Genomic DNA, 44,059 nt, shown 5'->3' with positions numbered 1-44,059 from the left:
AACCAAACAAATGTTAATCCACTTTTTTGACCTCAAAAAGGTACTTTTTCACCTTTTTAGAGCGTTTCCAACATTTACGACCGTCCTCTTTGCCATTACGACCGTGCTAATAGGTAGTGCACTCGGCACCTCGCGAAGATTAGGACGGTCGTAATGGCGATTAGGACGGTCATAATTGAAAAGAGGACCGTCATAAGGGCAAAAAAGCCCCTGAATTTCCTTGCGATATTTGGAACGCCGTCCGTTTTATTTTCAAATATTCGATTCTCCGGGAGTTAAGCTTTATCACTTTGCCGGCGTTTCCGGTTTTCGGTAATCAAATTGCACGCTTTTTGGAATGGGCTCGGCATCTCTTTTTATAGAGTGTCAGCCGGGAGCGTTAAAACCGTGAAAAAAGTCAATTCAAAATGGATCAAGATTTCAGATGAAATAGAAAAATGGCTCAAAAAGGGGGTTATTGTAATTTCTCATTTCTGTTCGTACTGATTTTTGCTCAAAATCAATGTCGACGGCATTTTCTGAAGTGCCTCTTTGCGGTGTTCTGATACGTCGTTCCAGGTATTGTAACCGATCAGCATAAAGTTGTAACCGCTGAATAAACCGGGTGTCAGGTCCTTGTCTGACAATAGGCTTGTTTGAGGAGTCGATGCCGTGAAATCTTCGATTGTCTTAACGATTTTGTCATAACCCGGTGTTGTCGTGCTTGCCTTGTTCACAATGCCGACGGAGCTGTGAGTCGTTTTCAGCAACGTGCTTGTGTAATCCAGCAAGAAGAGGTCTTCTTCCGTGCTGATGATCACTAACACATGAGTCGCTTTAACGAAATTACGGTTGATGAATACGCCGACATCGCAGTTACTGCGTGCTATGAACATCTTGGTTTTGTCTTTCAGCAGAGCACCGGGATAAAACCAGGATTCGGGCGCTTTAAGCCGTTTGAAGTAACGGTTGTAGAAAGAAGCGCGATAACGGGTTGCCGCAATATCGTCGGGAGAATCGCTCATAGAGATGCCGGAGCCGACCAGGAGGAAGTCGAATCCTTCGTTGTTCACAATGTCGCAGATGTCCTGGCCGGCATTGTTAGACACCTCGTAGCGGGTGTGTATCTGCATACCTAACTTCTTGGCGCCATACAGGATAGGACCGAAGCTGACCTCCTCGAAGTTGTCCGTGTGCAACGGGTTGACATCGGAACCTACGGTTAGGTGCAAGGCTGTCAAATCGAGTTTCTTCTTTCCCCGGGCAAACATCTGGTGGGCGACATCGAGCATGATCTGTCCGTTTCCGGCACGTCCGAACGAAAGCAGGACTTTAAATGCCCCGCCGGTAGGCTCTGCATATTGCTGATGTCCCTTGAGCTTCTCCCGGGTCTTGAAACAGAACCGGATAAAGGAGACCAACGGAGTGGTCATGAATGTCGTGACCAATGTCATCAATACCAACATGACGAATATGGAAGGCGGCAATATCTTCATTTCATAACCGATCGTCAGAACGACTAATTCCATCAGACCGCGCGTGTTCATCAACGCCCCGATATAGAGGCTGTCTTTCCAACTTTCCCCCACGAAGCGTGCCGAGAACATGGCGCCCCCGAATTTTCCGATGATAGCGACAACGATGAAGATGCCGCACATCGCCCAAAGCTCCGGAGTGTTCAACAGCCCGATCTCCGTACGCAACCCGGTCGAAACGAAGAAGAGCGGCAGGAAGAGCGCCAACGACACATCTTCGACCTTCTCTGTCATGATCTTGCGGAATTTGATGTTTCCCGGCATGACCACACCGGCAATAAAAGCGCCGAAAAGGGCGTGCAGTCCTAATATCTCGGTAAAATAGGAGGAGACAATCAGCAACAGGAACATCAATGCCACCAGCGCTTTGTCTATTACCTCTTTATTATGGTAGATATGCCCGATCATCCGTAAAAAAGGACGTACGGCGAAGAACATGAACAGGATATAGAGGATGGAGAACAATATATTGTAGACGGCGCTCAGCATACTGCCGGCCTGAGCAATGGCAATTACGACAGCCAGCAGGCACCAGGCCGTGATATCTCCATTGGCGGCGCTTGCTAATGAGATTGTCCCTAAATGTGTTTTTGTCAGCCCCTTTTCCTGGATGATACGCGCTAACACGGGGAAAGCCGTGATACTCATGGCAATCCCTATGAATAAGGCGAATGAGAGGAAAGGCGTCCCTTTGTGTGCGTAGGATTCATAGACATAATAGGCGGTAAGCATACCGAAAAAGAACGGAACGATCGTGCTCGTATGGCTGATCAGTATCGTTTCTTTCAGCTTCTTCCGGACTTCGCCGATATCTAACTCCATCCCGATGGCAAACATAAAAAGAATCAGGCCGAATTGGCTCAATATAGTGATATTGCCTAAGGACTCAGGAGGAAAAAGAAATGCGGATACTCCCGGCAGAAGATGTCCGAGAACCGACGGGCCGAGTACGATACCTGCCACGATCTCGCCGATAACGGTCGGTTGCCCGATCTTTTGAAACAGCCAGCCGAACAGGCGGCAGACGATCAATATCGTAATGATCTGTAAAAGAAGTATTCCAATGGATGACTGGATGTGATGGGTGACGGAATCCAAAAACACAAAGAAGCCTTCCCCCATATTTTTAGGGGGATTCTGCATCGACTGGATCGCTGTTTCGACCTGCCGGCCTTCTCCTTCTTTGACTATAAAATACATAAGCGAGCCAAAGACCAGGATCATCATCAAATAAAAGGCTATACTCTTTGTTCCTTTACTCATCTGCCAACAATAAACGGTTTCATGCAAAAATAACAAAAGGAATTAAATATTTAGTATTTCGCTGGTGAAACTTTATTAATGGCCTTGTTTTTGCGGCATTGTTAGTTTTTTCTTCTATCTTTGTGCGAAACCAATCTCAAAAAATCATGGAGTCGCTAAATCTAATAAAGAATGACCCTTGGCTGGCCCCCTACAAGGAGGCAATAGAAGGACGGTACCAATATGTGGTAAACAAAGAGAAGAGCCTGACGGGTAACGGCAGACAGACGTTGTCGGAAATGGCTTCCGGGTATCTTTACTTCGGGTTGCATAAAACAAAGACTGGATGGGTGTTCCGCGAATGGGCGCCCAATGCCACTGCTATCTATCTGATCGGTACTTTCAATGACTGGAAGAAAGAAGATCAGTATAAACTGAAACGGTTGGGCAATGGCGTTTGGGAGATCACGCTTGCGGAAGATTTATTGCATCATGAAGACCTGTTCAAGCTCTTGGTAGAGTGGGAAGGTGGCAGCGGAGAACGTATCCCGGCATGGATACGGCGCGTCGTTCAGGATGAGAATACCAAAATATTCAGTGCACAGGTATGGAATCCGGAAGAGTCGTATGTATTCAGGAACAAACGGTTCAAACCGGATGTCTCCCCGCTGTTGATCTACGAATGCCATATCGGTATGTCTTCCAACGAAGAAAAGGTCGGCACGTATGACGAGTTCCGCCGGAATGTGTTGCCCCGCGTTGCAAAAGAAGGGTATAACGCCATTCAGATCATGGCCATTCAGGAACATCCCTATTACGGGTCGTTCGGTTATCATGTCAGCAGCTTCTTTGCCGCATCTTCCCGTTTCGGGACGCCGGAAGAGCTGAAACACCTGATCGATGACGCCCATGGCATGGGGATCGCAGTGATTATGGATATTGTCCATAGCCATGCCGTAAAGAACGAAGTGGAAGGCTTGGGACGCTTTGACGGTTCCTATACTCAATATTTCCTGGGCGGTTCCCGTCGTGAGCATCCGGCGTGGGATTCCCTCTGTTTCGATTATGGTAAAAACGAAGTGCTTCACTTCCTGTTGTCGAACTGCAAGTTCTGGTTGGACGAGTATAAATTCGACGGCTTCCGTTTTGACGGGGTGACTTCCATGCTTTATTACAGCCATGGGCTGGGTGAAGCATTCTGTAATTACGGTGACTACTTCAACGGTCATCAGGATGGTGATGCTATCGCCTATCTGACATTGGCCAATAAGCTGATCCACGAAGTCAATAAGAATGCTATTACGATTGCCGAAGAGGTGAGCGGAATGCCGGGGTTAGCTGCCAAATATGAAGATGGAGGTTACGGCTTCGATTACCGTATGGCGATGAACATCCCGGATTACTGGATCAAGACAATCAAGGAAAAGAAAGACGAAGACTGGCATCCCTCTTCCATCTGGTGGGAAACGACCAACCGCCGTGCGGACGAGAAGACGATCAGTTATGCAGAAAGCCATGACCAGGCGTTGGTAGGCGATAAGACGATTATCTTCCGCCTGATCGACGCAGATATGTATTGGCATATGCAGAAAGACGATCATAGCCTGACAGTCGAACGTGGTATCGCTTTGCATAAGATGATCCGCTTGGTTACGGCATCTACCATTAACGGCGGTTATCTGAACTTTATGGGAAATGAGTTCGGGCATCCCGAATGGATCGATTTCCCGCGTGAAGGAAACGGCTGGTCTTATAAATATGCCCGTCGCCAGTGGGAACTGGTGGATAATATGGATCTGAAGTACCATTATCTGGGCGATTTTGACCGTGAGATGCTGGAGATAATCCGCAGTGTGAAGAATTTCCAGTCCACTCCGATACAGAAAGTATGGGATAACGACGGCGATCAGATTCTGGCCTATATGCGCAAAGATTTGGTTTTCGTCTTCAATTTCAATCCGACAAAGTCATTTACCGATTACGGGTTCCTGGTTCCCAAAGGCGAATATGAAGTGCTTTTGAATACTGACGCGACCCGTTTTGGCGGTTTCGGACTTTCGGACGATTCTATCCGTCATTTCACACAACTCGACCCATTGTATAAAAAAGAGAAAAAAGAATGGCTCAAATTATACATTCCGGCCCGTAGCGCTGTTGTATTGAGAAAGGTAAAAGTAACAAAATAAATAAGGCTATAAAAACAGAAACGTAAGTATGTTATATCCTATGACATTTAAGCCTATCCTTAAGAACATAATCTGGGGAGGCTCCGATATCTGCCCGTTTAAGGGCATCACTCCGGTGCAGGACGGCATTGGCGAAAGTTGGGAACTTTCACACGTGGAGGGTAATTATTCCGTCGTTGATAATGGCGCGTTGGAAGGCAAGACGCTGGACGAACTGATCCGTACGTATGGCCCGCAGCTGTTGGGCGAAAAGGTGGTGGAACAGTTCGGTTCAACTTTCCCTCTGTTGATTAAGTTTATCGATGCACGCGACGATTTGTCTATCCAGGTGCATCCGGACGATGAACTGGCTAAAAAACGTCATAACTCTTTCGGCAAGACAGAGATGTGGTATGTGATAAAGGCAGCCAAGGGCGCCGGCTTATATTCCGGTTTCTCCCAACAAATCGATGCCGACGAGTATGTGAAACGTGTACAAGACAATACGATCATGGATGTCTTGCAGCGTTATGAAGTCTCTCCGGGCGATGTGTTCTTCCTGCCTGCCGGCCGTGTACATGCGATCGGTTCCGGTTGCTTCATCGCCGAGATACAGCAGACAAGTAACATCACCTACCGTATTTACGACTACGACCGCAAAGGCCCGGACGGAAAAGGACGTGAACTGCATACCGAATTGGCAAAGGATGCGATCGACTATACGCTGTATCCGGATTACCGCACCCACTACAAGGCACATACGAATGCAACCGTAGAACTGGCAAGCTGCAAATATTTCACGACGAACCTGTTGGATATCGACACGATCATGGTGCGCAATTTCTCCGAACTGGATTCTTTTGTTGTCTATATTTGCATGGAAGGCAAAGCTTCCATCCGCGACAATAAGGGAAATGAAATCTATATCCATCAGGGACAGACGGTGCTGATACCGGCCGATACCGATGTGGTAACGATCTCACCGGTCCCGGGTGCCAAGTTTATGGAAACATATATCGGATAGAGTCCTGTAAGTACGACAGTTCCCAGCCCAAGGTGTGAGCCTCGGGAACAGGATTGTATCGAAAAAGAATAAAGCCCTGTAAGCACGATGCCTTGTTTTTCAACAGAATTACGGTGTCGTCTTTACAGGGCTTTTTGTGTTTTGAATTATCCGATACATCAAGTGCGGAATCCGTAAAAATGGTCGAAGAATCAGTAATCTGTATAGCGGCTATCAATTTGAAAGCATCTAATTTTGCATTATCTGGAGACGGACGGAGAACTATCTTTCGTCTGTCGAAATGATATTCTCAAGAAATGTCCGAAAATTAGATAGAAAATGAAAAAGAACATTCTGATCATCTTATCGCTTATGGTAGCATCATTCCATTTATCGGCACAGGTAGTAAATACCGACAAGATGCTTGTGCGTATTTCCGAAATTGAGGTCTATCCACAATATCTCGATGAATACCTGCAATATGCTCGTACGGTAGGTGTAACATCCGTTTGTGAGGAACCGGGGGTAATTTGTATTTACCCGATGCAGTTAAAACGGGATTCTTGCCAGATACGCATACTTGAAATTTATGCCTCGGATGAAGCATATAAACATCACATTAAGACCGCCCATTTTCAGAAATACAAGACCGAAACGTTACACATGGTCAAATCACTTGATTTAGTGGATATGGATGCGCTCGCTCCTGCAACGATGCTACAGATATTTAAGAAAATGCACAAGTAAATAATAAACAAATGAAATATACCCCAGGGCTTTATGCCCTGGGGTGAGAACTGTCGTTTTTACTGGACTTCCATTACCGGAAATCATTCAATCTCCAACTCTATCTTTTGCAAAGCCTTGTCATCCGATGAACCGCCGTACAGGATTTGGTATTTTCCCGGGCGAACTTCCATTGTTTGCGTATTGTCATTAAAAGAATAGAAGGCTTTCGGAGACAAATCGATGTTTACTTCCTGCGTGTTTCCGGCTTTTACGTTGACGCGGGCGAATGCTTTCAGCGCCTTGATCGGTCCTTCCGGATCGTTCGGATTCTTGATGTAAATCTGTGCCACTTCGTCGCCATCCATTTTACCGGTGTTGGCAATGTCGAATGTAAGCGTTACAGACTGGTCTTTCGTGATCTTGCCGGAGGAGAGCTTCGCATTCCGATAAGCAAAATTGGTGTAGCTCAAGCCGTATCCGAACGGATAAAGCGGCGTTTGCGTCATGTAACGATACGTACGTCCTTTCATGCTGTAATCCTGGAAGTCCGGCAACTGGTCAATCGATTTATAGAACGTGATTGGCAGACGGCCTGACGGATTGTAGTCGCCAAACAGAATGTCGGCTACGGCTGTCCCTGCTTCCTGTCCGCCGTACCAGGCATTCAGGATTGCGTCGATATTGGCATCTTCCCAGTTCAAGGCCAGTGCGCTACCGGTACAAAGCACATAGACAACCGGCTTCCCTGTCGCTTTCAGGGCTTTTACCATTTCCTGCTGTACTTTCGGGATTTCAATATTGGTACGGTCGCCTTTCTTGAATCCTTCTACGTTGACCGGCATTTCTTCACCTTCCAGGCGCGGAGAGATACCGCCGGCAAAGACGATCACATCGGCATCTTTCACTTTGGCAGCCGTAGCAGCGTAGTTGACCGCCTGGCGCGTTCCGATCTCGAAGTTGAGGTCTGCGCTGCCTATACGCTGCATATATTCGATCTTGACAGGATATTTCTTCCCCTTCTCGGCATTCAGTATATAAGTCTTTTCGCCTCCGTATTCGTTTTCCCACATTTCAGCGACCTTTTCTTCTCCGATGAAGAGGCGGAAAGCGTCGTTACCGGAGATTTTGATTTCGACCGCTTCGGTTTCCGGAGCCTCAAATTCGCCGGTGAAACGGGCGGTGAAATTTGTCAGGTTGACATTCGGGGCAAACTGCGTGTTGCCTCCGGTGGTGTAATGCAGCCGGCTTGCCGTTCCTTTATAAGCCGGTTCGCCTTCAAAATCCGTGTTGTTAAAGAATTCGGCGGCAAAACCCTGTCCGGCAGGAGAGGTAATGTTGCTTTCCAGATTTTTCATAACGAAATCGGCAGCATGGTTACAGCCCAATTCGTAGATCACTTCTGCACCGGGTACTTTCCGGCGGATGCCTTCCAGTATGGTCACGGTATGGCTTGGGAAGCCGTTGTAGTTAGCCCAAAGCATCGTCGAGTCGGCCGCATTCGGACCTACGACTGCAATCTTTTTGATCGCTTTGCTGAGCGGAAGTGTGTTGTTCTTGTTTTTCAGCAGCACCATACTTTTGTGCGCCATTTCGAGCGCTTGTGCCACGTGTTCGGGGCTTTCCACCACGCTGTACGGGATTTGGGCGTATGGAACCCGTTCGTCCGGGTCGAACATACCCAGCTCGAAACGGCCTTTCAGCAGGCGGCGGAGTGAAACATCCAGGTCCTTTTCCGTGATCTTGCCGTCTTTCAGCGCTTTGATCAGTGCCCGGTAGCTGTTTCCGCATTCCAGGTCTGTCCCGCTCAATACGGCGTCGGTCGAAGCACTTTCGGCATCCGGATGTGTCTCGTGGCGAGGTGTGTTTTTGTCCCGTTGCCAGAAGTCGTTGATGGCGCCGCAGTCGGAGAGAATGATATGTTCATATCCCCAACTGTTGCGCAGGATGTCGATCAGCAGTTTATCGCTGCTGCAGCAAGGTTTGCCGGCATAGCGGTTGTAGGCACACATGACTTCCTGTACGTTTCCCTCTTTGACCAATGCTTCGAATGCCGGCAGATAGGTTTGCCACAGGTCGCGCGGAGTAACTGTCACGTCAAATTCGTGGCGGTTCCATTCCGGTCCGCTGTGGACGGCATAATGTTTGGCACAGGCGTGTGTCTTGAAATATTTCGGATCGTCGCCCTGCAAGCCTTTGACAACGGCAACACCCATACGTTCTGTCAGGTACGGGTCCTCTCCATATGTCTCCATGCCCCGGCCCCAGCGGGGATCGCGAAAGATATTGATATTCGGTGTCCAGAAAGTCAAACCTTTATAGCGGTCATACTCTTTGTCTTTCTGGTATTGGTGATATTTGGCACGAGCTTCGTCGCTCACCATTGTAAACGTTTCATGCAAGGCTTCGTCGTCGAAAGTGGCCGCCATCGCGATGGCCTGCGGGAAAACTGTAGCCCGTCCGGCGCGTGCAACGCCATGTAAGGCTTCATTCCACCAATCGTATTTCGGGATGCCGAGACGTTCGATAGCCGGTGTGGAGTTCATCATTTGTCCGACCTTCTCTTCGGCAGTCAGACGTTTTAAGAGGTCGTCTATACGCTCGTCGACAGGGAGGTCGGGGTTACGGAACGGGTAATCTTGTTGTCTTTCGCTACAAGAAACAGACAGCAATATTGTCAATGCTGCCGCCGCCAGATGTTTCATTCTCATGTTATTAAATTTTAGATATTGTATGATTTACGTTATATCTTATTGTAAGATGTTTGTTATTAGATGTTTATTGCAACAAAATATCACCACAAAGCTAATGGTTTGCTTGTATTTCTTCAAGAAGAATTACTTAAAATAGGTTACTTCGTCCGTTATTTTTGCAAATGTCCTATTTTTGTAACGTTGAATAATAAAAAGAAAGAGAGATGAAGAAGTTATTATGTATGCTTTTAGTAGCTGTCGGGCTTATGTCCTGTGGGGATGATGACAAACCGTATATTCCGGAATTAAACAAGCTGACAAATGTGTCTTGTACGAAGAATGGCGCAACTTTTTTCACGGCGGAAATTACATACAAACAGGACCAGCAAATCAACCGTATTATATTGAATCAGGAAGGACACCAGTTTACCGATAATTATATTATTGTGGACAAAACGATTTCCGTTAACGGTGTAAAGATGGAGAACGGTTCCTTGACGAACCCGTTTGTCCATACGGTTTATACGTTGAAAGGAAATGTGATTGCCCGAAAGGAAGAAATGGCCGAGAATAAATATATGAGTAATACGGCATATACGGCAATCGATAATAGTTATGTCTATGAACGGAATTGGCTGAAATCGGTTTCGCAGGTTATCCAATGGCCGAATGAGAATGGTTCGGGATACCAAAAAAGAGACTTGAATGATGTCGACTGCTACACATGGGAGGGCGGCAATGCTGTTCATTATGCTTATATGCCACAGCAAGAGATTACCTATGAATATGGTTCCCAGATGCGTCCGGCCAATTTCCCGTTCCGGGTGATCAATACCTTCCAGCCGGTTGGCTTCGATGTCGTTTCTCCTGTCAACCTGATGTACGGGCTGATGAATCAGAATCTGCCTGCACGTGCTTATTGGTATAATATGTCCGAAGCGGCGGATGTTTGTGCCGAATATACGTTCCGCTACACAATGTCCAGTGATTATATCACAGGTATGACAATCGAAGAAAAGATCAACCCTGTAAACGGGGTTGAAGCCGAAAGCAATACATACGAATACACATTCACCTATAATTTTGTAGCGGAACAGAAATAAAAGCGTGTTTATTTCAATAAGTCCGGGCGCAGCCGGGCAGTCCGTTCCTGGGCTTGCTGGAGGCGCCATTCCTCGATCTTGCGCTGATGGCCGGAAAGAAGCACTTCCGGCACTTTCCATCCGTTGTAATCGGCCGGCCGGGTGTAGACCGGCGGCGCCAGCAAATTGTCCTGGAAAGAGTCGGAGAGGGCGCTCTGTTCGTCGCCGATCACTCCGGGGATGAGGCGTACGACCGCATCCGTAATAATGGCGGCGGCCAGTTCGCCACCGGTCAGGACATAATCGCCGACTGATATTTCCTTAGTGATCAGATGTTCACGGATGCGGTAGTCGATTCCTTTATAATGCCCGCACAGGATAATCAGGTTGTTCAATAGCGACATGCCGTTGGCCATCGGCTGGTTGAATGTTTCCCCGTCCGGCGAGGTATAAATCACCTCGTCATATTCCCGTTCGCTTTTTAGGGCAGAGATTGCCCGGTCGATCGGTTCGATCTGCATCACCATGCCGGCTTCGCCGCCGAAAGGGTAATCGTCTACGCGCCGCCATTTGTCGGTGGTATAGTCCCGGAGATTATGTAAATGTATTTCTGCCAGGCCCTTATCTTGTGCCCGCTTGACAATGGAGCAATTCACCATGCCCTCGATCATCTCTGGAAGTACGGTCAGTATGTCTATACGCATAAAACTATATTTCTGATTTTTCGTACAAAGGTAGGGTTTAATTGTCAATTGTCAATTGTCCGTTGTTTATTATCCGGAAGGTATTGTATGATTTTTCCAGTACAGGTAGTTCACTTCTTGACAGATTTGAAACAATAAATAATGATTTATCGGTGCGTTGCTACGTTTGTATTACCGGACGCAGATTTCGCAGACGACGCAGACGAACGCAGATCATTTATTGTTTTAAAAAAAATAAGTCTGCGTTCCTCTGCGTAATCTGCGCCCGTCTGCGTCCGGTAAATACGAGCAAACACACCGTTAAATCATCATTTACAAGTTCACTATTTCTTAAAACTTAACCTGACTCGTCAAGATCGCCTGCGAAATGGTATTGCAGTACTTCATGGGTTTATAGTGCCGTAAAGGAATGAATAACCCGGCAGATGGAATGAGCGATGCGGGATGTGTGCCTCTTCCATACCTACCCGCTATTCATGTTACAGCCGTGAAACAAAAGAAATCCAACTGTAACATAGAAGGAAGGCAGTTGTGACATGAAAAGAATACAACCGTAACATGCAATAGAGGATCGGTGTTTATCCGTTATTGATTCATTTTTTACCAAATATGAGCTATAAATGATGATTTACCAGTTTAGGATAAAACATGTTTCTTTGCGATCCCGCACAACAATCCGGCTGAATTGAATCGGACAGTGGAACATAATGGAGCCCCGATCGAATTAATAGAGTTTGAGGATGGGACTTTTAAATAATTATTTGTATTTTTGCCCGTCAATTTGGCGGCACTATGCGAGCCGTCTCTTTACTGAATAAATTTTAAAGCGATGAATATATCTTACAACTGGCTGAAAGATTATCTTGATTTTGATTTACAGCCTGATGAAGTAGCAGCAGCACTTACCTCGATCGGTCTGGAAACCGGTGGAGTAGAAGAAGTTCAAACCATTAAAGGCGGACTGGAAGGACTTGTGATCGGTGAAGTTCTTACCTGTGAAGAACACCCTAATTCCGACCACCTGCACATCACGACCGTGAATGTAGTCGGCGCAGAACCCCTGCAGATTGTTTGCGGCGCTCCGAATGTGGCAGCCGGACAGAAAGTGGTTGTGGCTGTGAACGGTACTAAATTGTATGATGGCGACGAGTGTTTTACGATAAAGCGTTCCAAGATTCGCGGTGTCGAATCGAACGGGATGATCTGTGCCGAGGATGAAATCGGTATCGGAACGGATCACGCTGGTATCATCGTGTTGCCGGCCGATGCGGTAGTAGGAACTCCGGCTAAGGAATATTATAATGTAAAGAGCGACTATGTGCTGGAAGTAGACATCACACCGAACCGCGTGGATGCCACTTCTCATTTCGGTGTTGCCCGCGACTTGGCTGCCTATCTGAAGCAGAACGGCAAGCCGGCCTCCCTGAAACGTCCGGATGTGGATGCTTTCAAGATCGACGATCCGACTCCGGCTATCGAAGTCGTTGTCGAGAATACGGAAGCCTGCCTGCGCTATTCGGGCATAACGATTAAGGGTGTGACCGTGAAGGAAAGCCCCGAATGGTTGCAGAACCGTTTGAAGGTAATCGGCCTGCGTCCTATTAATAATGTAGTAGATGTTACAAACTATATCCTGCATGGCGTAGGACAACCGCTGCACTCTTTCGACGCAGATAAGGTGAAGGGAAACAAAGTTGTGGTAAGATCGGCAACGGAAGGTTCCAAATTCGTGACACTCGACGGCGTAGAACGTACGCTGACCGACCGCGACCTGATGATCTGCAACGCCGAGGAACCGATGTGTATCGCCGGTGTATTCGGCGGACTCGATTCCGGTGTGACGGAACAGACAAAGAATGTATTCCTGGAATCTGCAACTTTCCATCCGACTTGGATTCGTAAGACAGCCCGTCGTTTCGGTCTGAATACGGATGCCTCTTTCCGCTATGAACGCGGTTTGGACGCTAACCAGACTGTCGACATTATGAAACGCGCCGCCCTGTTGATTCAGGAAGTGGCCGGCGGAACGATCACGGGTCCGATCCAGGATATCTATCCGGCTCCGGTAGCCCCGTATCGTGTGGAACTGTCTTATGACAAGGTGAACACGCTGATCGGCAAGGTTATTCCCGCAGAGACGGTTAAGAGCATCCTGGCAAGCCTGGAAATGGAGATCGTTTCCGAAACAGCGGAAGGATTGGTGATTGATGTTCCGGTTTACCGTATCGACGTACAACGCGATGTGGATGTGATCGAAGATATCCTCCGTATCTACGGATATAATAACGTGGAATTCAGCGAAAACGTAAAGTCTAACCTGAGCTATCAGACTCCGACCGACCGTAGTTACAAATTGCAGAATCTGATCTCCGAACAGCTTTGCGGCTGCGGGTTCAATGAGATTCTGAATAACTCGCTGACTCGTTCTGCTTACTATGATAACTTGTCTACTTATCCGGTGTCTCATTGCGTGATGCTGATGAACCCGTTGAGTGCTGACCTGAACGGTATGCGCCAGACGTTGCTGTTCGGCGGCTTGGAAAGCATCGAGCACAATGCGAAACGCAAAAACGGCAATATCCGCTTCTTTGAATTCGGTAATTGCTACGATTACAATATCGACAACAAGAAGGAAGGCGAAACGCTGGCCGAATTTACGGAAGATTACCGTCTGGGCCTGTGGGTGAGCGGTAGCCGCGTAGATAACAGCTGGGCGCATCCGAACGAAAAATCGTCTGTGTATGAGCTGAAAGCCTATGTGGAAAATATCCTGGTTCGCTTGGGTGTCAACCTGCAGAAGGTTATCTTCGGAAATCTGTCTAACGACATATATGCAGCCGGTCTGAGCATCACGACTGCTTCCGGCCGCCAGTTGGGTACAATGGGTATCGTGAGTCCGAAGATCTGCAAGGAGCTGGATATCGACACGGAAGTCTATTATGCCGAACTGTCGTGGACACTGCTGATGAAGGAGACGAAGAAGAGCAAAGTCACTTTCTCGGAAATCTCCAAGTTCCCGGCCGTAAAACGTGACCTCGCCCTGTTGCTGGATAAGAAAGTCCAGTTTGCGGAAGTCGAGAAGATCGCAACCGACAGTGACCGTAAACTGCTGAAAGGTGTCGAGCTGTTCGATGTTTACGAAGGCAAGAACCTGCCGGCAGGCAAGAAATCCTATGCTGTCAGCTTCTATCTGCAGGATGAAGGAAAGACTTTGAATGATAAACAGATTGATGCGATCATGAAAAAGATCCAGACAAACCTGGAACAGAAGTTAGGTGCACAATTGAGATAATAATTCATAAATCAAAATTTATAATTCAATAAAATATGGGAAGAGCGTTTGAGTTCCGTAAAGCAAGAAAGTTTAAGCGTTGGGGCAATATGGCCCGTGTATTTACCAAGTTGGGTAAAGAAATCACGATAGCAGCTAAAGCAGGCGGTCCGGATCCTGAGAACAACCCTCATTTGCGTGCATTGATGCAGAACGCAAAGAAGGAGAACATGCCGAAGGAAAATGTGGAACGTGCCATCAAGCGTGCTGTAGAAAAGGATTTCTCCGGTTATAAGGAAATGAACTACGAAGGATACGGTCCTCACGGTATCGCTATCTTTGTGGAAACGGCAACAGACAATACGACCCGTACGGTTGCTAATGTCCGTAGCTATTTCAACAAACACGGCGGTTCGTTAGGTACGAGCGGTAGCCTTGAATTTCTGTTCGACCACAAGTGCGTATTCCATATCGTTAAGAAAGAAGATATGTCGCTTGAAGACCTGGAGCTGGAACTGATCGACTACGGCGTGGATGAGCTGGATGAAGACGAAGGCGAAGTAATCATTTACGGTGAATTTGCCCAGAACTCCGCTATTCAGAAATATCTGGAAGAAAACGGTTTTGAAATCACCAGCAGCGAATTTGTCCGCATCCCGAACGATCTGAAAGAAGTCACAGCCGAACAGCGCGAAGGAATCGAGAAATTGATCGAAAAGCTGGAAGAAGATGACGACGTCCAGAACGTGTTCCACAATATGAAGGAAGACGAGAGCGAAGACGAAGAGTAATATACAGGGGGAGGCAAAAGCCTCCCTTTTTTATGCTTTCAATTTAACGATGAAAACCACCGGGTTATCGCCGGTCTTGCGATCCGGAAATGCCTTTTTTACCTCCTCACTGCTTTTGTAGAAACAATAAGAATTGCTATAGACGTCCATGGCCTGTAGTTCCCGTACTTTGCCGGTTCCGTAGAAGTTGTCGACCAATCCTCCCTGCACATTGTAAGCGCGGCTTTTCTGTTGGTCGTAACAGAATGTATAACACTTATCCTCGTCGTTCGGGTTGTAGTGGGTGGAAACCAGGAAACGGCTGCTTATACGTATCGGGAGGATGGATGAATAACCGTCCGTAATATCCAGTTTGTTCCGGCTGATCAGGTAGAGCGTGTCTTGCAATAGTTCGTCCGGTTGAAGGGAAGGCGCTTGTACATATACCTGCCGGTTGGCAACGGCAACTTCCGGTTCCAGGGCGTAGTCGATCGTGAGGCGTCCCAGTTCGGCGACGGTCAGCTTGCGGGTCTCCACTCTGTGGAAAGTCGTGTCGAATTTATATAACCATTGCTCCATACACAATTGGCTGTTATATTCTTTTCTTAGGACGGCTCTGTTGACTGTCGTCCAGATGTGCCCGTCGTAGTAGGCCAGCTTTCCTAACGACTGTCCGGCATAATCGGCGGGCAGGTCGATTTTGCCTAAGAAATCACCATCATAATTATAATATTGTATGTGTTGTTGTCCGTCTGTAACGATCAACTGTTTGTGTACCGGGTCTATTACATAGTCGGATGCCAGAATATTGTTTTTGTAGAGAGAATTGCAATAGGTTATCTGATTGATAAACTTGCCCGAACAACTGAAATGGTAAAGTTGCTGCCGGCAGAGCAGGAACAGGTTGTCTCCGTCCCGTTTGACCAGTCTGGCATGGCTTAGTATGCAGTGCGCATTTGTTTCGAGCGGAATGGCAATCACTTCTTCTGCTACGTCAGAGAGGGAACCTGTGTTGAAACTTTGCACCGGATTAACCTGTGTGGCCAGTTCGTAGCCTTCTTTTGCGTAAATGACCAACAAAAGAAAGAGTAATATGCTGAAGGTCCGTTTCATATAATCTTGTTTAAAGTATTTTAGTTAATAACGTTTATACTTGTAATTTATTGGATTTGCGGATTCTTATTTTATCGTAAGAAATAACACAATTCGTGCGAGTTACTGAATTTCAAGGCGAAAAAGTATGGTCGGGTGAATGCTTTTACATACTTTTGCAACCGATTAGACTTTATTTCGAAAGACAAATACTTTAGAATATTTAGAATGAAAGGTAAAATTTTATTTCAGTCTTTAGTGCTGTGCTTGTGTTGTGCCGCTACTTCATGTGTGGATAGCAAGTACGATTTATCGGATGTCGATACGGACGATCTGGTAGTGGGAGATGAATGGGTTGCCCCGTTGGGCACGGGTACGATTGCGGTCGATGATGTAATAAAGGTATATAAAGTGCCTTCTGTACAGATCGATGCAAACGGATACTATGTAGCGCGTTATCAAGGAACGTTGCAGGTACGAAAGAATGGTTTCCGGGCGGATAACGATTATGAAGTTGTGGCTTCCAGTACGATTTCGTTGAAAGATCTGCAAGGCTTATTTGACGAAGACTTTAAATTGAGTCTCGTTGACCCGCATTTGATGTTGGAAAGCGGCTTGAACAGCGGAACATTGGATTGTCGTCTGGATATTATCGGACAGCCTGCTTCGCCGGTTTCCTTCTTTACTTTTTCGCCGTCCACTCCGGATATCTGGATTGGTCCGGATGCTTCTTCCGTAATGACCGGTTTTACATTTTGCCGGAACAAAGAGTTGCCGGATGCGATAAAGGATGTACCCGAAAACCTTGTGCTCAATTTATGGGGTAACCGTTCACAAGTAGCCCAGCTTCCCGCCGGTGCTTTGTCCGATATCCGTTATACGTTTGAGGCTCCTCTGACGCCGGCTGCCGATTTTGAAGCGGTGACAGTAGAACATGTCAAGGAGGCTTTCGATGATTCATTTGTCGATTATCTTTTTTCCGGAGGAACGGCAACCATTTACGGAACGGTTACAAATGAAATGCCTTTTGACCTGACAATCGAAATGCTGATCCTGGATGAATTTGGTGAACAATTGAATATCTCTTTCCCTTTGCAGGATGTGAAGGGAGCGAGCGGGGATATCTCTTTTGAGATTACTGCCGCAGATATGCCTAAGATGATGAATGCCCGTAATATCGATTTCAAATTACACCTGAAAGGTCGTGAAACAGCTGAAACGTTGAAAGATGGCGAGACGATCTCGATGAAGTTGAAGCTGAAGAAAACGGGAGGGATTTCTATTTGATTGATTTACTAATCTATTTGCATCAATATAATGAATACTACATATATTAAATCGGCCAAGAGCTTGTTGGCTTTGGCTTTATTGACTTTTATCGGGGCGTCTGCCTCGGCCCAGCAATTGAGAACGGCTTATTTCATGCAAAACTCTCCGGCGCGTACGGCGCTGAACCCGGCTTTTCGTCCGGAAAGGGGATATGTGTCGATCCCTGTGCTGGGGGCTGTCAATGCTTCTTATACAACGAATGGCATTGCTGTCGATAATATATTGTTCCCGAAAGACGGGAAGACGGTTACGTTTATGGATAACTCCGTCAATACCGAGTCTTTTTTGAACAACTTGAATGATAATAACCAGATAAACGCAGACTTCGGAACGCAGATTCTTTCCGGTGGATGGTATGCCGGAAAAGGATTCTGGACGGTCGACGTCTCTTTGAAAGGCCTGGCAAATGTGCGTGTGCCGAAGACCATGTTCGAGTTCATGAAGCGTGGTAACAGTGCGGAAGGGACAACCTACGATATAAATGATATCTCTGCTTATGCCGAGTCTTATCTGGAAACGGGTGTCGGCTATTCACGTCCGATCACGGAGAAACTGACGGTCGGCGGGAAAGTGAAAGTGCTGTTGGGGGTCGGCTCGATGGATGCGAACATCACACATATGCGTGCCGTCATGAACGATACGAAGTGGTCGGTAACGTCTACCGGAACAATGAGTGCTTCCATGAAAGGACTTGTGCCGGAAATGGGAGTGGACGAACAAGGACGTGAATATATCAGCAACTTCGACTTTGACAGTCCGGGGGTGAGCGGATTCGGTATGGGGGTCGACCTGGGTGCCACTTATCAGTTGACGGAAAATATTACTTTGTCTGCTGCGGTCCTGGATTTAGGTTTTGTAAGTTGGAATAAGAGCGGCAATACTTTCGGCGAGGTGAACGGGACTTTCGATTTTGACGGTTTCGACCTGGCGATTGGCGATCATGTTGCCGAAGGTTCCCAGAGCATGAGCGATCAGTTCAATTCGATGAAAGACGATTTCGAGAACCTGTTCCATTTTACGCAGAAAGCATCGGAAGGACGTACCACCCGCTTGCGTTCTACGATCAATATCGGGGGTGAATACCGTATGTTGGAAAATAAGTTGGGCTTCGGCTTGCTTTCTTCTACGCGTTTGTATTCTCCGAAAGCTTATACGGAGTTGACTGTTTCAGCCAATTACCGTCTGATCAGATGGTTTGAAGCAACATTGAGTTACTCATTTATCCACAGTAAATTCAAGACATACGGTCTGGCGTTGAACTTTACTCCGTCATGGATCAACTTCTTCATCGGTTCCGACTATATGTTTACCAAAGTAACTCCCCAGTTCCTTCCGGTAAGCGGCAATGCAACGAATCTCTATATGGGAATCAGTGTTCCGTTGCGAGGCAAAATGTAAGTTTTAATCTTGTAAAAAGACCCATCTATCCATTTCCGAGAGTTCTTCTCGGAAATGGAAACCTTCCCAGGTGAATGTTTTCAACTCTTCCGGATTTGTGATCCTGTTTTTGATGATATAGCGTGTCATCTGTCCCCGCGCCATCTTGGCGTAAATTACGATTGTTTCGGCTTTACCGTTTTTCCAGACTTTGAAATCCGGCGTGACGATGCGGACGGATTGTTCCACCTTTTTCCAGTCGAAGGCTGGCTGGACGTCCATGCTGGCGAGGTTGACCAGCAGGTTGTCATCGGCTTTGACTTCTTCTATCAGCGGTTCAGTCTGGCGGCTACGCCAATAGGCATACATATTTCCTTCTCCCAATTCCGGCAGTTTTACATCATATTCCATCCGGTACGGTTTGATCAGATCCAACGGGCGGAGCAATCCGTAGCAGATGGAAACGAACCGCAGGTGATCCTGGGCAAAGAGGAAGTCCGCCTCGGAGAAATCTTTGGGGTTGATATGCTTGAAGACAACTCCCGTATAAGCCAATATCGCCTGTAAAGGCTTTTCTTCTGCGGAATGGAAGTTTTGAAAACGGCTGTAGCTTTCCAGCATCAGCTTGGGACTGAGCTTTAGCAGTTTCCCTAATTCATCGGCAGGATATTGCGCCATGTGGAGTGCGATCTCGATTGCTTCTTGATTGAACCGGGACATTGTGCCGGCCGGCGCTTTTATTTTGGATGTTCCGGTCATTGTTTTAGCCGGAGATAAGATGATATGCATATGCTTGAATATGTTTGAGTTTATTTTAATGAGGCATAGTGAACGTATAGTTACCGGATTCGACCTCTATCAACAGTTTTTTTCCTGCCTCACCTAATGTCTTGATACCTTCCGCCTCGGAAAGCGGTTTACCGTTCTCCCGGACCTTATCAGCGGAGGTGGCGGGCAGGTAGACTGTCGCTTTCGTGTTGACAGGGATCGATATGGCAAGTTCCAGTAAATGGTCTTTCTTTTTCCAATCACTTTTGATCGTGCCGTAGAGGGATTCTGTCTCTGTCCGTGCGAATATCAGTTGCCGGATGGGGGAAGGCTTGATGATAAACTGTTGGTATCCCGGATGGGAGGGATCGGGACGGATGCCGCCCACGCTTTTGATAAACCAGGAAGCGATACCCGTATAGCAGGTATGTATGCGGCTCGGCACATCGACATTCCAGTATTCCGGCCAGGTTGTTTCACCGCGTTTCAGGAAGTAACCGTAGCTGGGTTCGTCCGTGCTGGAGAGATGTCCGGCCATGGCTTCGTTAAAATCCTGTTCTTCGGTCAGGAACTTCAGCAGGACGGGAAGCCCGGAACTGCCCATATCCAGGTAGGGATGGTTATGGGTGAATTCTTCTTCGAAATGGGCGAGTACGGATGCAGACAGGCTGTCCGGCGTGATCTTTCTCCATAACGGGAAAGCGGTCTGGACCTGGTTGCCTTCCATGTACAGACCTGTTTCCGTGTCGTAGAATTGTTTTTGTATCTTTTTCCTGAGCGCATTCAGCCTTTTCCGGTAGAGAACTGCATCGTCCGGTTTCTCCAGTAAATCGGCTATCTGTGCAACGGTTTCCAGGTTCATGGCGTAGACGCAATTGTTGAAGAAGAATGATTCAGGTGTGCCCCCAAATTCTTTCCTTTGCTTCGGTGCGGCCCAGTCGCCTAAGAATTTGCCTCCTCCGGCATACGCTTCGAGCAGGCCCCACGCACTGTTTTGGTACAGATATTCGAGCCATTGTTTGGCCGGACCGTATATGGATTCCAAGATGCGTTTGTCTCCGTAAGTCAAATAATATTCCCAGCTGATGTTCAATCCCGCACTGCTCCACATCGGACCGCCGTAATGCTCGTTTATCTGCGGGGCGGTATGATGTATCCAGCCGGTCCATTCCTGTACATCCGTCCAGTCGCGCACGTGTTTGGCCAAATAGGCGGCGGAGCGGTAGTTGGGCAACCCGATCCCCCAGGCTGTGGCAAAAGCGACTTCGCCATATCCCAGCCTTTCGCGGTGCGGACAGTCCGAGGTGTACCCTTCGGTCGTGCACATGCGGTAGGTCCACAGGTCTGTTTCGTAAATCCGGTTGAACAGGTCGTCGGAACAGGTGAAATATCCGCTCCGTTGCAGATCGGTCGCAATGACGTATCCTTTGATGTCCGACAGCTTGGGTTGCTGTTTCATACCCTGTATGTTGATGTAACGTCCGGCGATGAAGTTAAAGCGGTTGCGGAAGGATTCGTCCGGCTCTCCTTTGCAGATATAGAGATTGCATTGACCGAAATCCTGTATGGTTTCCGGATCGTCGGCAACTGTAATTACAACTGTATCTCCGGCTGACATCCCGTTCATCTTGATATCCAGCCATCCCGTGAAGTTTTTTCCCATATCGATCTTGTAGATGCCGGGGACCGTATCGGTTATTTTCCGGGCGGGCAGTGTTTCGATGATACGGCTCGGTTCCATCATCTGGGAAGATAAAGTGACATTCAGGGATGTTTCCTGCGCCGTCTGCCATCGGTTGTCGTCGAAAGAGGGCATATTCCAGTCTGCCTGATATTTTCGTGCGTCCACACATTCGCCGCCCATGTCGAAATACTGGTATTTGCCGGTGTTGCAGCTTGAACTGACGGCGCATTTCCAGCTGTTATCCGTCTGGATGGAAAGGCTGTTCCCGGCTTTTGTCCGGATATCCGTTTGTGCCCGCAGGGCCGGATGTATGTTGTTTGCGAAATAGTTGTAACGCACCCAACCGGGCCCTTGCCAAATGGCGATTGTGTTTTTGCCGGCTTTTAGTAGTTTGGCGATGTCGTAAGTGACATATAATACCCGTTTGTCCAACCGGGAGAGGGCCGGTGCCAGAACGCGGTCATCGGCTTTCCGGCCGTTGACATAGAGCTCGTGGTAGCCCATTGAGGCAATATGCAGGAAGGCATTCTCCGCCGACTGTTCCAAAGAGAAACCTTTGCGGAACCAGATGTGCTGTTCCGGGGAAGCATCCGGATGTTTTATCCAGCAGCCTTTCCAGTCGGAAGGGGAGAGCAAGCCCATTGAGAAACGGGCTGCCGGACTCCAGGCTGTCGCTTTGTTGTCTTTGTCGAATACCCGGACTTTCCAATAATAAACCTGGTTGGAGATAAGCTTCTTTCCTTTATAAGCGATAAGAACGGACTGGTCGGAAGTAACGGGCCCGCTATCCCAAATGTCCCCTTGGTTTTGTTCGAGCAGGGAAGGACTGCCGGATACCAGAAGTTGATAAGCCGTTTGTCTTTGCCCCCTGGTTTGTGCTGCATCAGACAGCTTCCAACTGAAACGCGGAGTTTCCGTGTCGATGCCTAACGGGTCGGATTGGTATTCGCATTGCAGGTCATATATACGCATACTGCTTTCCGCGATTCCTTTAAGTGGAAGCAAACAGATGAATAGCATCCAGAGGATCTTCATGACAAATGGATTTAAAAGTTGAAATTCACACAAAAATAAGAATTTAGTTTGTTATTAGATTGAGATAGATTAAATATCTATATATTTGCAGTTAACTAAATCTATAGTATCATGAAAAAGTCAGTCTTCCTTTTCTTTATGGTTTTGTTTCTCGCGTCGGAAGTGGATGGTCAAATCGTTATTCCGGTAAAAGAGAATCTTCAAAATGAGAAAACAATCAACTTAAGTGAGATTGCTTCCGATATCCGTTTTGTTCCGTTGGAAACAACAGACGATTGCCTGTTGGGAGGCGACTGCTATATCCAGTATGCGGATGGCCAGATTTTTGTATCGTCGGACCTGTTGTACCGTTTCGATGGAAAGACCGGCAAATTTCTGAATAAGATCGGAAGTAAGGGACAGGGGCCGGGAGAATATACAAATTCACTTCGGTACACAGTCAATCCGGCAACGAAACGGGTTTATGTGTTGCAGTTTAAAACGATGCTCGAATATGACTATGAAGGAAATTTCCTTCGTACGTTGCCCGCGGACAACCACAATGTGGGGGCTTGTTGCCTGTTGAACGATACCCAGTTGGTTTATGCGAACGATTCTTATAATTATACAACTGAGAATCAGGCAGACCAGCTTTATACAGTCGATTTGCAGAAAGGAAAGATAATCGGGAAAATCGCTTCCCCGGTAGATAAAAAGTTACGGGGGGCGCTTAACTTGTCGTCGTTCGATTTCTTTTACAGGTATAATGGGCAAGTCTGCTTTAAAGGCTCTTTCCAGGATGAAATATACCAGATTCAGTCTCCTAAAAAGAAAGTGCCTGTTTATGTTCTCGACCGTGGTTTTCTGAAAGCCGATTATGGAAAAAAGAATGCGGAGATCGATCCGCGGAACCGGATGAAAGGAATCCAGATTCAGAATATCTTTGAGACGGATAACTATTTATTGGTTTCCTATACAAACGAAAAGAATAGTTATCAGGGAGTGTTTGACAAAGGGGAACATTCATTTGTGAATGCAGTGGATAAAAACGGAAAAGCCGGTTTTACAAATGACCTGACAGGAGGGCCGTCCCTGATTATCTTCCCGTTCCAGGTCAGTCCGGAAGGAACGATTGTGAATGCTTTGAATGCCGGTTATTTGGTGGAGCACCGGAAGGATTTTGAAATTGACAATCCCCGTTTGCCGTCCCGTAAGGCTGAATGGGACAAAGTTCTCGACAACCTTACGGAAGATAGCAATCCGGTGATTTTCTTAGTGACCGTGAAATCCGGCCGATAAACTATTCTTCGGCATCTTGTGCTTCTAAATATTCTTTTTTGCGTTTGTGCAGGCTCTTTAGTTCGAAGGAGAGCATGACGCGGAAAATACCGATGATCAGCAACGTATAAGCGATCATGTAAACGAGCGATAGGGCGCCCAGTCCAGGTTGCCAGATGATGCCAATGCTACACAGGATTGCCAGGACGCCAAAGGCCATATACCAGCCCCAGTTACGTGTGCCGTAACGCTTCAGGTCCATAGCGTAACCGGTCGAAGCGAATCCCCGGAACATCAGCCAGAAAGCAATGATGAAAGGAAGCACGGCCATACTCAGACCGACGTTTGCCATCAGGTAAATGCCTAAGATCAAGTCGATAATACCGCTTGCCAGATACCATCCCCAGCTGGATATATTTTTCTTATTGGTGATGGCAAAGAGTATTTCCAGTGTGCCGCTGACGAACATGGAAACGCTGAACAGGACACTCAATGCAATATAACTGGCCAGTGGCGTGAACATCAGGCAGATTGCGATCAGGATATAGAGCAGGCCCAATAATAGTGAGACCCACCAGTTTTTTACTCCGAAATTAATTGTGTCAATAAATGTCTTCATAACAAATTCGTTTTATATTATTTTGAAATGTACATTTGTAACAAGCCTTTGGAAAGAAAAGTTCCGCCGGGCCCGTAAAGTGAATTATTTTTAATACATTTGCCCTCCGTTATATAATTTGTACATCTATATAATTAAGATATTGATATGAAAGGTATTGTTTTAGCCGGAGGATCTGGTACACGTCTTTATCCGATCACCAAAGGAGTCTCGAAACAGTTGTTGCCTATTTACGATAAGCCGATGATTTATTATCCGGTATCCGTGTTGATGCTGGCCGGCATACGTGAGATATTGGTGATTTCCACTCCGCAGGATCTTCCCGGTTTCCGTCGTTTATTAGGTGACGGTTCCGATTTCGGCGTTCGTTTTGAGTATGCCGAACAACCTTCACCGGACGGATTGGCACAAGCTTTTTTGATCGGAGAGGAGTTTATTGGAAATGACTCCGTTTGCCTGGTCTTGGGCGACAATATCTTTTATGGACAGAGCTTTACGGCTATGTTAAAAGAGGCCGTCCGCAATGCGGAAGGCGAACAAAAAGCAACAGTCTTCGGTTACTACGTCAACGATCCGGAACGCTATGGCGTGGCCGAATTCGACGAGGCGGGCAACGTGTTGAGTATTGAAGAAAAACCGGCTTGCCCGAAATCGAATTATGCGGTGGTCGGACTCTATTTTTACCCGAACAAGGTTGTGGAGGTCGCTAAGCAAATAAAGCCTTCTGCTCGCGGGGAACTGGAGATCACGACAGTCAACCAGGAATTCCTGAAAGACGGAGAATTGAAAGTTCAATTGTTGGGACGGGGATTCGCCTGGCTCGATACCGGTACACACGATTCTCTTTCCGAGGCCTCTACGTTTGTGGAAGTGATCGAAAAGCGGCAAGGTTTGAAAGTCGCTTGCCTGGAAGAAATTGCATTCCGGAATGGCTGGATCGATGCTGAACGGTTGAAGCGGGTTGCAGCTCCGATGTTGAAGAATCAGTATGGGCAATATCTGTTGAACTTGATAAAAGGACACAATGAATAAAGATAGCAAAATCTTTGTGGCAGGTCATCGGGGATTGGTCGGCTCTGCCATTTTGAAGAATCTGAAGGCAAAAGGTTATACGAACTTTGTCCTTCGCACGCATGCGGAACTGGATTTGACGGATCAGCAGGCGGTGACTGGTTTCTTCGCTGTCGAAAAGCCGGAATATGTCTTCCTTTCGGCGGCCCATGTAGGAGGAATCATGGCAAACAGCCGCTACCGTGCGGATTTTATTTACCAGAACCTGATGATTCAAAATAATGTGATTCATGCTTCCTATATTAATGATGTAAAGAAATTGCTCTTTTTAGGCAGCACTTGTATTTATCCGGGAAATGCCCCGCAGCCTATGCCGGAAGATTGTTTGCTGACTTCGCCGCTCGAATATACGAATGAGCCGTATGCGATTGCCAAGATTGCCGGAATCAAGATGTGTGAAAGTTATAACTTGCAATACGGAACAAACTATATTGCGGTGATGCCCACGAACCTGTATGGTCCGAATGATAATTTCAATCTGGAAACTTCGCATGTGCTTCCTGCCATGATCCGTAAAATACATCTGGGGAAATGCCTGTCCGAAAATAATTGGACTGCCATCCGAAAGGATTTGGATGCGCGTCCGGTGGAAAATGTATCGGGATGCGCGACCGAACAGGAGATGTTGGACGTTCTTGCCAAATACGGTATTTATCCCGGAAAGGTGGAACTGTGGGGGACGGGTAAGCCGCTCCGTGAATTTCTTTGGAGCGAAGAAATGGCGGATGCTTCCGTCTATGTGATGGAGAAAGTCGACTTTGCCGATGTCCGCCCTGTTTCCGGAGATATCCGGAATACGCATATTAATATAGGTACGGGAAAGGAACTGTCTATTCGAGAAGTCGCTTTCCTGATTCGTGAAAAGGTCGGTTTCTCCGGTGATATCGTGTTTAATGCCGCCAAACCGGACGGGACGATGCGCAAACTGACGGATGTCACGAAGCTGCATGCTTTGGGTTGGCATCATACGATAGAGATCGATGAAGGCGTCGAACGTCTTTATAATTGGTACGTTGAAAATTGAGAATTAAAAATTGAAAATAAAGATAAGATGGGCAAAGTTGCTTTAATAACGGGAATAACAGGGCAGGATGGTGCCTATTTAGCTGAGTATTTGGTAAAGAAAGGTTATACGGTACATGGTATCAAGCGCCGTTCATCCATGTTTAATACGGATCGTATCGATCATCTTTATCAGGATCCGCATGTGGAGAACCGTAATCTGATTTTACATTATGGTGACCTGACCGACAGTTTGAACCTGACCCGTATCATCGGAGAGACGCAACCGGATGAAATTTATAATCTGGCAGCAATGAGTCATGTGAAAGTGAGTTTCGATACTCCCGAATATACGGCTAATGCCGACGGCCTGGGTGTTTTGCGCATTCTTGAAGCTGTGCGTCTGCTGAATTTGATTCCTAAGACGCGCATTTATCAGGCTTCAACTTCCGAACTTTATGGCCTGGTACAGGAAGTTCCGCAGAAAGAAACGACTCCTTTCTATCCGAGAAGCCCGTATGCCGTTGCTAAATTATACGGTTACTGGATAACGGTGAACTATCGTGAGGCTTACAAGATGCATGCGTCAAACGGAATCCTGTTCAACCATGAATCACCTTTGAGAGGCGAAACGTTTGTGACCCGTAAGGTAACCCGGGCTGTTTCCCGCATTGCTTTGGGAATGCAGCAGAAAGTTTATATGGGAAATCTCTCGTCCAAGCGTGACTGGGGACATGCGAAAGACTATGTCCGCGCCATGTATGCCATCCTGCAACAGGACGAACCTTCGGACTATGTAATAGCAACGGGGATAACGACTACTATCCGCGATTTTCTGAAAATGGCCTTCGCTGAAATCGGTGTCGACATAATTTTCAAAGGAAATGATGTTAATGAGGTCGCTTTATTAAACTATATTGACGAAAAAGTGTTTATTGAGAAAGTAGGTGAATCTTATCTTGATAATTTCAGGAAACGGATTGGAGCCGAAGTTGTAGGTGTAGACCCCCAATATTTTCGTCCGACAGAGGTTGACTTGTTGATCGGAGATGCAACTAAGGCACGAACACGTTTGGGATGGGAGCCGAAGTATGATTTGTCTGCTTTAGTTAAAGATATGATGCAGAGCGATATTAAATTAATGAAGAAAGAATCTTATCTGAAAGAAGGTGGTTATAAAATCTTGAATTATTTCGAGTAGGATGGAACTTTTATATATTTTATTTGTTATATTTAAGAAAAAGAATTAGTTTTGCACTATATTTGAGCAAGATTTATAGGTAATTGATTGTTTAATTAAAATGTTGATAAATATGAAAACGAAAGTATTACTATTGGCGTTGTTGTGTGGTTTTGTATTTTCTGTTTCTGCACAGGAATTCAAACCGCAGGTTGGATTTAGTAATGAAGCAGGCTATAAAACGAACTTCAAGAAGAACAAAGCCGGCGACAACTGGTTTATTTCTATTGCAGGCGGTGCAAGCGTGTTATTCGGTGACCAGAATAATGAAGCCGATTTCAAGAATCGTTTGAATTTTGCACCTCAGTTCTCTGTTGGTAAATGGTTCAATCCGTATTTGGCATTGCGTCTCCAATTGAATGGTGGTGTATTGCACGGTTTTGAAAATACAGGTGCTACATTTATGCAGCACAATAAATATGCAGCTGCTCATGCTGATTTGTTGTGGGATGTAACAAATTTCTGGGCTCCTTATAACGAAAAGAAAGTATTCCGTTTGATTCCTTGGGTCGGTCTTGGTTATGCACAGCGTTTCAAAAATTCTGATGATAACAGAGGCATTTCCAGAACTGAATCTCCGACGGTTAACTTCGGTATCCTGACTGCATTCCGTTTGAGCAAACGTGTTGATTTGAATGTTGAAGTTCAGGGTTCTTTGCTGAACGAAGAATTCAACCGTGTTTCCATGTATCACCTGACTGACGGTATCGGACAGTTGAGTGCAGGTTTGACTTTCAAACTGGGTAAAACTGATTTCGAAGTAATGGAACCGATGGATTACGCTCTGTTGAACGACCTGAACGGCCAGATCAACAAATTGCGTGCTGAAAACGACGAGTTGAGCAAACGTCCGGTTTCTTGTCCTGAATGTGAAGAAGTTGTAACTAATGTTGTTAACAACTATGTAGACAATGTAGTGTACTTCCGCCTGAATAGCGCTAAGATCGACAAGAACCAGCAGGTTAGCATCTTCAATACTGCACAGTTTATGAAAGACAATAATGTGCCTATCAAGGTTATCGGTTATGCTGATAAGAAAACAGGTACAGGTTCTTATAACTTGCAGCTTTCTGAAAAACGTGCAAGAGCCGTTGCGAAAGAGCTGATCGAAAAATACGGTATCTCTTCTAACCAGATTACAATCGAATGGAAGGGTTCTGATGTTCAGCCGTACAGCGAAAACAACTGGAACCGTGTGGTTATTATGTCTGCAAATGATTAATTAATTTTGAATTATATCCGAAAAGGCTGCACATTATCGTGTGCGGCCTTTTTTTTGCTCGGAAATAATGCTTATTTTTGCATGATCTTAGAGCGTTGTTATGGAGTTAAATAAAAAACATGGTTATCTTATTCAATGGTTGATAGGCGTTGGGGATTTAATTGTTCTGAATGTTCTTTTCTTTATTGTCTACTATGGATTGGGTAATTTATATACATCTGTTATCACCGGAAGCTTGCGCGAGGTGGTGCTTTTGTTGAATTTCTGTTACTTCTTTTCCCTTTATTTTGTCCCTTTGCAGTTACATATGGCTGTCGTTTTCATCGACAAGATTGTGCAAAGGGCATTCCTGTTGGTTACAATCCTGATATTCCTGTTTGCTACTTGCCTGATTTTTCTGAATATCGGTGATGTACTGGCTACTTTCCTGTTGGTTTATTATGCGGTCACCGTCGTTATATTTTCTTTGTGGCGCGTAATTGTACGCGTAACCTTGAAGATGTATCGCCGTAAAGGATACAATTTTAAGAAAATTGTCATTGTCGGAGCCGGAAAGAACGGTATGGAACTTTATAGGGTCATGAAGGACGACCTGTCATACGGCTTCAATATCCTGGGTTTCTTTGATGATAATTTGTCTTTGAAATCAGTGTTGCCCAATTATCTGGGAATGACGAACGAAGTGGAAAGCTTTGTCCTGGAAAATGAGGTGGATGAAATCTATTGTACTTTGCCGGGCACGAATGATGCCAAGATCGTACGCTTGCTGAACTTTGCGGAGAAACATATGATCCGTTTCTATATTGTGCCGGAATTCTATCGAAACCTGAAAAAGAGTCTGGTGATGGAGGTGCTGGAATCGATTCCTTTGCTGACGGTTCGTCGCGAGCCTTTGCAGGCAGCCTATAACCGGGCATTGAAACGGACATTCGATATTGTATTCTCGTTGCTTGTCTTAATTACGATTTATCCGATCTTGTATATCGTAATCGGTATTTTGATTAAGATGAGTTCTCCGGGTCCGGTTTTGTTCAAGCAGAAGAGAACAGGCTTATACGGGCAGGATTTCAAATGCTATAAATTCCGTACCATGAGGGTAAATCCCCAGGCCGACTCTCTCCAGGCGGTAAAAGATGATCCGCGTAAAACACGGGTGGGCGATTTTCTTCGCCGGACGAATCTGGATGAATTTCCCCAGTTTATCAATGTATTGCGGGGGGAAATGTCGGTTGTAGGCCCACGTCCCCATATGCTGAAACATACCGAGCAATATTCGGCACTGATCGATAAATATATGGTGCGCCATCTGGTAAAGCCGGGCGTGACCGGTTGGGCGCAGGTAACCGGCTACAGAGGTGAAACGAAAAATTTAGAACAAATGGAAGGCCGCGTCAAACGTGATGTCTGGTATATTGAAAACTGGTCTTTCTTCCTGGATCTTAAGATTATAGTGGTGACAGTCCTCAATATGTTCAAGGGCGAAAAGAATGCCTACTAAGTATTAAATTGCACACTTTTTACATATATGTGTAATAAAAAGCCGAATTTATGCTATCTTTGTGCCCGATGGGAAGGATTGTAGCAATAGATTATGGCCGGAAGCGTACCGGACTGGCAGTTACAGATACGTTGCAGATGATTGCAAACGGACTGACAACCGTACCAAGCGGTGAACTTGCAAAGTTTCTTACCGATTATGTTTCGCATGAACAAGTGGAACGGTTTGTTGTCGGGCTTCCGAAACAGATGAATAACGAACCATCCGAGAATATGAAATATGTGGAGGCGTTTGTTACACATCTGAAACGAGTAATCCCTGATATTCCGGTAGAATATTACGATGAACGGTTTACATCCGTTTTAGCACATAAGGCAATGTTAGACGGCGGATTAAAGAAAAAGAAAAGGCAGGATAAGGGATTGGTGGACGAAATCAGTGCTGTTATCATCCTGCAGTCATATTTGGAAAATAAAAAATATCAGTTATAGTTTATGATTTTACCAGTATATTTATATGGACAGCCTGTGTTGAGAAAAGAGGCTGAAGATGTTCCGATGGACTATCCGGATCTGAAACAATTGGTAGCCAATATGTTTGAAACCATGTACAACGCCGACGGTGTGGGCCTGGCTGCTCCCCAGGTAGGCTTGTCATTGCGTCTTTTGGTGATCGACGCCGATGTGATGGGGGATGATTGTCCGGAATGCAAAGGTTTCAAGCGCGCCATGATTAATCCCGTTTTTATAGAGCGCAGTGAAGAGGAAATCTCACTGGAAGAAGGCTGTCTGAGTTTGCCGGGTGTACACGAGAAAGTCTCCCGTTCGGCAAAAGTGCGTGTGAAATATCTGGACGAAGACCTAAAAGAACACGACGAAGTGGTGGAAGGCTTTGCCGCCCGTGTGGTGCAGCATGAATGTGAGCACCTGGAAGGCCATGTCTTCATCGACAATATTTCCGGAATCCGCCGGCAATTGAATAAAAGCAAATTAAACAGTATTATTAAAGGAACAGCCCGTTGCTCTTATAAAGCAAAGGCGGTTGGCAAATAATAAGAATTCTATTAACTAATAAGTTATGACAGATTTAAGTAAAAACATTCAGGCCCTCAGGGAGAAGAAAGCCGTCGTTGAGATGGGTGGAGGCGAGGCTGCTATCGAAAAGCAGATTGCAATGGGCAAATTGACTGCCCGTGATCGTATCCTATCCTTGTTGGACAAAAATTCTTTCCACGAATATGACCTTTTCGTGAAACACGATGGCCGTGATTTCGGTATGGAAAAGAAGGATTTACCAGGTGATGGTGTTGTTACAGGTACAGGTACGATTTTCGGTGCTCCGGTTTGTATCTATGCACAGGACTTTACGGTTGCCGGTGGTTCGCTGGGTTTGCAGCATGCCCGTAAGATTACAAAGATTATGGATCATGCCCTGAAGATGAAATGTCCGATTATTGGTATTAACGACTCGGGTGGTGCACGTATCCAGGAAGGTGTCGGTGCATTGGCCGGTTATGGTGAAATCTTCTATCGCAATACAATTGCTTCCGGTGTGATTCCGCAGATTTCTCTGATTCTCGGACCGTGTGCCGGTGGTGCTGTTTACTCGCCTGCATTGACAGACTTCGTGTTTGTAGTTGAAAATATCTCCAAAATGTTCATCACCGGTCCGAATGTAATCAAGACCGTGTTGGGCGAAGACATCTCGATGGAGGACTTGGGCGGTGCTCGTGTACATGCCGAAACAACCGGTAACGCTCATTTCTATGCACAGAGCGAGCAGGAATGTTTTGAACAGGTTAAACGTCTGGTCAGCTTCATCCCCTGGAATAACCAACAGCAGGCTAAGGCGATCGAGCCGAAAGAACCGACAGCGATGTTGAACATCGAAGAGGTGGTTCCGGCAGATCCGAAACAGCCGTACGACGTACGCGACGTAATTAAATGTATCGTGGATGATTCCGACTTCCTGGAAGTTCAGGAGCTGTGGGCTGCCAACATTGTGATCGGTTTCGGTCGTATGGCAGGCGAGACAGTCGGTTTCGTAGCCAACCAGCCGATGGTTTTGGCCGGTGTGTTGGATTGCGACAGCGCTGATAAGGCTGCACGTTTTATCCGCTTCTGCGACTCTTTCAATATTCCTATTATTACGCTGGAAGATATGCCGGGTTACCTGCCGGGCGTAGACCAGGAGCATGCCGGTGTGATCCGTCACGGTGCGAAAGTGCTGTATGCTTATTCCGAAGCGACTGTTCCCAAGATCACGGTTATCCTGCGTAAGGCTTACGGTGGCGGTTACATCGCTATGAACTCGCGCCATCTGGGTGCAGACTTCATGTTCGCATGGCCGAGTGCCGAAATCGCTGTTATGGGACCGGAAGGTGCTGCCAACATTATCTTCCGTAAGGAGATCATGGAAGCGGAAGACCAGAACGCAATGCGCCAGGAAAAGGTAAAAGAATATATCGAGAAGTTCGCTAATCCGTATGTGGCAGCATCCAAAGGCTTTGTCGATTCGGTTATCGAGCCGAAGGAAACACGCTCGCTGTTGCTCCATGCACTTAAACTTTCTATATTAAAAGAGGAATACAGACCGGCTAAGAAGCACGGATTGCCTCCGTTCTAATTGACTCTGTTAAAACTTTTGAATATGGAAAAGAAAGAGAAAGATAACGAATATGTAGATTTTGTAGTAACGGCCCGTAAGTATAAGACGACGCTGACTACAAAATATAAAAACCGTAAAATGTGGCACAAGCCCTTTATCGGTGATGTGATTTCTCATCTTCCCGGGACGATCGTCAAACTGGAAGTTCAGCAAGGGCAGGAGGTTGAAGCCGGCCAGTTGCTGTTGATCCACCAGGCGATGAAGATGTACAACCGCGTAGTCGCTCCGATATCCGGTACGATTATCGAATTGGGTGTACAGGAAGGTGATAAGATCCCCAAAGACCATTTGATGGTGAAGATCGAGCCGAAGTAATTAAATTGCTTTATAAATAATAGAAAGCTTTCACACTGTTTTGCAGTCTGTGAAAGCTTTTTTTATGTATAGGTTTTAATGGCTAAGATTATTTACTTACTTTTGCCTGCGATCAATGTTGAATATTAATATAGATGAAGAAAGCAATTCTCTTACTTATATTTCAGTTATGTTCATTAGTCATGTTTGCGCAAATCAATACAGATCGTGTGCTGACTGTCGGACGTAATGCGTTGTATTTTGAAGACTACGTTCTTTCCATACAATATTTCAATCAGGTAATCAAGTCGAAACCCTGGTTGGCAGAACCCTATTTCTATCGCGCCGTGGCGAAGATCAACCTGGACGACTACAAAGGAGCCGAGGAAGACTGTACGCTTTGCCTCGAGCGAAACCCCTTCCTGGTACAAGCCTATTATGCGCGTGGCATTGCCCGCCAGAGCCAGGAGAAGTTTGACGAAGCGATAGAAGATTACAAGAAAGGGCTGGAATTTAAGGCGGAAGACCGCCAGATGCTGGTCAATATGGCTGTAGCCAATATCCAGAAGAAGGATTATAAGGCGGCTGAGAAAACCTTTGAAGAGCTGATGGCTGCCCATCCTAAATATTCAATGAACTACTTGACGCGCGGAGCCATGTACACCGAGGAAGGCGATACGGCAAAGGCGCTTGCCGACTATGACAAGGCGATCCAGATGGACCCTTACTATGCTCCCGCCTATGGCAACCGTGCCATCCTGCTTTATCAGATGAATAACCTGAAAGACGCGCTTGCCGACCTGAATGAGGCAATCCGCCTGAATACCCGTGAGAGCGGTTACTATATTAACAGAGGTCTGGTCCGTTACCAATTGAAAGACCTGCGTGGCGCAATGGCCGATTATGACCAGGTGGTCAGCATCGACAGCCATAACCTGATTGCACGGTTCAACCGTGGATTGCTTCGTGCCCAGATCGGAGACAATAACCGGGCTATCGAGGATTTCGATGTGGTGATCCAGATGGAACCGGATAATTATATGGCTTATTATAACCGGGCATTGCTCCGTTATGAAACGGGCGACTATTCCGGCTCCGTGAAGGACTTCGATGTCGTTTTGCAACAATACCCGAACTTCATAGCCGGCTACATGAGCCGTTCGGAAGTGAAACGGAAAATGCATGACGAGGCTGGCGCCGATCGCGATTATTGGACTGCCTACAACCTGGAGCAGCAGAAGAAAAATGAGAATAATGCAGGAGGAAATGCAGTTGCTTCCAACGGCAATAAAAATACCGGTAATAAAACGGCTGATCCGGCGCCTGACAGTAAAGATGAGAATACGCGCGAACAATCGGATAAGAATATCGACAAGTTTAACCGCCTCGTCGTTTATGATAAGGAGGAGGAACGCAAAACGAAATATCATAGCGAAATTCGCGGACGCGTACAAGACCGCAACGTACGGGTAGACCTGGAACCGATGTTTGTCCTGACCTATTACGAAAAGATAGACCAGGTAAAGAATCTGGTTTACTATGATAAGATGATAGAGGCTTACAATGCCCGTATGGTTTTGGATCGTAAACTGCGTATCACGAATGAAGAGGCAGCCCTGACGGAAGATCAGATAGCCGTGCATTTTGCATCTATCGATAATTTCTCGGCCAAGATAGCCAAGAATCCGAACGATGTGGATGCCTATTTCGGCCGTGCATTAGACTTTACGCTTGTACAGGACTTTTCCGAAGCGCTGAAAGACTATACAAAGGTGATCGAACAGGATCCGGACTTTGCCATGGCTTATTTCAACCGGGCGGTTGTCCGTTATAAGCAGCTCGATTATAACCTGTCCCAGGCAGCAAGTTCACAGGATGATTTTTCGACCATGAGCATGAATCTGAATATGGGTAAGAGCTCGACGACACCCCGTACCCCGTCTACGAACGACCCGTCTTCAATCTCGCTGAAAGATAATAAACGCGCCTATGAACACGAAATGATTACCAGGGATTACGATATGGTAATCAAGCTGAATCCCGGTTTCGTGTATGCCTATTTCAACCGTGGAAACCTGCGTTGCGCGCAGCGTGACTTCCGGGCAGCCATCCAGGATTACAGCGAGGCAATCCAACGTGATCCGGAATTTGCAGAAGCCTATTTCAACCGTGGTTTGGCACGTTTGTCACAGGGAGATGCCAATCGCGGTATCGCCGACCTGAGTAAAGCCGGCGAGCTGGGGATCATCAATGCATACAGCATTATCAAGCGCATGACAAGTAATTAAAATAATGGGGGCTTATTGTAAAAAACGTTTTGAAATCCCTTCGCAGGGCATCCGTGAAGTTCCTTACCGAAGCTTGCGCCCGATGTGAAAAACAGGTCAGTTTCCAGTCTATTGCCGCGAGGTGCGCAGAAAATTCCCCTAAAGTATCGGTTCATCGCTCTGAAGTTTACCTTCGTTACCCATGAAGTCAGACTTCAGAGCAACGAAGTTCCGGGTCAGCGCGATGAAGTCCGGCTTCATGGAAATGAGGTGCCGGCTCCTTCCGAAATCAACTTCTGCTCCTTCCCATATTTCCATATCCTCCCCTTGGTCGTTTCAAATATTCGATTCTCCGGGAGTTAAGCTTTATCGGAATGTCAGCAAGAATATATTATGGCTTGACAATTGTCCTGCCATTAAAACGAGCCGCGCAGCCCGTTTGTCCGTATGTCATAAAAAGCGTTGTTCCAGCAGCTAAATGTCAAACCGGAACAGTGCCTTTTTTACGGTGAAATAGAAAAATGGGGGTTATTGTAAAAAACATTCTTTGAGAGATTGTTTTGAAGATTAGAGGAAAAGATCTAACCTTTACATAGTAAAACTAAATAGAAAGGTGGAAAAGTTGTATGGCAAGGCATATTAAGGAAACTCCGGCACAAACCCAACTATTTGGTGCTGCTTTCATGTTGGTCAGCAGTAATTCGATACAAGTTCATGTGAGGATTGGCGGCTATGGCTCGCAATCGGATTTACGTGGAGGGAGAAGAAAATTAAACGGTGAAATTATAAGGGATATGAGAACCGAATGAAACTTTACTTATTTTACACTAATAAAGGTGAATGTTTAACGTTGCATAGCGAGTTTATGGCGAATTGCATACAGTTGTGTGTTGACGCCTCTTTATATTATATACAAAAGACTATTATACATTTGTATGCAAAATATTGAAGATACCGATTATTTGAAGCAGTTTGCTCAAAGAGTCAGAACACTTAGAGAAGCGCAAAAAATTTCACAAGAAAAACTCGCGGAAAGAGCTGGGCTTCACCGCACCTATATAGGTATGGTGGAAAGACTCGAACGCAATCCTTCACTTGTGTGCATCCACAAAATTGCAAACGGTTTGGGTGTTCATGTAACAGAATTATTTTAATAATTATAAATCGCTATTATCTCATGAAGAAATTCAAGATTTCAAATGATGAGGTTGCGGAGTTGTCAAATGCTCCTCAATATCAATTTCCAAAGTATGTGACTCAGGTTATTAACTTGGTAAATAGTAACGCTGGTGGTACTCGTCCTAAGGTAGTTGGTCAGATGTCAGAATTAGTTAAAGAGTTTGACGGTAGGACTATTGACGAGTGGATTGAATGGTACACAGAGAGATACCCTGATGCTGTTAATGATGCTACTGAAAAGATATGGACAATGTATGAGACTATGAAAGGTGCTTTCAATACTATCACCAAAGAGATGGTCGAGAATTGGGTGAAAGATCTTATCTATGGCAAAACCTTCTGTGGTTTGAAATTCCAGACAGCTATTATTTCAGCGATAGCTAATCAGTTAGACAAGCCTTGGAGAGAGACTGATCCTGAAGAAGAAGCTCAAGGTATTGATGGCTTTATTGGTGACAAGCCACTTCAGGTTAAGTCTGCTACATATAAATTAGAAGCACGCCTTTCTGAAACTATCAATGTACCAATAGTATATTACGACAAAAAGAAGGATGGCATAAGTATTGAGTATAACCCAAATGATTTTTAATAAAATGGTAAAGTCAAAGATAAAGTTTAATGATGTGTCTTTTGCTAATGGTACGCAGAAAATACAGCTTCCAAAATACTCTTCTCAAGTTATCAACCTTGCAAATGGTTATTCAAAGGCAACCAGACCGGCCAACGTTGGACAGGTTTCTGAAGATATAAAAACTTTCAGAGATGATGAGACCCTTACAGGATATACAAATCAAGATTGGATAAACTGGCATAAAAATAAATATCCAGAGGGCATACAAAAGGCTACTGATGCTGCATGGGATATGTTCCAAAAGATGGTACAAAGTCTCAATACTGTAACTAAAGAAGACATCCAAAAGTGGGAAGAGGATTTTGTGTTTTCGAAGACCTATGATGGGTTAATGGTCCAAAATGCCATCATTAAGAAAATAGCAGAAGAGATAAACACTCAAAACTATCGGTTAGCTTCACCTGAGGAAGAACGACAAGGTATTGATGGCTACATAAATGATCATCCAGTCCAAATTAAGTCAGATACATATGATAGGACTGGAAGACTTCACAACGAAGAAATGCAATGCGCTGTAATATCATACAAAAAAGGCAATAAGACAATAATATTTGACTACAATCCAGAAGATTTTCAATAAAATGTAAAGCGAAAAGGATAGGCTCAATCACCTGTCCTTTTTTACTCCACAAATTCACTTAGTTTCTTAATCTTAGCTTTATATGTATTCTTGTTTTCCTTAAGTTCAGGCATTTTATTCATCAGTAATGGATGCTGATTGTCAAAATGGAGCACCACATAATAGGGTGAACTTTGAGGATTGAAGCCATTTTCAATAAGTGTCTCTTTTGTCCATATTTGGAACATGCCCTTTGTCTTTAATTTGAACAACTGAGGCTCGTAACCTGCTGTATGCAACAATACATATTGCAAACGTTCGAATCCAGCCTGAACTAATACAGAGCCTTTTGTGTTCCCTGCACGCAGATAGCAGATTCCTTTTTCGATCATGAGTAGACGAAGTTCCCTGCGCGCATGATTAACCATCACCATAGGTTCTTCGACTTCCTTAACTTCCTTGTCGGTATTTGGAACAAACAAGTCGCTCTTATTTGTCAACACAGATTTATCTGTTTCAAATTTACTACCATAGCTATTCTGTTTAACATCAATCAACTTGTCTAACTTATGAACGTCCACGAATCTATATGGAAGATTGTCCAATGCACATTGAAGGTCGATAATATTATGATCTTCTTTGGTGTCGAATACAGCGTCAGCATTGTCGCTCGACAGCATAACCTTCTCCTTATAGAACTGAAGGAAATTCTTGTTAATCTCATAACCTATGGAATTCCTATCGAGATTTCTTGCAGCCAATGCTGTTGTACCACTTCCCATAAAAGGGTCGAGAACTGTATCGCTAACAAATGAAAACATTCTGATAAGGCGTTTGGGTAATTCCTCTGGGAAAACGGCAATATGCTTATCTTGTCTTGCACCTCCAAAAGTCCAATGTGAAGAGAAGTATTCATTCCATTCTTTCATTGTAAATTTAGATGCATCTCTTTTTTCTTTCGATACAGGAGCAGCCTTACCAATTTTCTTGAAAAGAAGAATGTGCTCAAAATCTATTTTAACAATACCCCCACGAGGATAAGGGAAGCTACCCATAACCTTTTCACCTCCAGTAGTGTGCATTGATGTTGGTTTCTGCCATACGATACTCCCCATATAGTCAAATCCTATTTTTTCGCAGGATCTGATAATCTCCGAGTGAATGGGAATTACCTTATATCGACTATAATAGGCAGAACGTGCAAACTGATCGCCGATGTTGATACACAGACGGCATCCTGGTTCTAACACCCGGAAACATTCATTCCAAACGAGATTTAAATTGTTGATGTATTCCTCATATGAATCGTTAAAACCAATCTGTTTATCAGAACCATAATCTTTCAATTGCCAATAAGGTGGAGAAGTTACAATAAGTTGAACCGACTCATTTGAAATCAGTGGCATCTTACGACTATCGCCGTTTATAAGTAAATGCTTTGTTCTCATCGTATTATCTCGCTACTTTGAAGAACGTGTCTTTAAATGGGAGTTCATTCAAATCTGAGTGGTCTTCATATGTAACAATATACTTACCGGTTTCTTGATCCAATAGAATACTTTCAAGATAATTCAGTTCAATTTCTTTCTCCTGATTGGTCATTACCTCGCAATTCAATGTGTTGTTGAAATGTTTGATTTCCTTACCAGATGATCGTCTGTTTACGATAAACTCTCTATGCGCGTCAAAGCGTTGCTTAATCAAACTATTACATAAGACCAACTCCAAGGAATCAACTCCCTCTCGGATGATTGTCTCAAAGTTTGGGTCAATTTCATAACCACAACTATTTCGTCCTAATAACATAGCTGCTTGCATGGTTGTACCTGTCCCCAAGAAAGGATCCATTACTATATCACCCTTCTGCGAAAACATATTAATCAGCCGATAAGGGACCTCGAATGGGTATGCAGCACTTCGCTCACGAGATGTCTTTTTTTGAATCTTCTGCTTTGTACCCTTGATCTCCCACATATCAGAGAACCACACATTACGTTCCTCCCAGAAAAAAGAACTCTTCATTCTGCTCAGCTTTGCATCAGCCTTTTTGTATTCACGCTTGCTACCTTTACGGAAAATAAGAATCCATTCGTGCTCAAGAGTTACATATGCACCACAAGGTAACATACCGCTACCCATAAACTTGTTAGGAACATTTGTCTGCTTGCGCCAAATGATATTAGGCAAACCAACAAATCCTATCTCAATACAAGCTTTTGATATACGACTATGGTTGTTGTAAAGTGTGAAATTATCATTGATTGTACGCGTGGCATCTCCTATATTAATGCACAGAAAACCTCCAGTCTTCAATACACGAAAACATTCTTTCCAAACTTTATCTAACTCCCGATGCATCAATTCAAATGCCATCTCAGGATTACTCTCAAGGTTATTGGTAATCTCAGGATTCTGCTTAGCCATAATCTCATCCCACATCTCAATCATTGGATATGGTGGAGATGTTACGACCAAATCTATGGTATTATTTTCAGTTGAAGTCATATGCTGCGAAGCACCAATGTATATTGAATGTACTGTTGTCATCTTTTGTATATTATCACGTTTTATATGTAATTTTCTTTTTCTCAATTTTAGGCAATGCGTCGAAGCGAACTAATTCTTCGAGTGATACCTGAAGACATTCAGACATTCTGAGAAGCATTTCTAAATTGGGCTGAGAAGAATTCGTCACCCATTTGGATATTGTAGCCTGCCCAACACCGAGTTGCTCTGACAACCACTTGTTGGAAAGATTCTTTTCCGCAAGAATAACCTTTAGGCGATTAAGTTTTTTTTCTTCCATCGTATATAACATTGTTTTCGGTGTAAAAATAATAAAAATACCAGAGAATAATTTCTGAAATGGAAATTATTCTCTGATTCTTATAAGAATTATCTAATATTTGTCATTAAATTAACGATTCGGATTATCTGAAATTTTTGTGCACACGGCAGTTGTTTTTATAACCTTTCTCTTGTTAAAGCGATCAAATCCGGTCTGGCAGGGCAAGTTTCGTGAGACGAAAGGCATAATATTTATAGTGTCATAAATGTTACTTCCTTCTTCATGTTTCTCAATTTTTAATTGTCATTTCCCCCTCCCCATCTGTTGTACCTTTATCATTTTTAATCAGATAGATAAAGGCCTATGCGAAAAAGTGATTTTAGTGAAAGTATGCGGGTGTTGGAAAGGCGCAAGCGGGAGGCGGGCGCTGAGAGTACGGCGGACTTGTACAGGGCGGTGCGGAACCGGTTTGGACGGTATTGCATGAAGGAGAGGTTGCTGTTGCAGGAGGTGACGGCGGCAAGGGTTACGGGGTTCAGGGCGGCGCTTCGGAAGGAAGGGCTGCGGGTGAACACGGTGAACAGTTATATGAGTAGCCTTCGGGCGATGTATAACGCTGCCTGTCGGGAGGCGGGTGGCCGCTGGAAGGAGAATCCTTTTGCGGGGCTGCGACTGAAACGGGAGGAGACGAAAAAACGGGCTGTGCCGGTCGAGGTGGTCGAGAGGATTGCCGGGCTGAACCTGCGGGGAAAGCCGGAGCTGGCCGGGGCGGTTGATCTGGCGCTGTTCAGCTTTATGGCCTGCGGGATGCCGTTTACAGACTTAGTGCACCTCACACGCGAGAATATCCAGGACGGAGGGCGGCTGCTTGTCTACCGGCGGCGGAAAACGGGTGTGCTGATCCAGATCGGTATCAATACGGGGATGCGGCAACTGATCGAACGGTATGCCCGTCCGGATTCGGTGTATCTTTTCCCCGTCTTGCCTGCGGATGCCCGCCACGAGACCTACAAAGCTGCTTTGGCCCTTCATAACCGGCATCTGAAAGAGATCGGTCGCCTGTTGGGACTTGCCGTGCCGCTAACCAGCTACGTGTTCCGGCATACCTGGGCCTCGGAAGCCTATAGATGCCACGTTGAGATCAGTGTGATCAGTCAGGCATTGGGACATACGACGGAGAAAATGACCCGTAATTACCTGGCGCGTCTTGCCCCGGAAGAGATCATTAAAGCGAATGAAAAAGTGTCACACAGGGTCGAAAAACTGGTAGGAAAATGGAGGAAACCTTATTTATGAAATAAGGTAAATCAAGTCGTTTTATACTATATTACAGCGCTTTATGTCTGTTTATTTTCGTTTTTAGAATAAATCTTCTGCAAAGATTACAATAAAAACAATGAAAACCAAATAGATTCGTGTAATTTGATGAAAAAACATACTATTCGATTGGAATAATACTAAAAAAGTCGAATTTGTGGCTTTCTTTTTCCGAAAACCGAGGTATAGGTACATGGGAGGCTTAGAATAGCCATGTCCTTAATGAGTTTTAACAAAATCAACTCAATCTTTCTATCTTGAGTCTTCTCTTTTTCTACTCTTAAATGAGCTATTCTGACAATTGGAGGCTGTTAGCTATAGGCAAGAAAACCTCTTAGCTCTCTCTTTTTCTCTTATTTCATAAATAAGAACAAAGCCATATCCTTATTTCATAAATAAGGTGCATGAAACATGAAAATCAAAGGGGTAAAGTAGAAAAACGAATATGACGAAAATTAGGGATATATTATTATATGTAATGGCGATCGGTAGCTTTTCTGTTTTAAGCTGCTGCAAATCGGACGACCCTGTACCGCCGGGTCCTCCCACGCCGCCTGGCCCTGATCCCGATCTACCGGTGGCCGCAGTCCCTATCCGCCTGCACACCCAACTTATGAGCCGTTCGATAATAGAAAGTTTCGACAGTACCGCCCTCTATATTGCCAAAGGGAATAGTCCGGCGCAATACGATGAGATATGGGAGGCTGTCGCTACCGGGCATGAAATCCGTTTTGTGCCGGAACGTTATTATCCGGCAGACAGTTCGGCGTTACATCTGACCGGTTACTATCCGCAAGCTCCCGCGACGGACGGTTTTGTGGACTTTTATCTGGATGGGCAGACCGATGTCATAACGGCGAAAGCGCAGTCCGGTTCGCTTGTAGAACCTTTCGAGGAGCAAGCAGAGCCGTTCTTGTTCCGCCATCAATTGGCATTACTAAAAATAAAGGTCTATCTGTCGGAAGACCGCCCGGAGACTTACTACCTGAAATCCCTCGGCCTTAACGGCTCTTCGGAAACGGCGCGTCTCGACCTGGCGAGCGGTGAGTTGCTGTTCGGCGCGGATGCTCCGAAACTGGTGCTCTATGAAGCCGGAGCGGAAGGCGGTATGGAAATTTCGGCGTCCAGTGCATTTAATGGCAACCTGTTGGTGCAGCCCCGTACGGAGCTGACGGTAGACCTCATCCTGTCGAAAGACGGCAACCCGGAGCATGATTTGGTGTACACCGGCCTTGCCGTCCATTTTAGCGGAGACGGCTCGGAAGGTAATGTCGCCTATAATATCGACATTATCGTCGGCTCGCCCGACCTTCCGATCAATCCGGATAATCCGGACGACCCGGACCCGCCAGTTCCAGATGATCCAGATGATCCTGACGACCCGGACTATCCGGACATCCCAGTTCCCCCGGTCAAGCCCCCTGTTGTCCCGGACGACCCTGTTGATCCTGACGAACCATCGGGCGAAAAGCCGTCGATCACGATCACAGCGACCGTTACCGGCTGGACGGACGTCCCCGGCGGCGACTTGGATTTTATACCCTCAAATAAATAAATTATTAACAGCAATCAATAAAACAACAACGAACATGAAAACAAATCACATTTTACTAACTGCGGCCCTTCTCCTTTGTGCCGCAAGCTGCACCAAGGAAGCGACCGAGATACCGGACACGAACGACGATAATACCTTATATCCCGTCACGTTCAGCGGGGGGATTGATTTGGTACAGACGAAGACGGATGATAATACTACGCTGATGCGGAAGGACGTAAAGGCGAAAGTCTACGTTTATAAATCGGATGCAACTGTTGCTAATGTGTCAAGTCCTGTAAATAAAGAATATAAAGTAGGAGACAATGGCGATCTGACTATTGGAACAAGCGATACGATCTATCTGGCAAAAGGCACTTATAACTTTTATGCTGTCTCCACGGATTCAATAACAGAATCAACGGGAGCTTCCTTCCCTACGTTTACAAGCGGCGTCTC

36 protein-coding genes are annotated in these 44,059 nt (G+C 45.6%); 25 read left to right on the top strand and 11 right to left on the bottom strand.

What is annotated here, in order from left to right:
* Positions 1 to 467: 467 nt before the first annotated feature.
* Positions 468 to 2,777: a cation:proton antiporter gene (locus DWU89_RS15540; protein ID WP_115500549.1), complete on the bottom strand. Its 2,310-nt coding sequence runs from the start codon at positions 2,775 to 2,777 to the stop codon at positions 468 to 470.
* A 146-nt stretch (positions 2,778 to 2,923) separates the two neighbouring features.
* Here DWU89_RS15540 and DWU89_RS15535 point away from each other — a divergent pair, with 146 nt between their 5' ends.
* From DWU89_RS15535 to DWU89_RS15525, 3 genes are all read left to right on the top strand, one after another.
* On the top strand, positions 2,924 to 4,942 hold the full coding sequence (locus DWU89_RS15535; RefSeq protein WP_115500548.1) for an alpha amylase C-terminal domain-containing protein: 2,019 nt from the start codon (positions 2,924 to 2,926) through the stop codon (positions 4,940 to 4,942).
* 28 nt (positions 4,943 to 4,970) lie between these two features.
* Positions 4,971 to 5,945: a type I phosphomannose isomerase catalytic subunit gene (locus tag DWU89_RS15530; RefSeq protein ID WP_115500547.1), complete on the top strand. Its 975-nt coding sequence runs from the start codon at positions 4,971 to 4,973 to the stop codon at positions 5,943 to 5,945.
* Between the two features lie 318 nt (positions 5,946 to 6,263).
* Complete coding sequence (locus tag DWU89_RS15525; RefSeq protein ID WP_115500546.1) at positions 6,264 to 6,671, top strand: putative quinol monooxygenase; 408 nt, start codon at positions 6,264 to 6,266, stop codon at positions 6,669 to 6,671.
* 83 nt (positions 6,672 to 6,754) lie between these two features.
* On the opposite strand, the gene xyl3A is transcribed toward DWU89_RS15525, so the two are convergent.
* The gene (gene xyl3A / locus DWU89_RS15520; RefSeq protein WP_115500545.1) at positions 6,755 to 9,361 is read right to left on the bottom strand and encodes a xylan 1,4-beta-xylosidase; all 2,607 of its coding nucleotides are present in this window, start codon (positions 9,359 to 9,361) and stop codon (positions 6,755 to 6,757) included.
* A gap of 206 nt (positions 9,362 to 9,567) precedes the next feature.
* Here xyl3A and DWU89_RS15515 point away from each other — a divergent pair, with 206 nt between their 5' ends.
* Positions 9,568 to 10,446 carry a DUF5032 domain-containing protein gene (locus DWU89_RS15515; protein ID WP_115500544.1) on the top strand — a complete coding sequence of 293 codons (879 nt, stop codon included), beginning with the start codon at positions 9,568 to 9,570 and terminating at the stop codon, positions 10,444 to 10,446.
* Between the two features lie 8 nt (positions 10,447 to 10,454).
* Here DWU89_RS15515 and trmD read toward each other — a convergent pair whose 3' ends face one another.
* Positions 10,455 to 11,129, bottom strand: coding sequence for a tRNA (guanosine(37)-N1)-methyltransferase TrmD (gene trmD / locus DWU89_RS15510; protein ID WP_115500543.1), 675 nt, complete (start codon positions 11,127 to 11,129; stop codon positions 10,455 to 10,457).
* Between the two features lie 829 nt (positions 11,130 to 11,958).
* On the opposite strand from trmD, the gene pheT reads away from it, so the two are divergent.
* The gene (gene pheT, locus DWU89_RS15505; protein WP_115500542.1) at positions 11,959 to 14,421 is read left to right on the top strand and encodes a phenylalanine--tRNA ligase subunit beta; all 2,463 of its coding nucleotides are present in this window, start codon (positions 11,959 to 11,961) and stop codon (positions 14,419 to 14,421) included.
* Between the two features lie 35 nt (positions 14,422 to 14,456).
* Positions 14,457 to 15,191 (top strand): YebC/PmpR family DNA-binding transcriptional regulator, encoded by a 735-nt coding sequence (locus tag DWU89_RS15500; protein ID WP_115500541.1) that lies wholly within the window; start codon positions 14,457 to 14,459, stop codon positions 15,189 to 15,191.
* Positions 15,192 to 15,221: 30 nt separating this feature from the next.
* Here DWU89_RS15500 and DWU89_RS15495 read toward each other — a convergent pair whose 3' ends face one another.
* Positions 15,222 to 16,283 (bottom strand): 6-bladed beta-propeller, encoded by a 1,062-nt coding sequence (locus DWU89_RS15495; RefSeq protein ID WP_115500540.1) that lies wholly within the window; start codon positions 16,281 to 16,283, stop codon positions 15,222 to 15,224.
* A 207-nt stretch (positions 16,284 to 16,490) separates the two neighbouring features.
* On the opposite strand from DWU89_RS15495, the gene DWU89_RS15490 reads away from it, so the two are divergent.
* Positions 16,491 to 17,549, top strand: a complete 1,059-nt coding sequence (locus tag DWU89_RS15490; protein ID WP_115500539.1) for a DUF4621 domain-containing protein — start codon at positions 16,491 to 16,493, stop codon at positions 17,547 to 17,549.
* Positions 17,550 to 17,579: 30 nt separating this feature from the next.
* Positions 17,580 to 18,989, top strand: a complete 1,410-nt coding sequence (locus DWU89_RS15485) for a DUF5723 family protein (protein ID WP_115500538.1) — start codon at positions 17,580 to 17,582, stop codon at positions 18,987 to 18,989.
* 3 nt (positions 18,990 to 18,992) lie between these two features.
* On the opposite strand, the gene yaaA is transcribed toward DWU89_RS15485, so the two are convergent.
* Positions 18,993 to 19,757 carry a peroxide stress protein YaaA gene (gene yaaA, locus DWU89_RS15480; RefSeq protein ID WP_115500537.1) on the bottom strand — a complete coding sequence of 255 codons (765 nt, stop codon included), beginning with the start codon at positions 19,755 to 19,757 and terminating at the stop codon, positions 18,993 to 18,995.
* Between the two features lie 25 nt (positions 19,758 to 19,782).
* Entirely contained in the window at positions 19,783 to 22,455 is a 2,673-nt protein-coding gene (locus DWU89_RS15475) for a family 78 glycoside hydrolase catalytic domain (protein ID WP_115500536.1), read from the bottom strand.
* 111 nt (positions 22,456 to 22,566) lie between these two features.
* On the opposite strand from DWU89_RS15475, the gene DWU89_RS15470 reads away from it, so the two are divergent.
* Complete coding sequence (locus DWU89_RS15470) at positions 22,567 to 23,733, top strand: 6-bladed beta-propeller (RefSeq protein ID WP_115500535.1); 1,167 nt, start codon at positions 22,567 to 22,569, stop codon at positions 23,731 to 23,733.
* Between the two features lies 1 nt (position 23,734).
* On the opposite strand, the gene DWU89_RS15465 is transcribed toward DWU89_RS15470, so the two are convergent.
* Positions 23,735 to 24,331 carry an HdeD family acid-resistance protein gene (locus DWU89_RS15465; RefSeq protein WP_115500534.1) on the bottom strand — a complete coding sequence of 199 codons (597 nt, stop codon included), beginning with the start codon at positions 24,329 to 24,331 and terminating at the stop codon, positions 23,735 to 23,737.
* Positions 24,332 to 24,478: 147 nt separating this feature from the next.
* On the opposite strand from DWU89_RS15465, the gene rfbA reads away from it, so the two are divergent.
* From rfbA to DWU89_RS15415, 10 genes are all read left to right on the top strand, one after another.
* On the top strand, positions 24,479 to 25,363 hold the full coding sequence (gene rfbA, locus DWU89_RS15460; RefSeq protein ID WP_115500533.1) for a glucose-1-phosphate thymidylyltransferase RfbA: 885 nt from the start codon (positions 24,479 to 24,481) through the stop codon (positions 25,361 to 25,363).
* Positions 25,356 to 26,426, top strand: coding sequence for a GDP-L-fucose synthase family protein (locus tag DWU89_RS15455; protein WP_115500532.1), 1,071 nt, complete (start codon positions 25,356 to 25,358; stop codon positions 26,424 to 26,426). The genes rfbA and DWU89_RS15455 overlap by 8 nt, the downstream gene beginning before the upstream one ends.
* A 27-nt stretch (positions 26,427 to 26,453) precedes the next feature.
* The gene (gmd, locus tag DWU89_RS15450) at positions 26,454 to 27,605 is read left to right on the top strand and encodes a GDP-mannose 4,6-dehydratase (RefSeq protein ID WP_115500531.1); all 1,152 of its coding nucleotides are present in this window, start codon (positions 26,454 to 26,456) and stop codon (positions 27,603 to 27,605) included.
* Positions 27,606 to 27,717: 112 nt separating this feature from the next.
* Complete coding sequence (locus tag DWU89_RS15445; protein ID WP_115500552.1) at positions 27,718 to 28,866, top strand: OmpA family protein; 1,149 nt, start codon at positions 27,718 to 27,720, stop codon at positions 28,864 to 28,866.
* Between the two features lie 100 nt (positions 28,867 to 28,966).
* On the top strand, positions 28,967 to 30,364 hold the full coding sequence (locus DWU89_RS15440; protein WP_115500530.1) for an undecaprenyl-phosphate glucose phosphotransferase: 1,398 nt from the start codon (positions 28,967 to 28,969) through the stop codon (positions 30,362 to 30,364).
* Between the two features lie 68 nt (positions 30,365 to 30,432).
* On the top strand, positions 30,433 to 30,855 hold the full coding sequence (gene ruvX / locus DWU89_RS15435; RefSeq protein WP_167451702.1) for a Holliday junction resolvase RuvX: 423 nt from the start codon (positions 30,433 to 30,435) through the stop codon (positions 30,853 to 30,855).
* Between the two features lie 3 nt (positions 30,856 to 30,858).
* On the top strand, positions 30,859 to 31,416 hold the full coding sequence (def, locus tag DWU89_RS15430; RefSeq protein WP_115500528.1) for a peptide deformylase: 558 nt from the start codon (positions 30,859 to 30,861) through the stop codon (positions 31,414 to 31,416).
* Between the two features lie 25 nt (positions 31,417 to 31,441).
* Positions 31,442 to 32,989 carry an acyl-CoA carboxylase subunit beta gene (locus tag DWU89_RS15425; RefSeq protein ID WP_115500527.1) on the top strand — a complete coding sequence of 516 codons (1,548 nt, stop codon included), beginning with the start codon at positions 31,442 to 31,444 and terminating at the stop codon, positions 32,987 to 32,989.
* Positions 32,990 to 33,013: 24 nt separating this feature from the next.
* The gene (locus DWU89_RS15420; RefSeq protein WP_115500551.1) at positions 33,014 to 33,346 is read left to right on the top strand and encodes an acetyl-CoA carboxylase biotin carboxyl carrier protein subunit; all 333 of its coding nucleotides are present in this window, start codon (positions 33,014 to 33,016) and stop codon (positions 33,344 to 33,346) included.
* Positions 33,347 to 33,480: 134 nt separating this feature from the next.
* A complete protein-coding gene (locus DWU89_RS15415; protein WP_115500526.1) occupies positions 33,481 to 35,613 on the top strand; it encodes a tetratricopeptide repeat protein in 2,133 nt (710 codons plus the stop codon).
* A gap of 138 nt (positions 35,614 to 35,751) precedes the next feature.
* On the opposite strand, the gene DWU89_RS20665 is transcribed toward DWU89_RS15415, so the two are convergent.
* Positions 35,752 to 35,910, bottom strand: a complete 159-nt coding sequence (locus tag DWU89_RS20665; protein WP_158543396.1) for a hypothetical protein — start codon at positions 35,908 to 35,910, stop codon at positions 35,752 to 35,754.
* Between the two features lie 617 nt (positions 35,911 to 36,527).
* Here DWU89_RS20665 and DWU89_RS15405 point away from each other — a divergent pair.
* From DWU89_RS15405 to DWU89_RS15395, 3 genes are read left to right on the top strand one after another with little or no spacing between them, the layout of a single operon-like run.
* Positions 36,528 to 36,746: a helix-turn-helix domain-containing protein gene (locus DWU89_RS15405; RefSeq protein WP_115500524.1), complete on the top strand. Its 219-nt coding sequence runs from the start codon at positions 36,528 to 36,530 to the stop codon at positions 36,744 to 36,746.
* Positions 36,747 to 36,769: 23 nt separating this feature from the next.
* Positions 36,770 to 37,360 carry an MjaI family restriction endonuclease gene (locus DWU89_RS15400; RefSeq protein ID WP_115500523.1) on the top strand — a complete coding sequence of 197 codons (591 nt, stop codon included), beginning with the start codon at positions 36,770 to 36,772 and terminating at the stop codon, positions 37,358 to 37,360.
* On the top strand, positions 37,350 to 37,982 hold the full coding sequence (locus DWU89_RS15395; protein WP_244205929.1) for an MjaI family restriction endonuclease: 633 nt from the start codon (positions 37,350 to 37,352) through the stop codon (positions 37,980 to 37,982). Before DWU89_RS15400 ends, DWU89_RS15395 begins: the two co-directional genes overlap by 11 nt.
* Before the next feature lie 41 nt (positions 37,983 to 38,023).
* Here the strand turns inward: DWU89_RS15395 and DWU89_RS15390 are convergent, their stop codons facing one another.
* Genes DWU89_RS15390 through DWU89_RS15380 form a run of 3 tightly spaced genes read right to left on the bottom strand, consistent with a single transcriptional unit; the run spans position 38,024 to position 40,767 of the window.
* On the bottom strand, positions 38,024 to 39,409 hold the full coding sequence (locus DWU89_RS15390; protein WP_244205928.1) for a DNA-methyltransferase: 1,386 nt from the start codon (positions 39,407 to 39,409) through the stop codon (positions 38,024 to 38,026).
* Positions 39,410 to 39,413: 4 nt separating this feature from the next.
* Positions 39,414 to 40,508: a DNA-methyltransferase gene (locus DWU89_RS15385; RefSeq protein WP_115500521.1), complete on the bottom strand. Its 1,095-nt coding sequence runs from the start codon at positions 40,506 to 40,508 to the stop codon at positions 39,414 to 39,416.
* A 13-nt stretch (positions 40,509 to 40,521) separates the two neighbouring features.
* Positions 40,522 to 40,767: a helix-turn-helix transcriptional regulator gene (locus DWU89_RS15380; protein ID WP_115500520.1), complete on the bottom strand. Its 246-nt coding sequence runs from the start codon at positions 40,765 to 40,767 to the stop codon at positions 40,522 to 40,524.
* A gap of 345 nt (positions 40,768 to 41,112) precedes the next feature.
* Between DWU89_RS15380 and DWU89_RS15375 the strand changes: the two genes are divergently transcribed.
* From DWU89_RS15375 to DWU89_RS15365, 3 genes are all read left to right on the top strand, one after another.
* Positions 41,113 to 42,045, top strand: a complete 933-nt coding sequence (locus DWU89_RS15375; protein WP_187574943.1) for a tyrosine-type recombinase/integrase — start codon at positions 41,113 to 41,115, stop codon at positions 42,043 to 42,045.
* A gap of 466 nt (positions 42,046 to 42,511) precedes the next feature.
* Positions 42,512 to 43,621 carry a fimbrillin family protein gene (locus tag DWU89_RS20660; protein WP_158543394.1) on the top strand — a complete coding sequence of 370 codons (1,110 nt, stop codon included), beginning with the start codon at positions 42,512 to 42,514 and terminating at the stop codon, positions 43,619 to 43,621.
* A gap of 34 nt (positions 43,622 to 43,655) precedes the next feature.
* Positions 43,656 to 44,059, top strand: a 404-nt coding sequence (locus tag DWU89_RS15365; RefSeq protein ID WP_147292126.1) for a hypothetical protein, incomplete at its 3' end; no start/stop codon positions are given.

Source organism: Parabacteroides acidifaciens, from assembly GCF_003363715.1.
Lineage (GTDB): Bacteria > Bacteroidota > Bacteroidia > Bacteroidales > Tannerellaceae > Parabacteroides > Parabacteroides acidifaciens.
This window is presented reverse-complemented; position numbering and strand designations above follow the sequence as displayed.

Bases quoted from the DNA above. Each gene is read 5' to 3' on its own strand.
- DWU89_RS15540 (WP_115500549.1), bottom strand. From the start codon at position 2,777: ATGAGTAAAGGAACAAAGAGTATAGCCTTTTATTTGATGATGATCCTG.
- DWU89_RS15535 (WP_115500548.1), top strand. From the start codon at position 2,924: ATGGAGTCGCTAAATCTAATAAAGAATGACCCTTGGCTGGCCCCCTAC.
- DWU89_RS15530 (WP_115500547.1), top strand. From the start codon at position 4,971: ATGTTATATCCTATGACATTTAAGCCTATCCTTAAGAACATAATCTGG.
- DWU89_RS15525 (WP_115500546.1), top strand. From the start codon at position 6,264: ATGAAAAAGAACATTCTGATCATCTTATCGCTTATGGTAGCATCATTC.
- xyl3A (WP_115500545.1), bottom strand. From the start codon at position 9,361: ATGAGAATGAAACATCTGGCGGCGGCAGCATTGACAATATTGCTGTCT.
- DWU89_RS15515 (WP_115500544.1), top strand. From the start codon at position 9,568: ATGAAGAAGTTATTATGTATGCTTTTAGTAGCTGTCGGGCTTATGTCC.
- trmD (WP_115500543.1), bottom strand. From the start codon at position 11,129: ATGCGTATAGACATACTGACCGTACTTCCAGAGATGATCGAGGGCATG.
- pheT (WP_115500542.1), top strand. From the start codon at position 11,959: ATGAATATATCTTACAACTGGCTGAAAGATTATCTTGATTTTGATTTA.
- DWU89_RS15500 (WP_115500541.1), top strand. From the start codon at position 14,457: ATGGGAAGAGCGTTTGAGTTCCGTAAAGCAAGAAAGTTTAAGCGTTGG.
- DWU89_RS15495 (WP_115500540.1), bottom strand. From the start codon at position 16,283: ATGAAACGGACCTTCAGCATATTACTCTTTCTTTTGTTGGTCATTTAC.
- DWU89_RS15490 (WP_115500539.1), top strand. From the start codon at position 16,491: ATGAAAGGTAAAATTTTATTTCAGTCTTTAGTGCTGTGCTTGTGTTGT.
- DWU89_RS15485 (WP_115500538.1), top strand. From the start codon at position 17,580: ATGAATACTACATATATTAAATCGGCCAAGAGCTTGTTGGCTTTGGCT.
- yaaA (WP_115500537.1), bottom strand. From the start codon at position 19,757: ATGCATATCATCTTATCTCCGGCTAAAACAATGACCGGAACATCCAAA.
- DWU89_RS15475 (WP_115500536.1), bottom strand. From the start codon at position 22,455: ATGAAGATCCTCTGGATGCTATTCATCTGTTTGCTTCCACTTAAAGGA.
- DWU89_RS15470 (WP_115500535.1), top strand. From the start codon at position 22,567: ATGAAAAAGTCAGTCTTCCTTTTCTTTATGGTTTTGTTTCTCGCGTCG.
- DWU89_RS15465 (WP_115500534.1), bottom strand. From the start codon at position 24,331: ATGAAGACATTTATTGACACAATTAATTTCGGAGTAAAAAACTGGTGG.
- rfbA (WP_115500533.1), top strand. From the start codon at position 24,479: ATGAAAGGTATTGTTTTAGCCGGAGGATCTGGTACACGTCTTTATCCG.
- DWU89_RS15455 (WP_115500532.1), top strand. From the start codon at position 25,356: ATGAATAAAGATAGCAAAATCTTTGTGGCAGGTCATCGGGGATTGGTC.
- gmd (WP_115500531.1), top strand. From the start codon at position 26,454: ATGGGCAAAGTTGCTTTAATAACGGGAATAACAGGGCAGGATGGTGCC.
- DWU89_RS15445 (WP_115500552.1), top strand. From the start codon at position 27,718: ATGAAAACGAAAGTATTACTATTGGCGTTGTTGTGTGGTTTTGTATTT.
- DWU89_RS15440 (WP_115500530.1), top strand. From the start codon at position 28,967: ATGGAGTTAAATAAAAAACATGGTTATCTTATTCAATGGTTGATAGGC.
- ruvX (WP_167451702.1), top strand. From the start codon at position 30,433: ATGGGAAGGATTGTAGCAATAGATTATGGCCGGAAGCGTACCGGACTG.
- def (WP_115500528.1), top strand. From the start codon at position 30,859: ATGATTTTACCAGTATATTTATATGGACAGCCTGTGTTGAGAAAAGAG.
- DWU89_RS15425 (WP_115500527.1), top strand. From the start codon at position 31,442: ATGACAGATTTAAGTAAAAACATTCAGGCCCTCAGGGAGAAGAAAGCC.
- DWU89_RS15420 (WP_115500551.1), top strand. From the start codon at position 33,014: ATGGAAAAGAAAGAGAAAGATAACGAATATGTAGATTTTGTAGTAACG.
- DWU89_RS15415 (WP_115500526.1), top strand. From the start codon at position 33,481: ATGAAGAAAGCAATTCTCTTACTTATATTTCAGTTATGTTCATTAGTC.
- DWU89_RS20665 (WP_158543396.1), bottom strand. From the start codon at position 35,910: ATGGAAATATGGGAAGGAGCAGAAGTTGATTTCGGAAGGAGCCGGCAC.
- DWU89_RS15405 (WP_115500524.1), top strand. From the start codon at position 36,528: ATGCAAAATATTGAAGATACCGATTATTTGAAGCAGTTTGCTCAAAGA.
- DWU89_RS15400 (WP_115500523.1), top strand. From the start codon at position 36,770: ATGAAGAAATTCAAGATTTCAAATGATGAGGTTGCGGAGTTGTCAAAT.
- DWU89_RS15395 (WP_244205929.1), top strand. From the start codon at position 37,350: ATGATTTTTAATAAAATGGTAAAGTCAAAGATAAAGTTTAATGATGTG.
- DWU89_RS15390 (WP_244205928.1), bottom strand. From the start codon at position 39,409: ATGAGAACAAAGCATTTACTTATAAACGGCGATAGTCGTAAGATGCCA.
- DWU89_RS15385 (WP_115500521.1), bottom strand. From the start codon at position 40,508: ATGACAACAGTACATTCAATATACATTGGTGCTTCGCAGCATATGACT.
- DWU89_RS15380 (WP_115500520.1), bottom strand. From the start codon at position 40,767: ATGGAAGAAAAAAAACTTAATCGCCTAAAGGTTATTCTTGCGGAAAAG.
- DWU89_RS15375 (WP_187574943.1), top strand. From the start codon at position 41,113: ATGCGAAAAAGTGATTTTAGTGAAAGTATGCGGGTGTTGGAAAGGCGC.
- DWU89_RS20660 (WP_158543394.1), top strand. From the start codon at position 42,512: ATGACGAAAATTAGGGATATATTATTATATGTAATGGCGATCGGTAGC.